This is a genomic window from Bradyrhizobium sp. Leaf396 (assembly GCF_001424605.1).
GTDB classification, from domain to species: domain Bacteria; phylum Pseudomonadota; class Alphaproteobacteria; order Rhizobiales; family Xanthobacteraceae; genus Bradyrhizobium; species Bradyrhizobium japonicum_C.
Genome location: NZ_LMQJ01000009.1, coordinates 56,204 through 109,703, shown reverse-complemented (window position 1 = coordinate 109,703; position 53,500 = coordinate 56,204). Strand labels below are relative to the sequence as shown.

Annotated in this window: 62 protein-coding genes, 1 pseudogene and 1 riboswitch (2 of these 64 cut by a window edge); of the genes and pseudogenes, 35 read left to right on the top strand and 28 right to left on the bottom strand. The window is 64.9% G+C overall.

The annotated features are described in order from the left end of the window. The 6 genes from ASG57_RS11190 to ASG57_RS11165 all read right to left on the bottom strand — a co-directional run. A protein-coding gene (locus ASG57_RS11190) for a shikimate dehydrogenase (protein WP_057196236.1) crosses the window boundary here: on the bottom strand, positions 1-102 show its 5' end (the start). Its footprint begins 738 nt before the window's first position; only the first 102 of its 840 coding nucleotides appear in the window; its start codon is at positions 100-102; its stop codon lies beyond the left edge, outside the window. 66 nt (positions 103-168) lie between these two features. After that, complete coding sequence (locus tag ASG57_RS11185; protein ID WP_024340412.1) at positions 169-1,911, bottom strand: SulP family inorganic anion transporter; 1,743 nt, start codon at positions 1,909-1,911, stop codon at positions 169-171. Between the two features lie 90 nt (positions 1,912-2,001). Beyond that, positions 2,002-2,274: a helix-turn-helix domain-containing protein gene (locus ASG57_RS11180; protein ID WP_024340413.1), complete on the bottom strand. Its 273-nt coding sequence runs from the start codon at positions 2,272-2,274 to the stop codon at positions 2,002-2,004. 223 nt (positions 2,275-2,497) lie between these two features. Beyond that, positions 2,498-4,561 (bottom strand): elongation factor G, encoded by a 2,064-nt coding sequence (locus ASG57_RS11175; RefSeq protein WP_024340414.1) that lies wholly within the window; start codon positions 4,559-4,561, stop codon positions 2,498-2,500. Positions 4,562-4,791: 230 nt separating this feature from the next. Further along, a complete protein-coding gene (locus tag ASG57_RS11170; RefSeq protein WP_024340415.1) occupies positions 4,792-5,271 on the bottom strand; it encodes a DUF992 domain-containing protein in 480 nt (159 codons plus the stop codon). A 173-nt stretch (positions 5,272-5,444) separates the two neighbouring features. Continuing rightward, positions 5,445-6,647: a pyridoxal phosphate-dependent aminotransferase gene (locus ASG57_RS11165; protein ID WP_024340416.1), complete on the bottom strand. Its 1,203-nt coding sequence runs from the start codon at positions 6,645-6,647 to the stop codon at positions 5,445-5,447. A gap of 567 nt (positions 6,648-7,214) precedes the next feature. On the opposite strand from ASG57_RS11165, the gene ASG57_RS11160 reads away from it, so the two are divergent. From ASG57_RS11160 to ASG57_RS11145, 6 genes are all read left to right on the top strand, one after another. Beyond that, positions 7,215-7,865, top strand: coding sequence for a glutathione S-transferase family protein (locus tag ASG57_RS11160; RefSeq protein ID WP_024340417.1), 651 nt, complete (start codon positions 7,215-7,217; stop codon positions 7,863-7,865). A gap of 154 nt (positions 7,866-8,019) precedes the next feature. After that, positions 8,020-8,196 (top strand): hypothetical protein, encoded by a 177-nt coding sequence (locus ASG57_RS38630; RefSeq protein ID WP_196232387.1) that lies wholly within the window; start codon positions 8,020-8,022, stop codon positions 8,194-8,196. Positions 8,197-8,269: 73 nt separating this feature from the next. After that, positions 8,270-8,428: a hypothetical protein gene (locus ASG57_RS38625; RefSeq protein WP_035698338.1), complete on the top strand. Its 159-nt coding sequence runs from the start codon at positions 8,270-8,272 to the stop codon at positions 8,426-8,428. A 128-nt stretch (positions 8,429-8,556) separates the two neighbouring features. Continuing rightward, positions 8,557-8,895, top strand: a complete 339-nt coding sequence (locus tag ASG57_RS11155; protein ID WP_024340418.1) for a hypothetical protein — start codon at positions 8,557-8,559, stop codon at positions 8,893-8,895. A 41-nt stretch (positions 8,896-8,936) separates the two neighbouring features. Then, entirely contained in the window at positions 8,937-9,392 is a 456-nt protein-coding gene (locus tag ASG57_RS11150) for a GNAT family N-acetyltransferase (RefSeq protein ID WP_024340419.1), read from the top strand. Positions 9,393-9,648: 256 nt separating this feature from the next. After that, on the top strand, positions 9,649-10,590 hold the full coding sequence (locus tag ASG57_RS11145; RefSeq protein WP_024340420.1) for an aldo/keto reductase: 942 nt from the start codon (positions 9,649-9,651) through the stop codon (positions 10,588-10,590). A 17-nt stretch (positions 10,591-10,607) separates the two neighbouring features. Here the strand turns inward: ASG57_RS11145 and hmuQ are convergent, their stop codons facing one another. Then, complete coding sequence (gene hmuQ / locus ASG57_RS11140; RefSeq protein WP_024340421.1) at positions 10,608-10,931, bottom strand: heme-degrading protein HmuQ; 324 nt, start codon at positions 10,929-10,931, stop codon at positions 10,608-10,610. 312 nt (positions 10,932-11,243) lie between these two features. On the opposite strand from hmuQ, the gene ASG57_RS11135 reads away from it, so the two are divergent. Continuing rightward, entirely contained in the window at positions 11,244-11,630 is a 387-nt protein-coding gene (locus ASG57_RS11135) for a hypothetical protein (RefSeq protein WP_024340422.1), read from the top strand. Between the two features lie 84 nt (positions 11,631-11,714). Here ASG57_RS11135 and uvrB read toward each other — a convergent pair whose 3' ends face one another. The 4 genes from uvrB to ASG57_RS11115 all read right to left on the bottom strand — a co-directional run bounded on the left by uvrB (position 11,715) and on the right by ASG57_RS11115 (position 16,318). Further along, positions 11,715-14,684 carry an excinuclease ABC subunit UvrB gene (uvrB, locus tag ASG57_RS11130; RefSeq protein WP_080654894.1) on the bottom strand — a complete coding sequence of 990 codons (2,970 nt, stop codon included), beginning with the start codon at positions 14,682-14,684 and terminating at the stop codon, positions 11,715-11,717. A 92-nt stretch (positions 14,685-14,776) separates the two neighbouring features. Further along, on the bottom strand, positions 14,777-15,004 hold the full coding sequence (locus ASG57_RS11125; protein WP_024340424.1) for a hypothetical protein: 228 nt from the start codon (positions 15,002-15,004) through the stop codon (positions 14,777-14,779). A 67-nt stretch (positions 15,005-15,071) separates the two neighbouring features. Further along, on the bottom strand, positions 15,072-15,296 hold the full coding sequence (locus ASG57_RS11120) for a hypothetical protein (protein ID WP_024340425.1): 225 nt from the start codon (positions 15,294-15,296) through the stop codon (positions 15,072-15,074). A 71-nt stretch (positions 15,297-15,367) separates the two neighbouring features. After that, complete coding sequence (locus ASG57_RS11115; protein ID WP_024340426.1) at positions 15,368-16,318, bottom strand: LysR substrate-binding domain-containing protein; 951 nt, start codon at positions 16,316-16,318, stop codon at positions 15,368-15,370. Positions 16,319-16,469: 151 nt separating this feature from the next. Between ASG57_RS11115 and ASG57_RS11110 the strand changes: the two genes are divergently transcribed. The 3 genes from ASG57_RS11110 (at position 16,470) to ASG57_RS11100 (ending at position 18,289) form a co-directional block, all read left to right on the top strand. Then, positions 16,470-17,234, top strand: a complete 765-nt coding sequence (locus ASG57_RS11110; protein WP_028145954.1) for a sulfite exporter TauE/SafE family protein — start codon at positions 16,470-16,472, stop codon at positions 17,232-17,234. A gap of 11 nt (positions 17,235-17,245) precedes the next feature. After that, the gene (locus tag ASG57_RS11105) at positions 17,246-17,476 is read left to right on the top strand and encodes a hypothetical protein (RefSeq protein ID WP_024340427.1); all 231 of its coding nucleotides are present in this window, start codon (positions 17,246-17,248) and stop codon (positions 17,474-17,476) included. A 114-nt stretch (positions 17,477-17,590) separates the two neighbouring features. Beyond that, positions 17,591-18,289, top strand: coding sequence for a glutathione S-transferase family protein (locus ASG57_RS11100; protein WP_024340428.1), 699 nt, complete (start codon positions 17,591-17,593; stop codon positions 18,287-18,289). Between the two features lie 61 nt (positions 18,290-18,350). Here the strand turns inward: ASG57_RS11100 and ASG57_RS39085 are convergent, their stop codons facing one another. Then, entirely contained in the window at positions 18,351-18,569 is a 219-nt protein-coding gene (locus ASG57_RS39085; RefSeq protein WP_035698336.1) for a hypothetical protein, read from the bottom strand. A 471-nt stretch (positions 18,570-19,040) separates the two neighbouring features. Between ASG57_RS39085 and ASG57_RS11095 the strand changes: the two genes are divergently transcribed. From ASG57_RS11095 to ASG57_RS38620, 5 genes are all read left to right on the top strand, one after another. Continuing rightward, on the top strand, positions 19,041-19,487 hold the full coding sequence (locus tag ASG57_RS11095) for a nuclear transport factor 2 family protein (protein WP_024340429.1): 447 nt from the start codon (positions 19,041-19,043) through the stop codon (positions 19,485-19,487). Between the two features lie 225 nt (positions 19,488-19,712). Next, complete coding sequence (locus ASG57_RS11090) at positions 19,713-20,153, top strand: nuclear transport factor 2 family protein (protein ID WP_024340430.1); 441 nt, start codon at positions 19,713-19,715, stop codon at positions 20,151-20,153. 259 nt (positions 20,154-20,412) lie between these two features. Continuing rightward, entirely contained in the window at positions 20,413-21,321 is a 909-nt protein-coding gene (locus ASG57_RS11085) for a hypothetical protein (RefSeq protein ID WP_024340431.1), read from the top strand. 209 nt (positions 21,322-21,530) lie between these two features. Beyond that, the gene (locus ASG57_RS11080) at positions 21,531-21,953 is read left to right on the top strand and encodes a hypothetical protein (RefSeq protein ID WP_024340432.1); all 423 of its coding nucleotides are present in this window, start codon (positions 21,531-21,533) and stop codon (positions 21,951-21,953) included. Between the two features lie 310 nt (positions 21,954-22,263). Further along, positions 22,264-22,401, top strand: coding sequence for a hypothetical protein (locus tag ASG57_RS38620; protein WP_196232386.1), 138 nt, complete (start codon positions 22,264-22,266; stop codon positions 22,399-22,401). 41 nt (positions 22,402-22,442) lie between these two features. Here the strand turns inward: ASG57_RS38620 and ASG57_RS38615 are convergent, their stop codons facing one another. The 3 genes from ASG57_RS38615 to ASG57_RS11070 form a co-directional block, all read right to left on the bottom strand. Next, positions 22,443-22,589: a hypothetical protein gene (locus ASG57_RS38615; protein ID WP_024340433.1), complete on the bottom strand. Its 147-nt coding sequence runs from the start codon at positions 22,587-22,589 to the stop codon at positions 22,443-22,445. A 197-nt stretch (positions 22,590-22,786) separates the two neighbouring features. Further along, on the bottom strand, positions 22,787-23,269 hold the full coding sequence (locus ASG57_RS11075; protein ID WP_024340434.1) for a MaoC family dehydratase: 483 nt from the start codon (positions 23,267-23,269) through the stop codon (positions 22,787-22,789). Continuing rightward, complete coding sequence (locus tag ASG57_RS11070; RefSeq protein ID WP_024340435.1) at positions 23,269-23,721, bottom strand: MaoC family dehydratase; 453 nt, start codon at positions 23,719-23,721, stop codon at positions 23,269-23,271. Before ASG57_RS11070 ends, ASG57_RS11075 begins: the two co-directional genes overlap by 1 nt. A 163-nt stretch (positions 23,722-23,884) precedes the next feature. Between ASG57_RS11070 and ASG57_RS11065 the strand changes: the two genes are divergently transcribed. Further along, complete coding sequence (locus tag ASG57_RS11065; protein ID WP_018648333.1) at positions 23,885-24,181, top strand: DUF4282 domain-containing protein; 297 nt, start codon at positions 23,885-23,887, stop codon at positions 24,179-24,181. Between the two features lie 95 nt (positions 24,182-24,276). On the opposite strand, the gene ychF is transcribed toward ASG57_RS11065, so the two are convergent. The 4 genes from ychF to ASG57_RS11045 all read right to left on the bottom strand — a co-directional run bounded on the left by ychF (position 24,277) and on the right by ASG57_RS11045 (position 27,426). Further along, a complete protein-coding gene (gene ychF, locus ASG57_RS11060) occupies positions 24,277-25,374 on the bottom strand; it encodes a redox-regulated ATPase YchF (protein ID WP_057196235.1) in 1,098 nt (365 codons plus the stop codon). Between the two features lie 146 nt (positions 25,375-25,520). Beyond that, a complete protein-coding gene (pth, locus tag ASG57_RS11055; RefSeq protein WP_024340437.1) occupies positions 25,521-26,126 on the bottom strand; it encodes an aminoacyl-tRNA hydrolase in 606 nt (201 codons plus the stop codon). Between the two features lie 58 nt (positions 26,127-26,184). Continuing rightward, positions 26,185-26,898 (bottom strand): 50S ribosomal protein L25/general stress protein Ctc, encoded by a 714-nt coding sequence (locus tag ASG57_RS11050; RefSeq protein ID WP_057196234.1) that lies wholly within the window; start codon positions 26,896-26,898, stop codon positions 26,185-26,187. A 264-nt stretch (positions 26,899-27,162) separates the two neighbouring features. After that, on the bottom strand, positions 27,163-27,426 hold the full coding sequence (locus ASG57_RS11045) for an accessory factor UbiK family protein (RefSeq protein ID WP_024340439.1): 264 nt from the start codon (positions 27,424-27,426) through the stop codon (positions 27,163-27,165). A 197-nt stretch (positions 27,427-27,623) separates the two neighbouring features. Here ASG57_RS11045 and lgt point away from each other — a divergent pair, with 197 nt between their 5' ends. The 7 genes from lgt (at position 27,624) to ASG57_RS11010 (ending at position 34,537) form a co-directional block, all read left to right on the top strand. Next, positions 27,624-28,469 (top strand): prolipoprotein diacylglyceryl transferase, encoded by an 846-nt coding sequence (gene lgt, locus ASG57_RS11040; RefSeq protein WP_024340440.1) that lies wholly within the window; start codon positions 27,624-27,626, stop codon positions 28,467-28,469. 21 nt (positions 28,470-28,490) lie between these two features. Next, positions 28,491-29,609 carry a class I SAM-dependent methyltransferase gene (locus tag ASG57_RS11035; protein WP_024340441.1) on the top strand — a complete coding sequence of 373 codons (1,119 nt, stop codon included), beginning with the start codon at positions 28,491-28,493 and terminating at the stop codon, positions 29,607-29,609. Further along, positions 29,606-30,373: a peptidoglycan editing factor PgeF gene (pgeF, locus tag ASG57_RS11030; RefSeq protein ID WP_024340442.1), complete on the top strand. Its 768-nt coding sequence runs from the start codon at positions 29,606-29,608 to the stop codon at positions 30,371-30,373. Before ASG57_RS11035 ends, pgeF begins: the two co-directional genes overlap by 4 nt. Before the next feature lie 113 nt (positions 30,374-30,486). Further along, positions 30,487-31,104, top strand: coding sequence for a hypothetical protein (locus ASG57_RS11025; RefSeq protein ID WP_024340443.1), 618 nt, complete (start codon positions 30,487-30,489; stop codon positions 31,102-31,104). 194 nt (positions 31,105-31,298) lie between these two features. Next, a complete protein-coding gene (locus tag ASG57_RS11020; RefSeq protein WP_024340444.1) occupies positions 31,299-32,252 on the top strand; it encodes a ribose-phosphate pyrophosphokinase in 954 nt (317 codons plus the stop codon). Positions 32,253-32,477: 225 nt separating this feature from the next. Further along, the gene (locus tag ASG57_RS11015) at positions 32,478-33,506 is read left to right on the top strand and encodes a putative zinc-binding metallopeptidase (RefSeq protein ID WP_024340445.1); all 1,029 of its coding nucleotides are present in this window, start codon (positions 32,478-32,480) and stop codon (positions 33,504-33,506) included. After that, on the top strand, positions 33,503-34,537 hold the full coding sequence (locus ASG57_RS11010; protein ID WP_024340446.1) for a D-alanine--D-alanine ligase family protein: 1,035 nt from the start codon (positions 33,503-33,505) through the stop codon (positions 34,535-34,537). The genes ASG57_RS11015 and ASG57_RS11010 overlap by 4 nt, the downstream gene beginning before the upstream one ends. Before the next feature lie 138 nt (positions 34,538-34,675). Here the strand turns inward: ASG57_RS11010 and ASG57_RS11005 are convergent, their stop codons facing one another. Further along, positions 34,676-35,242, bottom strand: a complete 567-nt coding sequence (locus tag ASG57_RS11005) for a 6,7-dimethyl-8-ribityllumazine synthase (RefSeq protein WP_024340447.1) — start codon at positions 35,240-35,242, stop codon at positions 34,676-34,678. A gap of 77 nt (positions 35,243-35,319) precedes the next feature. Beyond that, positions 35,320-35,479: riboswitch (FMN riboswitch) on the bottom strand. 406 nt (positions 35,480-35,885) lie between these two features. Between ASG57_RS11005 and ASG57_RS11000 the strand changes: the two genes are divergently transcribed. The 3 genes from ASG57_RS11000 to ASG57_RS10990 all read left to right on the top strand — a co-directional run bounded on the left by ASG57_RS11000 (position 35,886) and on the right by ASG57_RS10990 (position 38,842). Further along, positions 35,886-36,386, top strand: a complete 501-nt coding sequence (locus ASG57_RS11000; RefSeq protein ID WP_024340448.1) for a type III secretion system chaperone family protein — start codon at positions 35,886-35,888, stop codon at positions 36,384-36,386. A gap of 190 nt (positions 36,387-36,576) precedes the next feature. Continuing rightward, positions 36,577-37,413, top strand: a complete 837-nt coding sequence (proC, locus tag ASG57_RS10995) for a pyrroline-5-carboxylate reductase (RefSeq protein WP_028145953.1) — start codon at positions 36,577-36,579, stop codon at positions 37,411-37,413. 67 nt (positions 37,414-37,480) lie between these two features. Then, a complete protein-coding gene (locus ASG57_RS10990) occupies positions 37,481-38,842 on the top strand; it encodes an NAD(P)H-dependent oxidoreductase (RefSeq protein WP_024340450.1) in 1,362 nt (453 codons plus the stop codon). An 18-nt stretch (positions 38,843-38,860) separates the two neighbouring features. Here ASG57_RS10990 and ASG57_RS10985 read toward each other — a convergent pair whose 3' ends face one another. From ASG57_RS10985 to ASG57_RS10965, 5 genes and pseudogenes are all read right to left on the bottom strand, one after another. Further along, positions 38,861-39,253, bottom strand: coding sequence for a thioesterase family protein (locus tag ASG57_RS10985; RefSeq protein WP_024340451.1), 393 nt, complete (start codon positions 39,251-39,253; stop codon positions 38,861-38,863). Positions 39,254-39,363: 110 nt separating this feature from the next. Beyond that, a pseudogene (locus ASG57_RS10980) lies at positions 39,364-39,570 on the bottom strand (tautomerase family protein); the annotation flags it as partial. A 153-nt stretch (positions 39,571-39,723) separates the two neighbouring features. Next, on the bottom strand, positions 39,724-41,238 hold the full coding sequence (gene hisS, locus ASG57_RS10975; protein ID WP_024340453.1) for a histidine--tRNA ligase: 1,515 nt from the start codon (positions 41,236-41,238) through the stop codon (positions 39,724-39,726). A 164-nt stretch (positions 41,239-41,402) separates the two neighbouring features. After that, positions 41,403-41,927, bottom strand: coding sequence for a YegJ family protein (locus ASG57_RS10970; RefSeq protein WP_024340454.1), 525 nt, complete (start codon positions 41,925-41,927; stop codon positions 41,403-41,405). A gap of 136 nt (positions 41,928-42,063) precedes the next feature. Next, positions 42,064-43,146, bottom strand: coding sequence for a branched-chain amino acid aminotransferase (locus ASG57_RS10965; RefSeq protein ID WP_024340455.1), 1,083 nt, complete (start codon positions 43,144-43,146; stop codon positions 42,064-42,066). A 338-nt stretch (positions 43,147-43,484) separates the two neighbouring features. Here ASG57_RS10965 and ASG57_RS10960 point away from each other — a divergent pair, with 338 nt between their 5' ends. From ASG57_RS10960 to ASG57_RS10950, 3 genes are read left to right on the top strand one after another with little or no spacing between them, the layout of a single operon-like run. Continuing rightward, positions 43,485-44,027, top strand: coding sequence for a MarR family winged helix-turn-helix transcriptional regulator (locus ASG57_RS10960; protein ID WP_024340456.1), 543 nt, complete (start codon positions 43,485-43,487; stop codon positions 44,025-44,027). Continuing rightward, positions 44,024-44,755 (top strand): response regulator, encoded by a 732-nt coding sequence (locus ASG57_RS10955; protein WP_024340457.1) that lies wholly within the window; start codon positions 44,024-44,026, stop codon positions 44,753-44,755. Before ASG57_RS10960 ends, ASG57_RS10955 begins: the two co-directional genes overlap by 4 nt. An 18-nt stretch (positions 44,756-44,773) precedes the next feature. After that, complete coding sequence (locus tag ASG57_RS10950) at positions 44,774-46,162, top strand: ATP-binding protein (RefSeq protein ID WP_024340458.1); 1,389 nt, start codon at positions 44,774-44,776, stop codon at positions 46,160-46,162. Between the two features lie 11 nt (positions 46,163-46,173). On the opposite strand, the gene ASG57_RS10945 is transcribed toward ASG57_RS10950, so the two are convergent. Both ASG57_RS10945 and ASG57_RS10940 read right to left on the bottom strand, forming a co-directional pair. Further along, positions 46,174-46,704 carry a DUF3617 domain-containing protein gene (locus ASG57_RS10945; RefSeq protein ID WP_024340459.1) on the bottom strand — a complete coding sequence of 177 codons (531 nt, stop codon included), beginning with the start codon at positions 46,702-46,704 and terminating at the stop codon, positions 46,174-46,176. 42 nt (positions 46,705-46,746) lie between these two features. Continuing rightward, positions 46,747-47,046 (bottom strand): hypothetical protein, encoded by a 300-nt coding sequence (locus ASG57_RS10940; protein WP_024340460.1) that lies wholly within the window; start codon positions 47,044-47,046, stop codon positions 46,747-46,749. A 185-nt stretch (positions 47,047-47,231) separates the two neighbouring features. Here ASG57_RS10940 and ASG57_RS10935 point away from each other — a divergent pair, with 185 nt between their 5' ends. The 4 genes from ASG57_RS10935 (at position 47,232) to ASG57_RS10920 (ending at position 49,947) form a co-directional block, all read left to right on the top strand. Beyond that, entirely contained in the window at positions 47,232-47,693 is a 462-nt protein-coding gene (locus ASG57_RS10935; protein ID WP_024340461.1) for a hypothetical protein, read from the top strand. Positions 47,694-47,798: 105 nt separating this feature from the next. Next, positions 47,799-48,503 carry a ribonuclease T2 family protein gene (locus tag ASG57_RS10930; protein WP_024340462.1) on the top strand — a complete coding sequence of 235 codons (705 nt, stop codon included), beginning with the start codon at positions 47,799-47,801 and terminating at the stop codon, positions 48,501-48,503. Positions 48,504-48,618: 115 nt separating this feature from the next. Continuing rightward, the gene (locus ASG57_RS10925) at positions 48,619-49,479 is read left to right on the top strand and encodes a 23S rRNA (adenine(2030)-N(6))-methyltransferase RlmJ (RefSeq protein WP_024340463.1); all 861 of its coding nucleotides are present in this window, start codon (positions 48,619-48,621) and stop codon (positions 49,477-49,479) included. Positions 49,480-49,731: 252 nt separating this feature from the next. Further along, positions 49,732-49,947: a cold-shock protein gene (locus ASG57_RS10920; protein ID WP_008544396.1), complete on the top strand. Its 216-nt coding sequence runs from the start codon at positions 49,732-49,734 to the stop codon at positions 49,945-49,947. Between the two features lie 69 nt (positions 49,948-50,016). Here the strand turns inward: ASG57_RS10920 and ASG57_RS10915 are convergent, their stop codons facing one another. Beyond that, on the bottom strand, positions 50,017-50,640 hold the full coding sequence (locus ASG57_RS10915; protein WP_024340464.1) for an outer membrane protein: 624 nt from the start codon (positions 50,638-50,640) through the stop codon (positions 50,017-50,019). A 250-nt stretch (positions 50,641-50,890) separates the two neighbouring features. Between ASG57_RS10915 and uvrC the strand changes: the two genes are divergently transcribed. Beyond that, the gene (gene uvrC / locus ASG57_RS10910; RefSeq protein WP_024340465.1) at positions 50,891-52,948 is read left to right on the top strand and encodes an excinuclease ABC subunit UvrC; all 2,058 of its coding nucleotides are present in this window, start codon (positions 50,891-50,893) and stop codon (positions 52,946-52,948) included. 97 nt (positions 52,949-53,045) lie between these two features. Beyond that, positions 53,046-53,500: the 5' portion of a CDP-diacylglycerol--glycerol-3-phosphate 3-phosphatidyltransferase gene (gene pgsA, locus ASG57_RS10905; RefSeq protein ID WP_024340466.1), read on the top strand. The gene runs 163 nt beyond the window's last position; 455 of the gene's 618 nt are visible here — the first part of the coding sequence; it begins with the start codon at positions 53,046-53,048; its stop codon lies beyond the right edge, outside the window.

Here is a 53,500-nt window from a genome sequence, read left to right as displayed (position 1 = left end):
GATTCCGAGCGTGCGCAGCCAGTAATGATGGATCAGCGGCGAGCGCGAATGCGCGGCCGGCCATCCGATCAGACAGGCTGCGGGAGCTTTGGGCGCGGTCATGTTTCCCTCGGGTCGTTTCCGAGGCGATCCATTTCGCGTCGCGCCCGCCCTGTCAAGCGCGCGCCGTCAGTTCGCCCCGGCCTCGTCGGCGGTCCGGCCCTTGATGTCGGCGATGGCGCGCTCGAGGCTCGTGCGATAGCGCGCGCGCGGCGGCGTCACACCGTGGGTGAGCAGCGCGCGTCGGACCGTGGGCGATGCCCCCGTGATGAACAGCCTGATGCCCTGGCGGTGCGCCTTGGCGGCGACCCGGCCGAGCACGTTGGCCGCGGTCGAATCCAGGAACGGCACCGCGGCGAAGTCAACCACGAAGGCCTTGCGCTGGTCGGCGATGCCGTCGAGCACGCTGCCGATCGCCGAGGCAGCGCCGAAGAAGAACGCGCCGGTGATGCGATACACCAGCACGTCGCGATCGACCGCAAGCGCGGGATCGTAAGGCACGCGTTCGCCATTGCCGTCGTCGGGGCGATCGTCGGCCACCAGCGGCGTCCGCTCCTCGATGCCCGTCATCTCAGCCATGCGATGGATGAACAGCACCGCGCCGAGGGCGAAGCCGACCAGGATGCCTTCGGTCAGATCGCGGAAGACCGTGAGCAGGAAGGTTGCGAGCAGCACGACGGCATCGCCCCATGACGAGCGCAGGAGCGTCGCGAACTCGTGCTTCTCCGCCATGGTCCAGGCCACCACGACCAGCACGGAGGCCAGCGCGGCGAGCGGGATGTAGCTCGCCAGCGGCGCGGCGATCAGCATGAACAACAGCAGGAAGACCGAATGCAGCATGCCCGCAATCGGTCCGCGCGCGCCGGCGCGGATGTTGGTTGCGGTGCGGGCGATCAGGCCGGTGACGCAGATGCCGCCGAACAGCGCCGAACCGACATTGGCGGCGCCTTGCGCCACCAGCTCGCAATTGGAGCGATGACGACGGCCGGTCATGCCGTCGGCGACCACGGCCGACAGCAGCGACTCGATGGCGGCCAGCAGCGCGAAGGCGATCGCATCCGGCAGCACCGCCCTTGCCTTCTCCAGCGAGAACGCAGGCAATGCGGGCGAGGGCAGCTCGCGCGGAATACCGCCGAACCGGGAGCCGATCGTTTCCACGGGCAGCGACAATACGGCAGTTGCGACCGCCGCAAACACGACAGCGATCAGGATGCCGGGCCAGGACGGCCGCCAGCGGCGCAAGGCAGCGATGATGGCGATGCTGACGAAGGCCACCGCGACGGCGGACGGATTGACGGTGCTGATCCCGCCGGCGAGCGCAACGAGCTTCGGCACGAACTCGCTGGGCTCTTTTCCCGCAAGCGTGATGCCGGAGAGATCGCGGAGCTGGCTGGCGAAGATGATCACCGCGATGCCGGCGGTGAAGCCGACCGTGACCGGATAGGGGATGAACTTGATGTAGGTGCCGACCCTGAGCAGGCCCGCGGCGACCAGGAAGAGGCCCGCCATCATGGTGGCGAGGATCACGCCATCGACGCCGTGACGCTCCGCAGTCGCTGCGACCAGGACGATGAACGCACCGGCAGGTCCGCCGATCTGGAACCGGCTGCCGCCGAGCAGGGAAGCGATGAAGCCGCCGACGACGGCGGTATAGAGGCCGCGGTCCGGCGTCACGCCCGAGGCGATCGCGATCGCCATCGACAGCGGCAGTGCCACGATCGCAACCGTGAGGCCGGCGAAGACGTCGGCGCGGAAATCCGCGACGCCGTAACCTTCACGCCAGACGGTGACGAGTTTCGGCAGGTACAGTTCCGCGAAAGTCGGACGACGCAGCTGATGCAGCTTGGCCGCTTGATCCGTTGTGATGCTCATGCACGACGCTCCGAAGCATCGTGCGTCCCGTGTTGCCGAGGTGCGACGATGCGCTTACCCATCCTGACCCCGAGCACGATCAACCTCCGATCATGCCCCGATGCGGCGCGGCGGCCCCGGCTCCTTCAGGCGAACGCCACGCCCGCCACTGTCGCTGCGCGCCTGTTCGCCGATCAGCTCGATGCCGGCCCGGTCAAACGCCTCGACCACCTTGATCAGGGTCTCGACCACGCCGCGAACGTTGCCGGTCGAGGCCTCCATCCGCTGGATGGTCGGCAGTGACACGCCGGCAAGCTCGGCCAGGGTTTTCTGGTCAATGCCAAGCAGCGCCCGGGCTGCGCGCATCTGAAACGACGTGATCACCTCAGCCTCACTTATGGGCACCTATAGATGATATCTAGAACATATACAATGATGTAAAATACATCATTCATGCGCATGCGCAAGGGGGCCTGATCTCGCCCCTCGTGGTGAATGCGCGGCAGAAATGAAGGGCCGTACAGGAGGTGACAGCCTCTCACCCCCCTCCCCGTGAAGATGTTCAGACGGGGAAAGGGGGAGAGAGGCCGTTACCTCCCCGCTGGAATCACGCCGCGTGCTGATGCGCGGCGATGATCTGGTCGGCGGCGCGGCCGGTGACCTCAGCCATGTGATCGAACTGGCGGGTAAAGCTGCCGGCGCCGGCGGTGGCCGAACGCAGTTCGACGATCAACTCGCCGATCTCGGCCTCCGGCATCATGGCGCGGACGCAATCCCACCCGCTCCAGCCCTCGCGAGTGTCGAAGCCGAGGATCTGCCCGCGCCGCGCCGACAGGATCGCGTTGATCTTGGCCGTAGCGTCGGTCGGGCAGACGATCTCGACCATGTGGATCGGCTCCAGCAGCACCGGCTGGCATTGCGGCAGGCCTTCGTTCAATCCAATGCGCGCCGCCGTGCGGAAGGCGAGATCGGAGGAGTCGACGCTGTGATACGAGCCGTCCGTCAACGTCACCTGCACGTCGGTGACAGGAAAGCCGAGCGGGCCGCGCGCGAGGCCGTCGACGACGCCCTCTTCCACCGCCGGGATGTAGTTGCGCGGCACCGCGCCGCCGACCACCTTCTCGGCGAACTTGAAGCCTTCGCCGCGCGGCAGCGGCTTGATGTCGAGCACGACATCGCCGAACTGGCCGTGGCCGCCGGACTGCTTCTTGTGACGACCGCGCTGGGTGATCGGCTTGCGGATGGTTTCCTGATAGCCGATAGCCGGCGGATGCGAGGTGACCTTGACGCCGAAACGATCGCGCAAGCGCTCACCGGCGACACGCAGGTGCATCTCGCCCTGTCCCCACAAGACGGTGTCGTGGGTCTGAGCGTTCTGCACGACGACCAGCGAGGGATCCTCCTCATGCAGCCGCGTGAGCGCCTGGCCGAGCTTGACGTCATCCTTGCGGTCGGTGGCGGCGACCGAGATCGCAAGTACCGGCGGCGTCGGCTCGATCGTGATCAATGCAGCGGGCGGGCTCTTGCCGTTCGAGATCGTGTCGCCGGTCTTCACCGTATCAAGCTTGGCGAGCGCCACCGTGTCGCCGGCTTCGGCCGAAGCACGCTTGGTGTCGTAGGCGCCGTTGACGGCGAGGATGCCGGAGATGCGCCCCGCACCGCCCGAGGAGGATTGCAGCGTCGCCCCATCGTCGAGACGGCCGGCGAGCAGCCGCGTCAGCGACAGCTTCCCGCCGTGCTGCGAATGCAGCGTCTTGAAGACATAGCCGAGTGCGTCCTTGCTCTCGGGTACGCCGAGGCGTTTTGCCGTCTCCGCGACCCCGGGCGCCTCGTGACGCAACGCTTTCATCAGGCGCAACACGCCGTTCTCGCGCACGGCTGCACCCAGCAGCACCGGGCAAATCAGCCCCTCCCGCAATTCGCGGGCGAGATCGTCGAATACGGCATCCCGCGGCGGCTGGATGTCCTCGAGCAATTGCTCCATCAGCGCGTCGTCGTGATCGGCGAGCTTCTCCAGCATCGAGAAGCGCGCTTCCTTCTCGCGATCGAGATCGCCGCCTTCGAGCGCGACCACCTCCGAGGCCTTGTGCTCGCGATAGACGAAGGCGCGCTCCAGCGCGAGATCGACGAAGCCTTCGATCAGCTCGCCCTTCCAGATCGGGATCTGGCGCAGCACCAGCGGCACGCGGGAGGCGGGCTGCAGCATCGCGAGGGTCTCGCGGATGCGCTGGCTGGCGCGATCGATCTTGTTCAGGAACAGGAACCGCGGGATCTTCAGCTCCTCGAGCTCGCGCAGGATGATCTGAAGCTGCGGCAGCTTCTTCTCGTCGGCCTCGCAGACCACGATCGCAGCATCGACCGCGGGAAGCGCGGCGCGCATGTCGTGGGCAAACTCGACGGAACCGGGACAATCGAGAAAGGTGTAGCTGTCGCCCATGAAGCTCGTCGTGGCGGCAGTCAACCCGACGGTCATCTTGTGATGACGGGCCTCTGGCGTGGCGTCGCCGACGGAAGTGCCGGCGTCGACACTGCCGGCGCGCGGGATTGCGCCCGTCCGCGCCATGATTGCTTCCAAGAGTGTGGTCTTACCGCTTTGGAAAGGGCCCACCAGTGCGATGCACCGTGGACCCGACGTTTTATTGACTGGGGGACTTCTGACGTCTTGTCCCATTCGCCGCCTCCTTCTTGTGGAGCTCGGCCCATCATTGGGTCGGCAAACGCTGATGCTCTGCCCGTCCCCGAGATTTGGCAAGCGTCAAACGTCGCTGCGGTGCGTCGTCAGTTGGATCGAGTTTTATAGTGCCTGATGAGATCCAGCGTGATGAGATCAAATCGGCCAATCGCCGGTGTTCCACCTCTCGCAATCAGGAGAGGTGAACGAAGCACCACCGGCGGTGCGCCTTAGCGGCCGGGTCGGAGTTCCAAACTTTCGAGGCCGGCCGCGATATTGAGGCCGACCTGACCCTGGACGCTCAGCGGCTGCAGCGCGATCGAATTGTTGGAGCCGCCGACCAGGACGTTGCCGCCGAGACCGACGCCGATCGAGGCGCTGCCCTGCGCGCCCACGTAATTCCCGGAGAGGTCGCCGGGGCCGAGGCGGTCGACCGGTGCAAACACGCCCCAGGCGAGCGCGGTCTCCTGGGTGATGCCGATGTCGAGGCCCACCTTGCGGATCGTCGCGACATAGCGATCATCGGGCAAGCCGTCGGCCCGCAGCACGCAGCCGAGATGAGTCACCGATCCCACGATGAAGCCCACACTGGCGCCGCCGCGGCATTCGAGCACGCCGATCCGCGCCATCCGCTGCTGCGCGCCACTGCTCGTGACGGAGGCAACGAGGCTGGCGGCGGTGAGCCCGGCGAGGAGGAGCGAACGGCGCATGAAAGATATCTCCGCGATGATGTGATCCGAGCAGAGAGCGCCCCACCCGTGTTGCGCGATGATCTATGCCACAACAGCCGCAATGGTGCCAGATCGCGCGCAAGGAAAGCGTGCAACCAACCAAAAAGGCCCGCCGGAGGCGGGCCTTTTCGATGTCTCGTCGCGACTGAGTCTCAGCGCAGGTTGCCGCAGAAGCGCTGGATGCGCTTGCAGGCGTCTTCGAGGTCCGAGGTCTTGGTCGCATAGGAGATGCGGAACGCAGGTCCAAGACCGAAGGCCGAACCCTGCACCACGGCGACGCCTTCGGTTTCCAGCAGCTCCGTGACGAATTGCTCGTCGTTCGCGATCACGTTGCCCGACGGCGCCTTCTTGCCGATAGTGCCGGCGCAGGACGGATAGACGTAGAACGCGCCCTCGGGACGCGGGCACTCGATGCCATTGGCCTGGTTGAGCATGGAGACCACGAGGTCGCGGCGCTCCTTGAACACCTTGTTGTTGGCCGGGATGAACTCCTGCGGCCCGTTCAGAGCCTCGACCGAGGCCCACTGCGCGATCGAGCACGGGTTCGAGGTCGATTGCGACTGGATCGTCGCCATCGCCTTGATCAGATGCGCCGGACCGCCGGCATAGCCGATACGCCAGCCGGTCATGCAATAGGCCTTGGAGACGCCGTTCACGGTGAGCGTGCGGTCGTAAAGACCCGGCTCGACCTGCGCGACGGTGGTGAACTGGAAGTCGTCATAGACGAGATGCTCGTACATGTCGTCGGTCATCACCCAGACATGGGGATGCTTCACCAGCACGTCGGTGAGCGCCTTGAGTTCCGAACGCGTGTAGGCAGCGCCCGTCGGGTTCGAGGGCGAGCACAGGATGACCCATTTGGTCTTCGGCGTGATCGCGCGCTCGAGCGCTTCCGCCTGGAGCTTGAAGCCGGTCGCTGCGGTGCAGACCACGGGCACCGGCTCCCCGCCGGCGAGCGCGACCATCTCGGGATAGCTGACCCAATAGGGCGCGGGAATGATCACCTCGTCGCCCGGATTGATGGTCGCCATCAGCGCGTTGTAGAGCACCTGCTTGCCGCCGGTGCCGACGATGATCTGGTTCGGCTTGTAGACGACGCCGTTCTCGCGCTGAAACTTGGCGATGATCGCTTCCTTCAGCTCAGGGATGCCGTCGACCGCAGTGTACTTGGTCTTGCCGGCCTCGATGGCATGGATCGCCGCCAGCTTGATGTTGGCGGGCGTGTCGAAGTCGGGCTCGCCGGCGCCCAGGCCAATGACGTTACGCCCCGCCGCTTTCAGCGCGCGTGCTTTGTCCGTGACCGCGATGGTCGCGGACGGCTTCACACGGTCGAGCGCAGCGGCAAGGAAGGACATCATCATCTCCTGGCGAGCGTCGTGAAGCCTTTCGCCTCACGACTCTGATTGTGGGAATGCGCCACCCTAAAACGTGCGCCGCTGCGCCGCAAGAAACTTCGGCCTGATCGCGGAAAAACTTACGGATATCGAGCGGTTCAAGCCGTGATTTCCCGCAATTTTCCGCAACTTTGCCTCCCGAATGGCTCATATCCGACAAGGCTTGTCCTCGGAGCAATTTTGCGTGGTGCATCTCTCCAAAGCCGCTCGTCGACACGCCCGGGCTTGCCCCGGCATCCACGTTCTTCGCCCCATGGCCAAGACGTGGATGACGGGATCGTGCCTGGCGACGACGATGGCGGAAGTTTGCGCTTCATCATGTACGTCTCGCCGCCTCCGCGTTGACGCAAGCGTGATCTGATCTTCATCATCGCGCGGAAATGATCTTCAGCACCGTTGCAGTGCGGTAGGGTTTTCGAGTTTTTCTATCGGCTGGCTCTTGCGGCGGATTCGCATCGGCATCATTGTTTAGCCGCCTCGCGGGGCAACGAGCGCCGCGCCTTCCCGTCTTCGGATTCGAACGCCAGAATGTACAAGCTCTATTCGATGCAACGCTCCGGCAACAGCTACAAGGTCCGCCTTGCGCTGGCGCTGCTCAACCTGCCCTACGAAGCCGTTGAGGTCGACATTCTGCGCGGCGAGAGCCGCACGCCGGATTTTCTGAGCAAGAACCCTTCGGGCCAGGTGCCGCTGCTCGAGGTCGGCGAGGATCGCTATCTCGCCGAGTCGAACGCCATCCTCTGGTACGTCGCCGTCGGCACGCCGCTCGCGCCGGAGAACCGCATCGACCGCGCCGAGGCGCTGCAATGGATGTTCTTCGAGCAGCACGCGCTGGAGCCGAACATCGGCGCCGCCTACTTCTGGCTCTCGCTGGTCAAGGGCGGCCGCGACCTCCAGACCCATTCGCTGGAGGACTGGATGGAGCGCGGCTATGGCGCTCTCCAGGTGATGGAAAACCATCTCAAGACCAACGCCTATTTCGCCGCGCGCCAGCTCACGGTGGCGGACATCGCGCTGTACGGCTACACCCATCTGGCCGACCGCTGCGACTTCGACCTTTCAACCTTTCCCGCCATCCGGGACTGGCTCAAGCGCGTCGAAGCCGCACCCGGTTTCGTGACGATGGACTGGCGCCCGGCCGACATTGCCGACCCCGCCAGCATCGCCGCCGGCGTCTGACTGCGCCCCGCTCCGTCGAATAGCGGGCATAAGGGACGCCGTCGCCGCAATTTCGCCGCTTTTGGCGCAACCGCCGCCGCAATATTGCCGGTTGCAGCGGTGAAGTTTGCGGGAGGTCGCGGGTGATTCGCTCGCGCGTTGAAGGATTTAGACCATGATGCGGGCGTCCGGCACGGCAGGCTTTCAGGGCCCATCCGCTACCGTCGCGTCTTCCCGGCTCACCCATGCGGTCGCGGCCTCGCTTGCCGTCGCCGCACTCTCGCTATGCTTGATCGTCACCCTGACGGTGCTGTCGACCAAGGCGACCATGGCGATGGGCCTGCCGGTCTGATCCCCGTTCCATCCTGGACCGGCCTTCAGGGCGCCGTGCGGCCCGCGCCGACCGGCATCGCGACAGGACGTCGATGAAATCACCTGTGGTAGTCGTTGCAATTACGCTGACTGCGGCCATCCTGGTCGCGGCGTCGCTGTTGATCATCGTCGGCACGCGCAAGGGCGTGGGGACGTCGACGCTGAACGCGCCCACGCTGCAACAACCCGTCAAGCACGCGCACATGGTCTAAAATCATCCGAAAGCCTCACGCTTGCACGCAAGCGCGCCTTAGGCACACCGCACGAGATCGCGGCGCACTGGCGCAACAATCAGTCAGTGTTGCCGCCTTGCCTCGTTCGGGAGGAGCGAGACTGGCCCATGCGGCTCGGATGGCGTGCGATTTACGGTCCGGTCCTGACGGCAGCAACCCTGCTGCTGGCTGTGCTTCTCGATCGCGTTGTCCCCACCCTCCCCGCTCCATCGGCGGCACCGCTGCTGGTCTGTCTTGTGGCCCTTGCCGGCGCCTCGTCGGGCCTCGCCTCGGCCATGACCAGTGCGGTCGTCGCGGTGATCGGTGCCACGCTGATCTTCCTTCATCACCAGAGCGCTTCCGGTCATGGCAACGCGGATCTGGCACGGCTCGGCGTCCTCGCAATCGCGGCCGTCGCCACCGCCGGCACCACCGCGATTGATCGGCAATGCCGTCATCACGTATGAAGGCATCTTCATCGTGCATCTCGGACATCGCGGTAACCCACATGTCGCTCATCATTCGCGCCGTCACCAGGCAGGACTACGATCAATGGCTGCCGCTGTGGGACGGCTATAACGCCTTTTACGGCCGCTCGGGTCCGACCGCGCTCGCTCCCGAGATCACGCGCATGACCTGGCAGCGCTTCTTCGACGCCTATGAGCCGATGCATGCGCTCGTCGCCGAGGACGACGGGCGCCTGCTCGGATTGACGCACTATCTGTTTCATCGCAGCACCACTGCGATCGAACCATCCTGCTATTTGCAGGACCTGTTCACGCTGGAGGCCGCGCGCGGCAAGGGCGTCGGCTCGGCGCTGATCCATGGCGTCTATGAGCGGGCAAGGCTCGCGGGATCGCCCCGCGTGTACTGGCAGACGCACGAGACCAATCTCACGGCGCAGCGCCTGTACGACAAGGTCGCGGAGCGTTCCGGCTTCATCGTCTACCGCAAGGTCTTCTGAGTCCTGCGCCCGGAGCCCTGTGGATAACTCCGCCTGTCACCCGCGCGTAACACAGCAAGTCTAGGCTGGCCTTGCGTCTGGTCAGGCCCCCCGTCACCGATCAAGCGCCCCAAAGCGGTCCCCGTCAGTCGCCGCGTCTGACAGGGGCCGCATTTTTTTGCCTGGGATCGCCTGCATGGCAGCAGCGCAGGCAGCGGCTTGCTGCTGCGGCGCCCGGTGGTCACAATGTCCACTGCTCATCTGAACGGGATCCCCCATGGAAATTCGCAATCTCGGCGCCTCCGGCCTTCGCGTGTCGGCGGTCGGACTCGGCTGCAACAATTTCGGTCAGCGCACGGATCTGGAGACCTCGCGCAAGGTGATCCACCGCGCGCTCGATCTCGGCATCACGCTGTTCGACACCGCCGACATCTATGCCGGGATGGGCGGCTCGGAGACCGTGCTCGGCACCGTGCTCGGCGACCGCCGCAAGGACATCGTGCTCGCGACCAAATACGCCAAGCCGATGGCGACCGACGGCACCAAGCAGGGTGCCTCGCGCCGCTACATCATGAGCGCGGTCGAAGCCAGCTTGATGCGGCTCAAGACCGACTACATCGACCTCTATCAGCAGCACGATTACGACCCGCTGACGCCGATGGAAGAGAGCTTGCGCGCGCTCGACGACCTCGTCCGGCAGGGCAAGGTGCGCTACATCGGCAATTCCAACTTCCCGGCCTGGCGCATCGCGGAAGCCGAGTTCACCGCGCGCGCGATGAACGTCAGCCGCTTCGTGTCCTGCCAGGACGAGTACAGCCTCCTGGTCCGGGACATCGAGAAGGACCTGCTGCCGGCGGCGCAGGAGTACAAGCTCGGCCTGCTGCCGTTCTTCCCGCTCGCGAGCGGCCTGCTCACCGGCAAGTACCAGCGCGGCGCGGCCGCCCCGGCTGACACGCGCTTCGCCAAGGCGCCGGCCCTGCGCGACCGTTACGTCACGCCCCGCAACGAGGACATGGTCGAGAAGCTCCAGGCCTTCGCGAAGGCGCGCGGGCACAGCATGCTCGAGCTCGCCTTCTCCTGGCTCGCCGGCCGTCCGCAGGTGTCGAGCGTCATCGCCGGCGCCACGCGCGTCGAGCAGATCGAGGAGAACGTCAAGGCGATCGCCTGGAAGCTCAGTGCGGAGGAGATGGCGGAGATCGACCGGATCACGCTGGGCTGATGCGTGAGGCGCGGCGCCTACTTCGCGCCGCGTCCGACCGTCTGCACCACCTCGAAGCCCTCGAACTGGGGATGGCCGAGATAAAGCGGCTTGTTGTCGCCGGCCTTGTGATGCGCGGCGCGAAACGCCTCCGACTTGGTCCAGGCCTCGAATGCCGCGTGGTTCGCCCAGACGGTGTGCGAGGCGTACAGGGTGTGATCCTCGAGCTCGGGGCCCCTGAGCAGATGGAATTCGACGAAGCCCGGCACCTTGTCGAGATGGGTGTCGCGCGAGAGCCAGACCTGCTCGAAAGCGGCTTCGGAGCCCTTGGCGACGCGGAAGCGGTTCATGGCGATGTACATGGGTGAAATCTCCTGAGAGTGGGGACGCAGCGCCTTTCCCGGTTCTTATGGGAAGAGGCGAAGTGAGGGGCAGCCTCCGCGAGCTCGGTTCGAGTTATAGTCGAAACGCCATCGAAATGGCCAAGGACATCGTTGTTCCCGCGAGGGAGCGCCTTGTACCTGTCTCTCGGGCGTACGTCTCGGACTGGATTTGCGGCGGCTGATCGTGTCGCCCGGGACGAGGTGAAGGGCTCGCCCAGCGCGTGACCCATCTCACATCAGCGCATCGGCATCGCAGCTAGCGTCATACGCATGTCATCAGGGAGACGTGCCATGGCCGGCATCGCCACCGCCAGAAAGTCCCGCCTGCACAACGCACTCGAAGGCCTCGCGCTGACAGCGACCCTCCAGAGCTTCCCCACCTTCGCCGCCGCGGCGTTCCTGCTCAAGCTCTGCGGCGAGCGCGACCTCTCCGGCGACCCTGGCGTCGCCATCTTCGTTGCCGTCGCCTCGTTCGTCCATGCGATGCTCGCGGTCACGTTCGGGCCGAGTTTCCCGCATTTGTTCAGGACCGTCTACGACCCGAAGTTCTTCGAGGCCCATCTGTCGCTGTCAGACAAGATCACCGCCTGGCGCACCCAGCCGGTCGCCTCGCTCCAGCTCGTGACAATCGTGCTGATGCTGTCGGTGATGGCCGTGGTGGAGGCGAGCGTGGGATGAGAATCGCAATCCTCCCCGTCATTCCGGGGCGTCGCAAAGCGGCGAGCCCGGAATCCACGGCACGAAGGGCAGTGCGCGGAGGCCCTACCTCTTCTTCCACCCACCGCGCCGTCCCGGCTGCCCGCCCGTCGATTTCGGCGCCGGGCCGAACTCCGGGCCCGACTGCCGTGAGTCCGTCGGCTGGATGATCCGGCTGTTTCCGCCGAACGGCTTCGCCGGCAGTGCGCGGGTCTCGCGGTAGGGCAGGGATTCCGGGCCGTGCATCTCGTCGAGATGCGGCTTGTGCACCCTGGAGCCGCTGCCGCCGCCGCTCGCCTTCAGCGCCGAGCTGACCGTCTTCTTCTTCATCGCGCTGACCGGCAGGTTGGCGGCGTCGCCGTACTTCTTCGTCCCCGCATAGGCGCCGGCCTTGCCCTGCACGGTGCGCTGCTTGGCGGTGGGGTCGTCGACCACGGCGAGCTCGGTGGCGCGCAGGCGCTTGACCTCGTCGCGCAGGCGCGCGGCTTCCTCGAAGTTCAGGTCGGCTGCGGCCTCGCGCATCCTGGTTTCGAGATCGGCGAGCACGGCTTCGAAATTGTGGCCGATCGAGATGACGTCGTCGGTCATGTCGTGGCCGCCGACCTCGACCAGCACGTGGTCGCGCTCGTAGACCGAGTTGAGGATGTCGCCGATCTGCTTCTTCACGCTCTCCGGCGTGATGCCGTGGGCCGTGTTGTACTCGACCTGCTTCTCGCGGCGGCGGTTGGTCTCGGCGATGGCGCGCTCCATCGAGCCGGTCATCTGGTCGGCATAGAGGATCACCTTGCCGTCGACGTTGCGCGCGGCACGGCCGATGGTCTGGATCAGCGAGGTCTCGCTGCGCAGGAAGCCTTCCTTGTCGGCGTCGAGGATCGCGACCAGCGCGCATTCGGGAATGTCGAGGCCCTCACGCAGCAGGTTGATGCCGACCAGCGCGTCGAACGCGCCCAGGCGCAGATCGCGGATGATCTCGATGCGCTCGATGGTGTCGATGTCGGAATGCATGTAACGGACGCGGATGCCCTGCTCGTGCAGGTATTCGGTGAGATCCTCCGCCATGCGCTTGGTCAGCACCGTGATCAGCGAGCGGTAGCCGGCCTGCGCGGTGGCGCGCACCTCGCCGACGAGATCGTCCACCTGCGTGCGGGCCGGGCGGATGTCCACGGGAGGATCGATCAGCCCCGTCGGGCGAATGACCTGCTCGACGAACACGCCGCCGCTCTCGTTCAGCTCCCAGCTACCCGGCGTCGCCGACACCGCGATGGTCTGCGGCCGCATCATGTCCCACTCCTCGAAGCGCAAGGGGCGGTTGTCCATGCAGGAGGGAAGGCGGAAGCCGTATTCGGCCAGCGTCGCCTTGCGGCGGAAGTCGCCGCGGAACATGGCGCCGATCTGCGGGATGGTGACGTGGCTCTCGTCGGCGAAGATCAGCGCGTTGTCAGGGACGTATTCGAACAGCGTCGGCGGCGGCTCGCCGGGGCGGCGCCCCGTGAGATAGCGCGAATAGTTCTCGATGCCGGCGCAGCTTCCCGTCGCCTCCATCATCTCGAGGTCGAAGGTGGTGCGCTGCTCCAGCCGCTGCGCTTCGAGCAGCCGGCCCTGATCGTGCAGCTGGTCGAGCCGCTGCTTCAGCTCCGACTTGATCGACTTGATCGCCTGCACCAGCGTCGGGCGCGGCGTCACGTAGTGCGAATTGGCGTACATCTTGATGAATTCGAGCTCGTCCTGCTTGTGGCCGGTGAGCGGGTCGAACTCCTCGATGGTCTCGATGGTGTCGCCGAACAGGTTCACGCGCCAGGCGCGGTCCTCGTAGTGCGCCGGGAAGATGTCGATGACGTCGCCGCGCACGCGAAAGGTGCCGCGGGTGAAATCGGCCTGGGTGCGCTTGTACTGCAGTGCGACGAGGTCGGCGATGAGCTGGCGCTGGTCGATGCGCTCGCCCTTTTTCAGCGCGAAGGTCATCGCGGTATAGGTCTCGACCGAGCCGATACCATAGATGCAGGACACCGAGGCGACGATGATGACGTCGTCACGTTCGAGCAGCGCGCGCGTCGCCGAGTGGCGCATGCGGTCGATCTGCTCGTTGATGGAGGAATCCTTCTCGATATAGGTGTCGGTGCGCGGGACGTAGGCTTCGGGCTGGTAGTAATCGTAGTAGCTGACGAAATATTCGACGGCGTTGTCGGGAAAGAAGTTCCTGAACTCGCCATAGAGCTGGGCGGCGAGCGTCTTGTTCGGCGCCAGGATCAAGGCCGGGCGCTGCGTCGCCTCGATCACCTTGGCCATGGTGTAGGTCTTGCCCGAGCCGGTGACCCCTAACAGCACCTGCGAACGGTCGTTGCGGTTGATGCCTTCGACCAGCTCGGCGATTGCGGTCGGCTGGTCGCCCTTGGGTTCATAGGACGACTTGATCTCGAAGCGGACGCCGCCCTCGGACTTTTCCGGGCGCGGCGGCCGGTGCGGCGTCCACACCTTCGTGGAGCCGTCGCCCTTGCGGAACTCCGGCCGCCCCTCGCGGATCAGTGCTTCAAGCGCATCCGCGGTGGCCTTGACGCCGAGCGCCTCCATCTTGCTGCGCGGTGGGCGCGCCAGCGCCTCGGCATCGTCCTCTTCGGTCGGCAGTCCGAGCTGCCGCGCCAGTTCCGGATCGAGCGTAGGAATGGTGGCGGCAGTGCCGTAATTGGCCTGCGGCGCCTCCGCGAAACCCTCGGTCGATGCACGTGCTCCCGGCGGCTGTGGATCGGGCCGGAGCGGCATCGGCCGTGCGGTGTCCTGCGGAAACTCCTTCGGCGTTGAAGCGCGCGCGCGGTGCGCGGCGGCCTCGCCCCCGGCGCGGCGGTCGCGCGAATTGTCCGGCGGCGGCTGCAGGCCTGTGCCAGATCCCAATCCGGCATCGCCGCGATTGATCGCGGGATTGAGCAACTCGGCCAGCGCCGGCCCGATCGGCTGCACGTCGGGCCGATGTGCTTTCGAGTTCGGGGCCTTGGTCCTGGGGGATTTGCCGGATTTTTCGGAGGATGCGGGTTTCTTCGCCATGGGGCGAATATGGGACGAGTCCGCCCCGCGCGAAAGGGCGAATGCCCGCCGCCATGCAGGCTGCTGACAGCAGGCTGGCAGCAGCGCGCCGCTCACGCCGCCGGCAGCGGTCCCCCATTATCCCCGGCCGGAAGATTCGGCTCGAGGATGTCGAGATGGATGCCGCCGCAATCGGTGCAGCGCATGGCCCAGTACTCGCAGCCGGCGCGGCCGCTCATCACGCGCAGCACCTCAAGATCGCCGTCGCATTCCGGGCAGTTTGACAGCACGGCGCGGGCATAAATTCGCGGCCGCGCCGCGTCGAATTCGATGATGGACATGATCGGTCCCCCCTTTGCGCCGCACTGTTTGTGCCGTCATGCCGCTGATGCGGCTGCGGCCGCTCGTCTATTCGTCGTCGCCCTCGGCCCGCCGGCGGAAACGGTCGATGTGGTGCTTGGCATCGGCGATCGCGGCATCGCGATCGGGCCAGGCGAAGCCGACTTCCATGGCCGGAAACAGCACGCCGTCGATGGCCACCGGGCTGAAATCGGCCCGCCGGATGCGCGCGTGCCACAGCCCCTTGCCAGCTTCGAAGGATTCGATGTCAAAGCCGTCGTAAAGGGTCGTCATAAGTGTAGGTCCCACGTTTCTTTTCGGAGAGTCAGGGGACCACGTTTGCGGATTTTGAAATGTGAACCCGTTCACAAGCGGCCGGGTTTTTGTCGCGGAGCCCTTGGCCTCGGTTCCGCCCCGCGGAGCGGCCGATCCGCCTGACGGGGCGCGGGTTCCGACGCCGCCCGCATGATCCAGCGGCGGAACGCGGCGAAGTCGCGCTGCTCGGTCTGGAAGCTGCGATAGACGAGGTACCAGCGCATGCCCTTGGGCACCGAGAGGTCGAATGGTGCCACCAGCCGGCCGGCCGCCAGATCGTCGTCGATGTAGGGGCGGATGCCCATGGCGATCCCGAGCCCGTCGGCGGCAGCCTGGAGCGCCTGGCCATAAAACTGGAATTCGGGTCCGCGCGCGTTGAGGCGGGCGAGGTTCGCGGCTTTCAGCCAGATCGGCCAGTCCTCGGGCGAATGCGCGACGCGGATCAGGCTCGGGCCTTTCAGGTCAGCCGGGCGCTTCAGCCCGCTCGCAAGACGCGGCACGCAGACCGGGGTCAGATCGCCGGCAAACAGCGGCTCGGCGACGAGGCCGGGCCAGTCGCCGGTGCCGAGCTTGATGCCGCAGCTCCAGTCCTCGCCGAACGGCACCGCCGCGCCGCCGGTGGTGAAGCGCACCTCGATGTCGGGCTCCTCGCTGCGGAACTCCGACAGGCGCGGGATCAGCCAGCGCATCGCAAAGGTGTGGCCGACGCCGATGGTGAGCACGCGCACGCTCGCGGGCGCCGTCACCTGCGCGGTGAGGCTGGCCAGCGCGTCGAAGATCGGCGTCAGACCGCCTTGATAGGCGCGGCCCGCCTGCGTCAGCACCAGGCGATTGGCCTTGCGCTCGAACAGCGCAACCCCGAGGCGCTCTTCGAGCAGATGCACCATGCGGCTGACGGCCGCCGCCGACACGCTCAGCTCCAGCCCGGCCGCAGCGAAGCTGCCGGTCCGCGCCGCCGCCTCGAATGCCTTGATGCCGTTGAGAAACAGCAGCCGCCGCAAACTTTCTACCCTCAGGAAAACTGATGCCAGGGCAAGATAACTCAGTTTGCGAGGGAGGGGCAAGCAAGGCACGCTCCTTCAGACCTGTTCCATGACGCGAGGGCTGAATTGCCGGCCCGCGTCCCCGACACGCACCAGCGGAGCTCCCTGCGTGACGCCCATCATGATTGCGGCCCTTGGATTGCTGATGGTGGCTACGGCGTTCCTGTCGGGGCTGTTCGGCATGGCGGGCGGGCTGATCCTGATCGGCGTGCTCCTGGCGTTGATGCCGCTGCCGACCGCGATGGTGCTGCACGCGATCACGCAGATGGCCTCGAACGGCTGGCGCGCGTTTCTCTGGCGGGCACATATTCGCTGGCGGGCGGTCGCGAACTATCTGGCCGGCTGCGCTGTCGCGCTCGCGGCATGGTCGCTGACCCGCTATGTGCCGGACAAGCCCATGGCGCTGCTGCTGCTCGGTATCACCCCGTTCATGGCGCGGCTCTTGCCCGCGAACATCAAGCCGAACCCTGATCGGCTCTGGCAGGGCACGGTCTATGGCACGATGTGCATGGGCCTGATGCTGATGACCGGCGTCTCCGGCCCGCTGCTCGACACCTTCTTCCTCGGCGGCGATTTCGGCCGGCGCGAGAAGGTCGCGACGAAGGCGATGTGCCAGCTCGTCAGCCATTTCACCAAGTTGATCTATTTCGGCGGGATCATCGATCAGGCGGCGAGCCTCGATCCCGTGCTCGCGGGCGTCGCCATTGCGGCCTCGATGCTCGGAACCACGCTGGCGCGGCGCATCCTCGAAGCCATGACCGACCAGCAATTCATGGCCTGGTCCAACAGGCTGATCACCACCATCGCCTGCTACTACATCGCCTATGGCGGCTGGCTCCTGGTTCGCACCCCGGTGCTGGCCGCTTTCGACTAGGGAGGCCTGCAATGAGCCGTGGCGCCGATCCGCTGGTGCTGGATTTCGTCGAATGGGTCGCGCGCGAGCCGCGCGCCTATGTCGAGGTGATCGCGACCTGGAAGACCTCGTGCCCGCGCCTCACCATCTGGGAAGATGCGGCCGAGCGCGGCTATGTTACGCGCGAGACGATTGCCGGCGTGGGGCTCGTTATCGCCGTCACCGAATGCGGCGAGAAGCTGTTGCGCGCGCATGGGCGGTGACGCGCGCACCTGCCTCCACAACATCATTGCGAGCAAAAGCAAAGCAATCCAGAATGTCACCGCAGCGGCAGTCTGGATTGCTTCGCTGCGCTCGCAATGACGGAGCACCCGCCAATGTCACTCAAACTCTTCGAACTCGTCGGCACCGACGCCTCGCGGCCGTTCAGCCCCTATTGCTGGCGCACGCGGATGGCGCTGGCACATAAGGGGCTCGCAGCGGAAACACTGCCCTGGCGCTTCACCGAGAAGAGCGCGCTTGCGCCGCATGGCTCGGAGAAGGTCCCCGTGCTGTTGCACGACGACAAGCCCGTCGTCGATTCCTGGACGATCGCGACCTATCTCGAAGACAATTTTCCCAACCGTTCGTCGCTGTTCGGCGGCGATGGCGGCCGCGCCATGGCGCGCATGATCAACGCCTGGGGCGACATCGCCATCGTCGGCGGCATCTTTCCGCTGATCGTGGCCGACATTCCGAACAATCTGGCCGAGATCGATGCTGCCTATTTCCGGAAGTCGCGCGAGGCACGCTTCGGCGGCAAGACCCTGGAAGAGGTCATGGCGAGCCGCGACACCGGCGTGGTCGCATTCCGCAAGTCGCTGGAGGTGATGCGGCAGACGTTGAAGAAGCAGCCTTATCTCGGTGGAGAGGCGCCGAACTACGCGGACTATATCGTGTTCGGCGGTTTTCAGTGGGCGCGGTTGGTCAGCCCTTTCAAGCTGCTGGAGACGGACGATCCGATCCATGGCTGGCGCGAGAAGCTGCTTGACGCGTTCGACGGCATGGCGCGGAAGTCGCCGGGATTTGCGGTGTGATCGTCCTAGCCCGGATGGAGCGCAACGAAATCCGGGTCGGCGCCAGCGGAACGAATCCGGATTACGCTTGCGCTCCATCCGGGCTACGGGATGCCGCCGCCTTGCGCAAACACGCCCGGCACAGACAATCCTCACCCTCGATCGGCATCGGCAGTTTTGCCGCCTCCTCCGCGCACCAGCAATTGCCCGAGAGGTCGCAGCTGAATTCGGAGCCGCAGCGGGAGCAGGCGAGACGGCGCGCAAGTGCCGGCGCTGACGGCATTTCCTTCGGATTTGTCATGATCCACGTCGAGGCTTCGCCGTCATTGTCATGTCGGGTTCGTCTGTCGCTGCGGTATAGTACGCGCCGCGCACGTATCAGGAAAGCGGCCCCCAACGCGCGAAGGACAGACCCGATGGCCCGCGATTCGCATGCCTCGCTGCGCTCAACCGTGTCAGCTTGGGCGCCCGCATGCTGGCGGGAACGGTGTTTTTGGACAGTGCCGCAGCGCGGCCGATGAGGGACTGGTGACTTAACTCCTCCCGCTGCTTGCCTGTTGCGCATTGCTCCATACGCGTTGCGCGCCACGCAAGCGCGTATGACGGAGATCCGCGCAGCCATACCGAATTCGATCCGCAATTGCGCCCCATGAACCGGGCATTGCGCTCGCGCGTCAAACCGTCTGCAACATCCCTGTGATTTTGCGGATTGTCGGTGCGCGAGGCCGCGCGCTACCGTTGCGGCGCCACGGGGCCAATGAGGACAGGCGGGATGACAGTTGAGAAACTGAATCGCCAGCGTGTGGTGCACCTGCTCGACGCCTTCGCCCGCGGAGATATCGAGACGGCGCTGTCCTGCTGCACCGACGATGTCGACTTCCTCACCCATGCGCCGATCGACGTGCTGCCACACATGGTGCCGCGCCATGGCAAGGACGAGCTACGCGAGCTCTGGCAGACGATCTGGGCACGCTATTCGGAGATCCGCTACAGGGCACCGCACATCCTCGCCGAGGGCGACGCGGTGGCAACTTACGTGCAAGCCCATTTCAGGAAACGCAGCAACGGCCGCATCGTGCAGTTCGACATGGCGGTATTCTACCGCTTCCGCGGCGGGCTGGTTGCGGAGATCCGCGAGATCATCGATTCCTACGATCTGGTGCAGCAGGTGCTGGAGCGGGAGATCGGGCCGTTGATCACGGGCGCGCGGGCGGATTGATCCTGTTCACCCCGCCGGGAACCGGTCTGACCCGCCCCCGGAACATTACGGGGTCCTATTGTAAATCTCACAAAATCGGCTCAATGGTGCATTGCAAAAACGTGAATTGCGTTTTGGCCGAAATGCCTTATTTTATTCGTATACAAACGAATTGAGCCCCGGCACCCGACGGTGCATGGGGTTGTTTTCCGTTTCTTTCGCAAGCCAGCTTCAGGACTTCCCAAAATGACAGAGCACAGTCTCTGGCGTTTCTCGCGTGCGTTGCACCGCGCCATCAACGACCGGCATTTCGACGACGTCGAAGCCTTGATCGATGAGGACGTCGACTGGGCGCTCTACGGCCCGATCGACATGTTTCCGTTCCTCGGCGCGCGTCAAGGCAAGGAGGCCGTGCTCGAGGTCATCCGCCAGTTCGCCGACAACTTCCAGGTCCGCCGCTTCGACCGCGAGAGCATCATGCTGGGGGTCGATTCCGCCGCCTCGATGCTGCGTTATTCGCTGACGGCTCTGGATTCCAACAAGCCGATCAGCCTGCGGGTCGCGCAGTTCGCCCAGTTCAAGGCGGGCAGGCTCGTCAGCATGCGCGTGCTGATCGACACCTTCGATCTGGTCGAGCAGGCACTCGGCCGCGCCATTCATCTGCCGAAGATGACCAGCGTCGGCTGAGGGGGACGCCAACGGGCCCCGTTCGTCGGGACCGGTGACGAGGCGATCGCGACGTCCTGGCCTCCAGCCCCGCCGGATGCCGTCGCATCTCGAAGCTCGTCGCCGGGCGCGCGCCTATCGCGCGGCCCGTTGGTTCTTTTTCGCCGCGGGCCGTCACATTTTCGCGACGATGGATCAGCATGTTCGGCGCGGAATGGCACATGGCCTGAACTCGATATATAACATCGAACGGCATGTGCCGGGGGTTGCGGGCAGGACGATGGAATTCTCGACAGGGTTTGGCTGGACCAGGCTGCCATTGCTGGCGGCTGCATTCATCCTGAGCTCGACGCTGACTCTTTCGGCGCAGATCATTCCGCCCACGGCGGCCGCGCCTGACGACGAAGCGGAGATGGAAGCGGCCGAGGCTCCCAGCGCGAACGACGCCGACGTGCTCAAGGACATCGATGTCGACAAGCTCGACTGGAGCCAGCTCGCAGTCGACGCCGGCACCGGCATCGATCCCATGGCCGCCAAGAAGCGCGCCCAGGCCGCCCAAGAAGGCCTGGACTGGTCGTCGAACTCCAATGCCAACGGCTCCTCGGCGGTGACCGTGAAGCAGTCGGTGTTCTCGTTCTGGGATACGAGAATCGGCGCCGACCTGACGGTGACCAACGAGCCCAGGACGATGTCCGAGCTGCTGGCGCAGAAGGCCGCCAATGGCGGCAGCCTGCCGCAATCCTCCGGCAGCGCGTGGGCCATGGCGACCGCGCCCGGCGCGGGCACCATCTGGGACAAGACTGCGGTGGAAGCCCGGGTCGATCCCGGCGCCGAGCACAGCAAGATCGGGGCATCGCTGACCAAGTCCGTGCCGCTGTCGGGCGACACCTCGCTGACGCTCCAGAACGGCTACAGCGTCAACCAGCAGGGCACCACCGCGCTCCCCGGCATCGGCGGCCACATCACCCGCAATTACCAGACCGATCAGATCGCCAAGGTCACCCTGAACGACTCCGGCACCAGCATCACCGCCGGCCAGACGCTATCAACCACCGATGACAAATGGCTGCGCAGGTTCGGCGCCGAGCAGAAACTGTTCGACAATGTCACCGTCTCCGGTTCGGTCGGCGAGACCTCGCAAGGCACGTTCAACAAGAGCGTAGCTGCAGGGTTCAAGAAGAGCTGGTGAGCCCAGCGCTCCCCTGTTTCCTGGGGAGCCGCGTCGCCGGGTCCAGCGTTTAGACTCCCCTAACCATACGCCACGGCAAAGCCCCCGAATCGTCCGCCCTTGCCGTATCTCGGCCAAGTTGCGGTCAAAATCCGACGTCCTAGTCGGATGATCGAACTCGTCGTGCGGGGGACACTCGCGCTGCGCTCAACGCGAACAGGGGAACAACGATGAACGCCATGCGTCCCGAGAAGATCGAAGCCACCGAGACCGAGCCGGTCGACACCAACCTTGCCGCCGTGACCGAAGTCGAGGCCGGCATCCGCGATTTCGTCCGCAACGACATCGCCTATCTGCGCCGCCCGGCATCGACCACCACCGACGCGCCGCCGCTCGACCCGAGCGCGGAAGCCACCGTCAACAACGTCAACTCGCTGATCCAGCGCGTCGCCGGCACCTCGCTCGCCGAAATCGAGAATCTGATCTCGGAGCTGGAGAGCCTGCGCGACCTGCTGCATGCCGAGGGCCAGCGCGTCCAGCGCGAGATCTCCGGCTACGCCCAGCTCAGCCAGGCCGCGATGAAGTCGACCCGCATGATCGCCGACAACGTCGCGCAGTGGAAGCGCGCCGCCGACGGCCTGCGCAACAGCTAAGCATCAATACAAGACATCACCGGCCGCCGCGTTCCGCTGGGAGCGCGGCGGTTCTGATTCGTGAGGGTAGGTGTTTGAACGCGACTTCCCGAACACAGCTGTCATCACCCACGAAAGCGTGTGACCCAGTATTCCAGAGGCGAAAGATTGACCTGATGGGTCGCGGCGTACTGGATGCCCCGTTCAAGCATTCAGTCCGTAGCATGACAATTGTGGGTGCGCCGGCGCGAGGCGTTGAACCCTCCGCCTCTCCCCGGCGACCAACGCCAAGCGCCCGTGCAGCCATGGCCGGGTCTTGGGGATACGTCAGATGGAAAGCATTCGGCCCGACAACACGGACCCTGTCGCGCTGCGGCCCGCGCCGAATCAGCTCGGCACGATCGTGCTGCGCTTTATCGGATTGCTCGCGGTTGCGATTGCCGTGCTCGCGTTCGTCTACAGCCGCTAACGCAGGAGCGGATTCCGCGGCCCTGGATAATTAAGGAATTCTTACCGGCGCGCGTCGACGGTCGAAGCTTCGAGGGTGTAGGCGCCATCGGCATAGCCCTTCACCACCATGCCGGCGACCAGCATCACGGCCAGCGTCGCAGTCGCAAAAATGAATCCAACGAATTTGAGTGCGCCGCGGTCTGCCATGGTCCTCGTCCCCTGTCTCTGCCAATTCGTTTCAAATAGACAGCGACAGGTTCATAATTAGTTAGCAACTCACTGGTTCCGCCGAACTGCTTCGCGGCGACCAGCTCGCGCAGGCTTATGGCAGCCGCCCGGAATCGCGTCCATAGCGCGCGGGCAACACTTGCGCGCTCAATTGCCCCGTTCATCTTGGAACAAGTCTAAACGCTCTTTCCACGCATCGGCACGAAGGCCGATGCGGTGATGGAATAGACCTCTTCGCCGCGCTGGTTGGTGCCGGTGGTGCGGGCGGTCAAGATGCCCCAGCCGGGGCGCGAGGCCGAGGTGCGCTTGTCGATGACGACATTGACGTAAGCGACCGTGTCGCCGGCGAGCACCGGCCTGATCCAGCGCAGGTCGCGAAAGCCCGGCGATGGGCCCCACACGGCAACCTCCTCGCCGCGTGAAGCGGCTTCTCGCGCCAGGCGCTGGCCGTCGGCGACAAGCAGGCCCATGCAGGCCGAGCCGACATGCCAGCCCGAGGCCGCGAGCCCACCGAACAGCGAGTTCTTGCCTTCCTCCTCGTCGAGATGAAAACGCTGCGGATCGAACTTTGCGGCGAATGTCTTGATGGCCTCGGCCGTGAACGTATAGGTGCCGATCTCGCGACGCTGTCCGATCGCGATGTCTTCGAAGAACCGCATCAGACCGCTCCCTCGCGCCGCTTGATCAGGATGGGCGAGGTCATCTCGGCAAGCGCCTGCCCCGCCGCGTTGCGCACGGTGCATTTGAACTTGACGATGCCGAGTTCGGGCCGGCTCTTCGAAGCGCGCGCCTCCACGACGTCGACGTCGAGCATGAGATCGTCGCCGGGCCGCAAGGGCGACAACCAGCGCACCTCATCCACGCCAGGAGATCCCAGCGACGCGGAGCGGGTGATAAATCCGTCGGCCATCATCCGCATCATCAGCGAGCAGAGATGCCAGCCCGAGCCAGACAGGCCCCGCAGCATGCTCTTGGCTGCGGCCTCCTCGTCGAGATGCATCGGCTGCGGATCGAACTCGGCGGCGAAGGCCAGAATTTCGTCGCGGGTGACGTGGCGCGGGCCGAACGTGCCGAACCGGCCGGGCGGGAAGTCTTCGAAGGTCAGGGTCATCTTGGAAAGCTTTGCAGGAATGACAGATTGTGGCCGCACTTTGCAGCAATCTCAACCCGCCGGCCCGCATGGCTCGTGCTACATACAGGCTGGCGGCGTGGCCTTGAGTCGGACCATCTGCCACGGCCCGGTGTGGGGGCCCGATCTTGCCCTGGGGAGAGTAATGTTTTCATTCAGCGATCTGTTTCAGTGGGACCGCTTCATCACGCCGACGATCATCAAGACCTTCTACTGGCTGGTGATCGCGCTGATCTGTCTGTTCGGCCTCTCCGGCATCTTCTCAGGGCTCGCCGCAATGGCGATCAGCCCGTTCGGCGGCTTCCTGGTGCTGCTGTCCTCGATCGCCAGCGTCGTGGTCGGCATCGTGTTCTCGCGCATCGTCGCGGAATTGATCCTGATCGTCTTCCGCATCAACGAGCATCTCGGCGCGATCCGCGACCAGGGCGGCGGGATGCGGTAGCCGTCATTGCGAGGAGCGAAGCGACGAAGCAACCCAGACTGCCACCGCGGCAACAGTCCGGCTTGCTCGATCGCTCGCAATGACGAGGAGAGATACTACGTGTTGAACCTGAAATGCATCACGTCGCCGTCGGCGACGACGTATTCCTTGCCTTCTAGCCGCAGCTTGCCGGCATCCCGTGCGCCGGCTTCTCCGCCGAACGTGATGTAGTCCTCATACGCAATGGTCTCGGCGCGGATGAAACCCTTCTCGAAGTCGGTGTGAATCACGCCGGCCGCCGCCGGTGCCTTGGTGCCGCGATGGATGGTCCAGGCGCGCGCTTCCTTCGGGCCCACGGTGAAATAGGTGATGAGATCGAGAAGCCGGTAGCCGGCGCGGATCAGGCGATCGAGGCCGGCTTCCTCCAGTCCCAATGTCTCCAGGAAGTCCGCGCGTTCCTCACGCGAGATCGTCGCGATCTCGGACTCGATCTTGGCGGAGATAACGACGGCGACCGCGCCCTCCTTGGCGGCCTGCTCCTCGACTGCCCTTGAGAAAGCGTTGCCGGTAGCCGCGGAGCCCTCTTCGACGTTGCAGACGTAAAGCACAGGCTTAGACGACAGCAGGCCGAGCATGGAGAAGGCGCGCTCCTCCTCGGCCTTGCGCTCGACGAGGCGCGCGGGCTTGCCCTCGCGCAGCAGCACGAGGGTACGGTTGACGAGGTCGAGCTGCTCCTTGGCGTCCTTGTCGTTGCCCTTGGCCTTCTTGGTGAGGTTGTCGACACGCTTTTCGAGGCTGTCGAGGTCCGCGAGCATCAGCTCGGTCTCGATGGTCTCGATGTCTGCGAGCGGGGCGATCTTGCCCTCGACATGGGTGATGTCGGAGTCCTCGAAGCAGCGCACCACGTGCGCGATGGCATCGACCTCGCGGATGTTTGCCAGGAACTGGTTGCCGAGGCCTTCGCCCTTGGAGGCGCCGCGCACGAGGCCCGCGATGTCGACGAAGGTCAGCCGGGTCGGAATGATCTGGCCGGACTTGGCGATGGCGGCGAGCTTCTCCAGCCGCGGATCGGGCACGGCAACCTCGCCGACATTCGGCTCGATGGTGCAGAACGGATAGTTCGCGGCTTGCGCAGCCGCCGTCTCGGTCAGTGCATTGAACAAGGTCGACTTGCCGACATTGGGCAACCCGACGATCCCGCATTTGAATCCCATGATGTCCTCTATCCGTATTCGTCATGGCCGGCTTGAGCGGCCATCCACGCCCTAACGCGCGGAAGGAAGAACGTGGATGCCCGGAACATCTAGCGCGAAGACGCGCTTCGCGCTTCTGCCCGGGCACGACGGAGAGAACGGCGACCTTATTCCTTGCCGTTCTCGTCCTTGGTCAAAAACCCCTTCGCCTGCATGGCCAGATGCACCCTGTTGGCGAAGGTCGCATCCGTGCCCTTGGCGATCAGTGGCGCGTGCTCGGCGACCGCATCGCAGAGCGTCGCCACCCATTCGCTGTCGGCCTTGGCGAAGTCCGACAGCACGTGGCCATGCACCAGCTCCTTGACGCCGGGATGACCGATGCCGAGCCGGACCCGGCGGTAGTCGTTGCCGATATGCGCCGAGATCGAGCGCAGGCCGTTGTGGCCGGCGATGCCGCCGCCGATCTTCACCCGCACCTTGCCCGGCGGCAGCTCGAGCTCGTCATGGAAAACGCTGACGTCGCCGGCGGCGATCTTGAAGAAGCTTGCGGCTTCCTGAACGCTGCGGCCGGACTCGTTCATGTAGGTCGCGGGCTTGAGCAGGATCACGCGCTCGGTGCCGAGCGTGCCCTCTGACGTCTCGCCCTGAAAGCGGCGGCGCCATGGCGTGAAGCCATGACGCCGCGCGATCTCGTCGACAGCCATGAAGCCGATATTGTGCCGGTTGCGTGCGTATTTCGCGCCGGGATTGCCGAGCCCAACAAAGAGTTGCATGACGCGGCGCGCCCCTCGCTCGGCGCGCGATCAAGGACCGCGCGCCAGCCTTGAGAGATTACTTCTTCTTGTCGCCGCCGGCAGGAGCCTTGGCAGCCGCCGCGGGAGCAGCAGCCGGAGCGGCCGCGCCAGCCGCCGGGGCAGCCGCAGCGCCTGGAGCGCCGCCAGCAGCAGCCGCAGCCGCGGCCTTCTGCTCTTCGGCGTAACCGGAAGGCGGCACGATGGTGACGAGCGTCGCATCCTCGCGCGCCAGCGTCTTCACGCCGGTGGGCAGCTTGACGTCGGACAGATGCAGGGAGTGACCGATCTCGAGCGAGCCGACGTCAACCTCGATGAACTGCGGGATGTTCTCGGCACCGCATTCGAGCTCGATCGCGTGGGCAACGATGTTGACGGTGCCGCCGCGCTTGACGCCCGGAGAGGTTTCGGCCTTCACCACGTGCAACGGCACGCTGATGCGGATGGTGGCGCCTTCGCCGAGCCGCATGAAGTCGACGTGGATCGGGAAATCCTTGACCGGATCGAGGTGGTAGTCGCGCGGAATGACGCGGTGCTTCTTGCCGTCGAGGTCGATGTCGACCAGCGTGGTCAGGAACCGGCCGGCGAGGATGCGCTGGCGCAGCTCACGATCCTCGATCGAGATCGTGACCGGGGGCTGGTTGTTACCATAGATCACTCCGGGCACTCTCCCGGCGCGACGCTCAGCCCGGGCGGCCCCCTTGCCGCTCTTCGGACGTGCGGTCGCCTTCAATTCCTTGACGGTCGTCGCCATGTCGTTAAGTCCTTGTTTTTGCAAAAGTTAATGGGCCGCAGCGCGGCCCATGGCATCATCCGCAGCAAGCCTCCAGGGGTGCGGGGGCTGCGAACGTGGCGGGCTTTTACCCGGAAGATGCGGAAATGACAAGGAGAATGGGCCGCTGTCATGCCCGGACTTGACCCGGGCACCCATCACGCAAAGCGACGGCTGTTGAGGAAGATGGATGACCGGGTCAGGCCCGGCCATGACGATTTGGCGATGCCCGGGCCTGTTATTGCCTCAGAGCGTCGGCGTCCCGCCAAGCTTTGCCTCGAGCGCTGCGATCCGCGCCTTCAGTGCCTCGTTCTCTTCACGGGCGAGGCGCGCCATGTCCTTGACCGCCTCGAACTCCTCGCGCTTGACCAGATCCATGTCGCGCAGGAATTTTTCCGCCTGGGTGCGCATCACCGTATCGAACTCGCGCTTGACGCCCTGGGCGGCACCGGCGGCATCGTTCATCAGGCGGCCGATCTCGTCGAAAAACCGGTTGTTGGTCTGGGTCATTTCGGTCTCCGATAAACTTTGCGCGAACTCTCGAAAGACAATGGCAATCCGCAGGGAATGGTTCAAGGGCCGCCGCGCGGCATCCTTGTCATGAACCGGTTTCCTTGCAATCGTATTCAACCTCCCTGCATAAGAAGAATCACACGGCGCCTGCCGGTGCTCCTTCGCTGCGATCTCGTCCAGACCTGGAAGGCGCGATGCCCTATCTGCTCATCGACTTTCCCGCCTTCAAGCCGATCGCGATCGAGATCGGTCCGTTCGCGATCCGCTGGTACGCGCTGGCCTATATCTGCGGCATCGTGTTCGGCTGGCTCTATGCGCGCTCGCTGCTGAAAAACGAGCGCCTGTGGGGCGGACCGGCCCCGATCTCGCTGGTGCAGATCGACGATTTCATCCTCTGGGTCACGCTCGGCATCATCCTCGGCGGCCGCACCGGTTACGTGCTGTTCTACAATCTGCCCTTCTTCATCGATCATCCCGCCGCGATCTTCAGATTGTGGGAGGGCGGCATGTCTTTCCACGGCGGCTTCCTCGGCTGCGTCGTGGCGGTGATGGGGTTTGCCTATCGCAACGGCATCCCGATCCTGTCCCTCGGCGACATCACCACTGCGGTCGCCCCGGTCGGGCTGCTGCTCGGGCGCATTGCCAATTTCATCAACGGCGAATTGTGGGGCCGCGCCGCCGATGCGAGCCTGCCCTGGGCGATGATCTTCCCCAATGATCCGACGCAGCTGGCGCGCCATCCGAGCCAGCTCTATCAGGCCGGCCTGGAAGGCATCCTGCTGTTCACGGTGCTGGCCGTCATGATCCGCCTCGGCGCGCTGAAGCGACCCGGCATGATCCTCGGCGCGTTCATCCTGATCTATGGTCTGGCCCGGATCATCGGCGAGCATTTCCGCGAGCCGGACGCCCAGCTCGGCTATCTCTGGGGCGGATTAACCATGGGCATGCTGTTGTCGATCCCGATGCTTATCGTAGGCCTTATACTTATTGTATCGGCAATCAGGCGCGGTGCGCCGAAGCCGATCGAGACAGTTAGCTAGTTCATCTCCAGAAAGCAGGCCGTGACCGACTCGCCGCTCCTCAACGAGATCAAGGCCCTGATCAAATCTTCAGGCCCGATGCCGGTCTGGCGGTACATGGAATTGTGCCTGATGCATCCGCGCTACGGCTATTACGTCTCGCGCGATCCGCTCGGGCGCGAGGGCGACTTCACCACAGCCCCCGAAGTCAGCCAGATGTTCGGCGAGCTCCTGGGACTGTGGACCGCCTCGGTGTGGAAGCAGATGGGCTCACCGCAGTTCCTGCGGCTGATCGAGCTTGGTCCCGGGCGCGGCACCATGATGGCGGACGCGCTGCGCGCATTGCGCGTGCTGCCGCCGCTGTACCAGGCGCTCCACATCCACATGGTCGAGGTCAATCCGGTCCTGCGTGAACGGCAGAGCGCGACGCTCGCCAACGTGCGCAACATCGCCTGGCACGACAGCATCGACGAGGTGCCGGAAGGACCAAGCATCATCCTCGCCAACGAATATTTCGACGTGCTGCCGATCCACCAGATGATCCGCCACGAGAACGGCTGGCACGAGCGCGTCATCGAGATCGATGCGAACGGCAAGCTTCAGTTTGGCGCAGCGCCGGAGCCGACCCCGCGCTTCGACGTACTGCTGCCACCCTTGGTGCGCGCCGCTCCCGTCGGCGCCGTGTTCGAGTGGCGGCCCGACGGCGAGATCATGAAGCTCGCCACGCGCGTGCGCGACCAGGACGGCGCGGCGCTGATCATCGACTACGGCCATTTGCGCAGCGATGCCGGCGACACCTTCCAGGCGATCGCGCGCCATACCTTCGCCGATCCCCTGAAGGCGCCGGGCCAGGCCGACGTCACCGCCCATGTCGACTTCCAGGCGCTGGCGCGCGCCGCCGAGGATGTCGGCGCGCGCGTGCACGGCCCGGTGACGCAGGGCGACTTCCTCAAGCGGATCGGCATCGACACCCGCGCGGCCGCGCTGATGCAAAAGGCGACGCCCGAAGTCGCCACAGACATTTCGGTGGCGCTCAAGCGCCTGACCGATACCGGGCGTGGCGGCATGGGCTCGATGTTCAAGGTGCTTGGCATCTCCGAGCCGCGGTTGACGGGCCTTGCCGGCCTCAGCGACCTCGATCAGGCAGGAGAAGCCTCATGACACTTGCTTCGTCGCTGCTGTCCGCCGTGCCCGGCCTGCGCCATGCCTTCTTCACTCGCGAGGGGGGCGTCTCCAGCGGCATCTATGCCGCGCTCAACGGCGGGCTCGGCTCCAATGACGATCAGACCCTGGTCGCCGAGAACCGCCGCCGCATGGCCGAGCATGTCGGCGTTGCGCCCGAACGCTTCCTCAGCCTGCACCAGGTTCATTCGCCCGACGTGCTCGTGGCTGATGCGCCCTGGCCGAACGGACCGCGGCCCAAGGGCGATGCGCTGGTGACGAAGACGCCGGGCATCGCGCTCGGCGTCTCCACGGCCGATTGCGGACCGGTGCTGTTCGTCGATCCCAATGCGCGCGTGATTGGCGGCGCCCATGCCGGCTGGAAGGGCGCGCTGACCGGCGTGCTGGAAGCAACGATCTCGGCGATGGAGAAGCTTGGTGCCACGCGCGGCGGCATCATCGCCGCGATCGGCCCCATGATCCGCCAGGAGAGCTACGAGGTCGGCAACGAGTTCGTGACGCGCTTCATCGAGGCGGATGCGGACAACGCCATGTTCTTCATCCCGTCTGTGCGCGAGGGCCACGCGATGTTCGATCTCGCCGGCTTCGTTCGCAAGCGGCTGGAATCCGCCGGCATCCTGATGATCGACGATCTCGGGCTCGACACCTATGCCGACGAACGCTTCTTCAGCTATCGCCGCTCGGTGCACCGCAAGGAGCCGGATTACGGCCGCCACATTCACGCGATCGCGCTCGAGACGTGAACACATAGGCAACCCCGTGTCATTCCGGGGGTGATCCCGGACACGATGACGGTGCGCTGTGGCGCGGCTGCCCTAGACCTTAATCGATTTTAACGATATCGCTGCCCTCCATAATGAGGGACGCGTCATTCACTTTGCGCCGCGCGGGTTCGCGCGCGCTGGCGGTCATGCTGCTGGCGGCTGCGACCGCACTTGGCGGCTGCGCCGGAGGTGGCGGCGGTGCCGCGAACTCCTATGCGATGGCGCCGAGCGGCGGCAGCAGCGCGACGGTGGCGTTCGAATCGATCGACGGACCGCCGCCGCAGGTGTTCGACCGCATGGTCGGGGTGCTCGACAGCGAATCCAAGCTGCGCAGCCTGTCGGTGGTCTCCCGCGAGGGCACTGCCGCCTATCGCGTGCGAAGCTACCTCTCCGCCCAGGTCGTGCGCGGCAAGACCGTGATTGCCTGGGTCTGGGACGTCTACGACGCCAACCAGCAGCGGGCGCTGCGCCTCTCCGGCGAGGAACCGACCTCGGCCAAGGGCGGCCGCGACGCGTGGGCGGCTGCCGACGACCTCGTGTTGCGGAAGATCGCCCAGGCCGGATTCAGCGGACTTTCCAACATGATCAACGGAACGCCGGATGCCCCGGGCGCGGCTCCGGCCTTGCGGGGACCAGCGGTGGCGAGCGTCATCAAGGACGCTCCGCTGTCGGACATGCCGACTTCGGCGCTAGGCTATGCCGACCAATAACCCCTGCTAAACCAAGGCCTCAACTTGCGGCCAAGCCGTTGGCCCGACTCAGGATTTTCGAAGGGAAAACGTAGCATCCCGGGTTGCCATTGCAGCCTCCCGCCTGATATTTCCTCGCGCGTCGTAACCGTGCTGCCAGTGGGTATTCTCTGATGTTGAACGTCGTATCCAGCAAAGCGCGGGAGGAAGCGTCCATGTCGGCCAAGAACGGCTCCATCAAGCTCGTCGCCGGCAACTCCAATCCGGCCCTCGCCCAGGCCATTGCGCAGGGCCTGGATCTGCCGCTGACCAAGGCGGTGGTACGGCGCTTCGCCGACATGGAGATCTTCGTCGAAATCCAGGAGAACGTCCGCGGCTCGGATGCTTTCATCATCCAGTCGACCTCGTTCCCGGCCAACGACCACCTGATGGAGCTCCTGATCATCACCGACGCGCTGCGTCGTTCCTCGGCACGCCGCATCACGGCGGTGCTGCCCTATTTCGGCTACGCGAGGCAGGATCGCAAGTCCGGCTCGCGCACGCCAATCTCGGCCAAGCTCGTCGCCAATCTGATCACGCAGGCGGGTGTCGACCGCGTCATGACCCTCGACCTGCATGCCGGCCAGATCCAGGGGTTCTTCGACATTCCGACCGACAATCTCTACGCGGCGCCGCTGATGGTGCGCGACATCAAGGAGAGGTTCGACCTCTCCAAGGTGATGGTGATCTCGCCCGACGTCGGCGGCGTGGCCCGCGCGCGCGGCCTTGCCAAGCGCATCAACACCCCGCTCGCCATTGTCGACAAGCGCCGCGAGCGTCCCGGCGAGTCCGAGGTCATGAATGTGATCGGCGAGGTCGCCGGCTACACCTGCATCCTCGTTGACGACATCGTGGACTCCGGCGGCACGCTGGTGAACGCGGCCGACGCGCTGATCGCCAAGGGCGCCAAGGACGTCTACGCCTACATCACCCACGGCGTGCTCTCCGGCGGTGCGGCGGCACGCATCTCCGGCTCGAAGCTGAAAGAGCTCGTGATCACCGACTCGATCCTGCCGACCGATGCGGTGACCAAGGCGCCGAATATCCGCACGCTGCCGATCGCCAGCCTGATCTCCGACGCGATCGCGCGCACGGCGGCGGAGGAGTCGGTGTCGAGCCTGTTCGACTGACTTTTTCACCCCCGTCATTCCGGGGCCTTCGGCGAGGCCAATCCGGAGTCCGTCTCCCAACGAACCGTTGCACATCAAGGGACTTGGGGCTCGTGCAACGCACGCCCCCGAAATGACAGTCTGACCTCGGCCATCGCCCCACCGCAGCCTGGCCGCGCCGGTTGTTGCCAGCGGCGGCCCGTGACATCATCGAGATACCGAGTCATCTCTGCCTCTGGATGCCTGATGCCACGCCGGAAATTTGCTTGGGAGAAGCTGTCGGATGACGCGTTGCTCAAGCAACGCCTCCGCAGCCTGAAGGTTACAGTCGAAGGCACCTGGCTCGAAGACTGCGTTGGCACCCTCTACGAGGAACTGGAAGAGCGGGGCATCCGGCTGCGGCCGCACACATGGATCTCGAGCGAATGGTTCAGCCCCGGCGACGTGCCCGGCATCGCCATCCCTTTTTATCTCGCCCATCCGCGCCTGATGAAGCTCGAGAAGAAGATGATGTTCGACGTCGAGGGCGGAACCTGGCGCGAGTGCATGGCTATCCTCCGCCATGAGGCCGGGCATGCCTTGCAGCATGGTTACCAGTTGCAGCGGCGGCGGCGCTGGCAACAGCTGTTCGGCCCGTCGTCGAAGCGCTACCCGCGCTACTACCGGCCCAATCCGGCCAGCAGACGTTACGTCCAGCACCTTCGGCTCTGGTATGCACAGAGCCATCCCGACGAGGATTTCGCCGAGACCTTTGCGGTGTGGCTGCGGCCGCGCTCGAACTGGCGGACCCGATATGCCGGTTGGCCGGCGCTGAAGAAGCTCGAATATGTCGACGAGTTGATGGGCGAGATCGCGGGAAAGCGGCCGCAGATCACGACGCGGGAGCGCGTCGACCCGCTGAGCCGGCTCAGCCAGACCCTCGAAGAGCACTACAAGAAGAAGCAGGCGTTCTACGCCTTCACGCCACCGAAAACCTACGACCGCGACCTGTCCCGGCTGTTTTCAGCCGATCCACGTCACCATCGATCAACGCCGGCCTCGACCCTGATCAGGCGGCACCGCGCCCAGATCAGGCAATTGGTCGCGCGATGGACGGGCGAGAACCAGCTCACGCTCGATGCCGTGCTTGACGACATGATTTCCCGCTGCCGGGATCTCGATTTGCGGGCCGTCGGCCCCGAACAGAAGCTCGTCCTCGATTTCATCGTCCTCGTGACCGCCAAGACGATGCACGCGCTGTTTGGCCCGTCCCGGCGCAAATGGATCGCGCTATGAGACGTCTCCGCATTCTCGTGCTGATGCATCCGGACTTCCTGCCTCCGGACTCCTCTGACGGATACACCGCACAGGAAATCAACGCGTGGAAAACGGAATATGACGTGGTAAGCACCTTGCGCGAGGCAGGCCATGAGGTTCGCCCGCTCGGGGCGCAGGAGGAGATCAAGCCAGTCCGCGAAGCGATCGAGGAGTTCAAGCCACACGTGGTTTTCACGCTGCTGGAAGAATTCCATTCCAACGTCGCTTACGACCAGCACATCGCCAGCTATCTCGAGCTGATGAGGGTCCCTTATACCGGGTGCAATCCGCGCGGCCTGATCCTTGCGCGCGGCAAGGATCTGTCCAAAACGCTGGTGCATCACCGCCGCATCGCGGTGCCGGCCTTCGCCGTTTTCCCAATGCGCCGCAAGGTCAAGCGCCCCCCGCGTCTTGCGCTGCCACTGATCGTCAAGAGCCTGAACATGGATGGCTCCTTCGGCATCTCGCAAGCCTCCATCGTCGACACCGACGAGAAGCTCGCGGAACGCGTCGCCTTCATCCACGAGCGGAGCGAAACCGCCGCCATCGCCGAGCAGTTCATCGAGGGACGCGAACTCTATGTCGGCGTTCTCGGCAACAACCGTCTGCGTGTTCTGCCTGTTTGGGAACTGAAATTCGGCAACATGGGCGGGCGCAGGTCACGGCACATCGCCACCGAGAAAGCCAAGCACGACACCGATTATCAGGAGCGGGTCGGCATCGTCGACGGGCCTGCAAAAGACCTCACGCCGGAAGTCACCGCGCGCATCCAGCGTGCCGCAAAACGCATCTATCAGGTCCTGGGCCTCGACGGCTATGCGCGCATCGACTTTCGCCTCTCCGCCGACGGCACGCCCTATTTCATCGAAGCAAACCCGAATCCGGAAATCGCCAGGAACCAGGAGTTCGCCACCGCGGCTCAACATGACGGGCTCCAATATCCGGATCTCCTGCACCGCATCCTGACCCTCGGAATCAGCCGGGCAAAGGCAGGTGTATCGTTAGGCTGACGAAAGGCGGATTGGCGCCGATACCTGCGCGAAGCGCGGGCGGCGCGGCGGCGCCGGGCCCGGAATCCATCTTGCCGCAATCGATGTCGATGCACCGATTCCGGGCACGCGCGTCGCGCGGCCCGGAATGGCCATCGCCTATCCAACGATTCCCGCAGCGACCTGGCCGCGCAGGCGCTCCAGACCAAGCAACGTCTCCGCACAGGCTGCCGCGACCTCCACGCCCTTGATGGCGAAATGCTTGCGGAAGAAGTCGTAGTGGACCTCGGTCTCATGGAATTGCTGCGGCGTCAGCACGGCCGAGAACACCGGCACCTCGGTGCGCAGCTGCACGTCCATCAGCGCCTTGATCACGGTGTCAGCGACGAACTCGTGGCGGTAGATGCCGCCGTCGACGACGAGGCCGGCCGCGACGATCGCGGTGTAGCGCCGCGTCTTGGCGAGGACCTGCGCGTGCAGCGGGATCTCGAACGAGCCCGGCACCTCGAACACGTCGACGTGGGTGAGATGGCGCGCTTCCGCCTCCTTCAGGAAGGCGATGCGGGCTTCCTCGACCACGTCGCGGTGCCAGCAGGCCTGCACGAAGGCCACCCGCTGCGGCTTGGCGAAACGCGGATGGTCGGGCGCCGGCGGCAGGTCTGCGGGAACCTGCGTGGGCTCTGTTTGGGAGGTTTCGGCTTGGGGATCTTGCAACATCTGATTCATGGCTTTCCTCGGTTTAAGGACCAGAATCAGGGCACACGGAACGACAAACAGCCGCACCTTGCGATGCGTCTGCCACCGACCGTTCTCTTTCATCCGGACTTTAACCGTCGGCTTCGGAATTGCACCGAATCTGCTGACCCTTCCCTGCGGGATACCCCTCACGGAAAGCGCTCGCGGGCTTAGGCCTTTTCGGCCCTTACCGCCGGTGGGGACTTTCACCCCGCCCTGAGAACATCGGCCGCCCGGAATGAACGGCCTATCGGGAAATATGCAGCCGGCGAGCCGGCGCGGCAAGCATGTTCCGCATGGGCCAAGCGCATGGTCCCATGCCGTCACGGCGACTCGGCTCGCCTGGCGGAACTGCGCTCGGCGTCTTTTGCCGAATCCGATTCCGATTTGTTCTCATCCGTTAAGGATTGTGGCGGAGATGAGCTGTGGACGAACGAGTCCTGGCTTGTGGACGGACTCGCGACCCCGTTGCGCAGATTCCGCAAATCACATCACTTGATCCGCGACAGGCCCGCGCTGATCCGAGGGGATCGCGAGAGCGACTCCGGAGATCGCGGTTAGCGTCTAGGTAGCGCGCGCCGGGCCCAACCGCGTGCGTATCAAGGACAACAAGAAGGCAAGAGGTCGAGACGGCATGTCCCTGCTCGAAGGCGCTATCGATTCCAGAAGCCATCCGCTTGCGGTGGTCGAGGACATCGCTGCCAGCAACAACTGGCCGTTCGAACGCTCCGGCGAAGACGAACTCACGATTGTCTCGAAGGGACAATGGACCGACTATCAGCTCTCCTTCACCTGGATGGGCGAGATCGAGGCGCTGCATCTGGCCTGCGCCTTCGACATGAAGATCCCGCCCGCCCGGCGCGGCGAGGTGCAGCGGCTCGTCGCCGCCGTGAACGAGCAGCTGTGGGTCGGCCATTTCGACTTGTGGACCAACACCGGCATGGTCATGCATCGCCAGGCCCTTGTGCTGCCGGGCGGCCTCACCGCCTCGACGGCGCAGTGCGAAGCCATGCTGGCCGGCGCCATCCACGCCTGCGAGCGCTACTTCCCCGCGTTCCAGTTCGTGGTCTGGGCCGGCAAGACCACCACACAGGCCATGGACGCCGCGATGTTCGACACGGTCGGAGAGGCGTAGGGCTCTCGGATGTCGTGAGAGAGGCGCGACAGCTCCCTGGTCGTCGTCGTCCCGGACGAGCGGCGCGATGATCCGGAACCCACACCGCCCGATGCCTCGTGGCACGACGCTTGTTGCCCTGCGCTCCATCCCCTAGAACCAGTCGTGGTTATGGGTTCCTGCGTTCGCAGGGACGGCACCGTTTGCTAAGGTGATCGCAGTGGCAGATAGCAGCACCCTCCAAAACATCACCGGTACCATCCTCCTCGCCGGCGCCGGCAAGATGGGCGGCGCGATGCTGACGGGATGGCTGGCAGGCGGACTCGATCCACGGCGGGTCGCGGTGGTCGATCCGCACATCGCGCCCGAGATCGCCGCACTGGCCGCCAAGGGCGTCGTGCTCAATCCCGATGTGAAGACCGCCGGCCCGGTCGAGACGCTGGTCGTCGCGGTGAAGCCGCAGATGTTCCGCGAGGCCCGCGCCAAGCTGAAACCGTTCATCTCGGACAAGACCTCGGTGGTCTCGATCATGGCGGGCACCACGATCGCCTCGCTCGATGAGGTCTGCGGCGGCGCCGTGGTCCGCGCGATGCCGAACACGCCGGCCGCGATCGGCCGCGGCATCACCGTCGCGGTTGCGGCGAAGAACGTCAATGCCGGGCAGCGCGCGGTGGCCGACGCGCTGCTGCGCGCCACCGGCTCGGTCGAATGGGTCGAAGACGAAGCCCTGATGGACGCGGTCACCGCCGTCTCCGGCTCGGGCCCCGCCTATGTGTTCCTGCTTGCCGAGGAGCTCGCCCGCGCCGGGGTCGAGGCGGGCCTGCCCGAAGCGCTGGCGACGAAGCTCGCGCGCGAGACGGTCGCGGGCTCCGGCGAGCTGCTGCACCGATCGGAGCTTGCTGCGAGCACACTGCGCCAGAATGTCACCTCGCCCGGCGGCACCACCGCGGCGGCGCTCAGCGTGCTCATGGGCGAGCCCGGCCTGCGCGAGCTGATGATCCGCGCGATCGCCGCGGCGACAAAGCGGTCGAAGGAACTGGCGAAGTAGACGGATCAGGGCACCTCGGCGGCCGAATGCGCGGCGATCCCGGCTGTCGCCGATAGGGAGAGCGATCGTGAACCTCTACGCAAAACTTCTGGAACGACAGGCCGAGCGGCGCCCCATCAAGATCGGACTGATCGGGGCGGGCAAATTCGGCGCAATGTATCTTCATCAGGTCCTGCGTACGCCGGGCGTCCATCTCGTCGGAATTGCCGACCTGTCTCCATCGCGTGCCCGCGAAAACCTGAACCGGGTGGGCTGGCGCACGGAGCAATTCGCCGCGGCCTCGCTCGGCGATGCTCTCAAGAACGGCACGACCTTCCTGACCGACGACTGGGAAGCGCTTGTGAAGTGCGAAGGCATCGAGGTGATTGCCGAGTGCACCGGCAATCCTGTCGCGGCGGTCGAGCACTGCCTCGGCGCCTTCTCTGCAGGCAAGGCCGTCATCAACGTGACCGTCGAGGCCGACGCCTTCTGCGGACCGATCCTCGCGCAGAGAGCCAGGCAGGCCGGCGTGATCTACAGCCTCGCCTATGGCGATCAGCCGGCCCTCGCTTGCGACCTCGTAGATTGGGCGAGGGCCTGCGGATTTCCCGTCGTGGCAGCGGGCCGCGGCCACAAATGGCTGCCGCATTACCGGGAATCGACGCCCGAAACGGTCTGGGATCACTGGGGATTGTCTGCCGAGCAAGCTGCGCGCGGCGGCATGAATCCAAAGATGTTCAACGCGTTCCTCGACGGCTCCAAGCCTGCGATCGAATCCGCCGCAATCGCGAACGCAACAGGCCTGAAGGCGCCCTCGCATGGCCTCGCATTCCCACCGGGATCGGTCGACGACATCCCGACGCTGATGCGCCCCCGTTCGGAGGGCGGCATCCTGGAATCCAAGGGCCAAGTCGAGGTCGTGTCCTGCCTGACGGCCGAAGGCAGACCCATCCCCAACGACATCCGCAAGGGCGTGTGGGTCTGTTTCGAAGGCGACAGCGATTACATCCGCAACTGTTTCCAGGAATACAGCGTCGTCACCGATCCAAGCGGTCGTTACATGAGCTCCTACAAGAAGTGGCATCTCATAGGGCTGGAGCTTGGAATTTCAGTTGCCTCGATCGCTCTGCGCAACGAGGCGACAGGCGTTGCCACGACGTTCAACGCCGATGTTGCCGCCACAGCCAAGAAGGACTTGCGCGAGGGAGACACGCTCGACGGAGAAGGCGGCTACACCGTCTTCGGCAAGCTGACGCCCGCCAGCACCTCGCTTGAAAAGGGCTATCTGCCGCTCGGGCTTGCGCACAATGTGCGATTGACCAAGGCGGTCGCCAAAGACGCCTGTATCACCTGGGCGGATGTGACGATTGACGAGAGGCTGCCTGCCGTGCGTCTCCGCAAGGAGCAGGAAACGTCGTATTCGTCTCCACAAGCCCGAAAGGTGGGTTAGGCGAAGTCCACGGCCGCGCTAGGCTCCGAGCCGTTTGTTGAACATCTCGACATTGACCAGTCCGCGCGCATGGTGGCCTTCACCGAGCTTGCGCGTGCCTTCGAACGCCTCGACCTCGAAGCGGATGACGCGGCGCTCGACCGCGACCACCTTCGCGGTGGTCCGCACGGTTGCGCCGACGAGGGCGGCAGCGAGATGGCGGATGTCGACCTCGGTGCCCACGGTCACCCAGCCTGGCTGGAGCGCGGCGCGGATCGCATCGCCCGAGGTCATTTCCATCTCCAGGATCATCATCGGTGTCGCGTAAACCATGGGCATGCCGGGCACGAAGTGCCCGACGGTGCGCTCGGTCGGCACCACCAGCGTGCGCTCGGCGCTCATGCCGGGCTTGATGAAGTCGCGTGCGTCCATGGGTACCGCTCGTCGTTCCGGCACGCGCGAAGCGCAAACCCGGAATCCAGGGATTGTCGATCGAGATTCCGGGTTCAGCCCTGGCGGGTGCCCGGAATGACGCTAACGCGTCACTTCTTCGCCGCCGCCGCGCGCTCCACGAAAGTCTTGCCGCCCTTCATCTTGTGGCGGAGCGGGGCCTCGTTGATCTGGATGACGACGGCTTCGGCATCGACGCCGAGATTCTTCACCAGTGCCTGGGTGATGTCGCGCATCATGCCGGCCTTCTGCTCGTCGGTGCGGCCTTCGGCCATGCTGATGGTGATCTCAGGCATCGTTGTCTCCCTGCTGCTTCGGTATTGCCTGCTTCGTCATTGCCCGGCGTAGTCGTCTGCTCTTGCAGACTACGTACACTCGTCTGCATCCGGCAGTCCATCATTTTGAAGATGGATGCGCGGGTCAAGCCCGCGCATGACGATCGCGGCGAATGGCTAGCCCCAACTCACGTCATGGCGCGCCAGCACCTCGCGCACCTTGGCGACGAGGTCGGCCTCGCTGCACGAGAATTGCGCCGGGCGAGTCTCACGCCATTCCTGGTTGGAGGCGATCGCTGCCGCCGCCTTGGCGCCTTCGATCAAGTCCTTGATCTGCACCTCGCCACGCGCCTTTTCATCCGAGCCCTGGATGATCACGCATGGCGAGTTACGGCGGTCGGCGTATTTGAGCTGATTGCCCATGTTCTTGGGATTGCCGAGATAGAGTTCGGCGCGGATACCGGCTGCGCGCAAGGATGCGACCATCTTCTGATAGTCGGCGACGCGGTCGCGGTCGAACACGGTGACGACGACGGGCCCGAATTCCGGCCGCGTGTCGAGCTTGCCGAGCAGCGTCAATGCGGCCTGCAGCCGCGACACCCCGATCGAGAAACCGGTCGCCGGCACCGGCTCGCCCCGGAAGCGCGAGACGAGGCCGTCGTAGCGGCCACCACCACCGACCGAGCCGAACCGTACGGGGCGGCCCTTCTCGTCCTTGGTGTCGAGCAGGAGTTCGACCTCGTAGACGGGGCCGGTGTAATATTCGAGGCCGCGCACGACGGAGGGATCGATCTTGATGCGATCCGCGTCATAACCGGACGCCGTGACCAGCCGGGCGATCTCTTCCAGCTCGTTCACGCCGGCCTGACCGACTTCGCTCTTGGCGAGGTAGGTTTCCGCCGCCGCAATGGCCTCTTTCCAATCGTCGCGCGGCTTGGTGATGGCGAGAACAACGTCAGCTTCCGCCGCACTCAGATTGGCGCCTTTCGTGAAGTCGCCCTTGCCTTCCTCGCCGCCGTCCCATCGTCCGGGACCGAGCAGCTTGCGCACTTCGTCGGCAGAAAACTTGTCGAGCTTGTCGATCGCGCGCAGGACGGTCAGTCTGCGGCCTGCGTTTTCGTCACCCGCGAGCCCGATGGCTTCCAGAACGCCATCCAGCACCTTGCGATTGTTGACCTTCACGACATACTGGCCGCGTGCAATGCCGAGCGCTTCCATCGTGTCCGCCGCCATCATGCAAATCTCGGCGTCCGCCGCCGGCGTGGCCGAGCCGACGGTGTCGGCATCGAACTGCATGAACTGGCGGAAACGGCCCGGGCCGGGCTTTTCGTTGCGGAACACGTAGCCGGCGCGATAGCTGCGGTAGGGCTTTGGCAGCGTGTCGAAGTTTTCTGCGACGTAGCGGGCGAGCGGCGCGGTGAGATCGTAGCGCAGGCTGATCCACTGCTCGTCGTCGTCCTGGAACGAGAACACGCCCTCGTTCGGGCGGTCCTGGTCGGGCAGGAATTTGCCGAGCGCGTCGGTGTATTCCATCGCCGGCGTCTCCACGGGCTCGAAGCCGTAGAGCTCGTAGACGGCGCGGATCCTCTCGACCATCTCGCGCGTCGCCCGGATCGCTGAGGGATCGCGATCCTCCAGCCCGCGCGGCAGGCGCGCCTTCAATTTCTGCGGTTTCTTGGGTTTCTCGGCCATGCGCGGCGTTTACCAGCCGGGACGCAGGGCGGCAACGGGGGGCTTGGGGAACGCCGTCATTCCCGGGCGATGCGCAAGCACCGAACCCGGAAATCTCGCAATCCTCAGGTGCGCAATTGCGCACCAGGGTTCGCGCTTCCGGCGCCCCGGAATGACGCTCCGTCCTACGGCGTCTCCAGCCGGGCCCTCAGGGCATCGGCATCGGCCTTCGGCAGGAATTTCAGCGTCGGCTTGATGGTTTCGCCGCCGACGATCTTGCCGTTTCGCATGAACATCCAGTCCGAGATGTCAGCTTCCCCGAACGCGACTTTATCGCCGGCCCGCTTGCCCGGCATGTCGCGCGGCTCGTTGGCGAAGAGGCCGGTCAAGGTCCCGTCGGGCTGCTTCTTCACCTCACCGATCCAGATGTGCTCCCCGCCCTTCCGGGTCGAGAAGCGGACCTTGAGGGAATGCCCGGCCTCGGACGGCTTGGGCGACTCATAGGAGGCCCAGAAGGTCGGGAGCGTGGCACGGGCGCGTACGATCGCGGCGTTCATCTCGGGATCGGAGGTGCGCACGTCGACGATCGGCGAGCGGTCTTGCGCGACGACCTCGTGCGTGGGGCCGACGGTCAGGATGCCGAAGACGGAGACGCCGGTGATTGCGGCGAGAACGACCCACTTGATGGGCTGCGAGAGCTTGGTTGCCATGATCGCGATATCCAGGATGCCTTGATGTATCCTGGCTTTGTCGCCGAGTTATGGCGGTGCGTTCAGTGCATGATAAGCCACAAGCATTGCACGTTTCCCCTCTCCTGATCAGAAAGGGGAAACGTTTCGACGTCCCTCAGAACACCTTGCGGATCCAGTTGTGCGGATCGTTGGTGCGGCCGTACTGGATGTCGACCAGCTGCTTGCGCAGGCCCATGGCCACGGGGCCGGCGGCGCCGCCGCCGATCTCGAAATCGCCGCTCACCGAACGAACCTTGCCGATCGGCGAGATCACGGCTGCCGTGCCGCAGGCAAAGGCTTCCTTGAGCCTGCCGCTCGCCGCATCCTTGCGCCACTGCTCGAGCGAATACGGCTCCTCCCGCACGGTCTTGCCGGCGTCGCGCGCCAGCGTGATGATGGAGTCGCGGGTGATGCCGGGCAGAATGGTGCCGAGGGGCGGCGTCGACAGCGAGCCGTCGTCGAACACGAAGAACACGTTCATGCCCCCGAGCTCTTCGACGTATCGGCGCTCGATCGCATCGAGGAAGACGACCTGATCGCAGCCGTGCTGCATGGCCTCGGCCTGGGCGCGCAGGCTGGCGGCATAGTTGCCGCCGCACTTGACGGCGCCGGTGCCGCCGACCGCAGCGCGCGTGTAGTTCTCCGACACCCAGATCGAGACCGGCGCAGGGCCGCCCTTGAAGTAGGAGCCGACCGGCGAAGCGATGACCGCAAAGATGTATTCGGACGACGGCTTGACGCCGAGAAAGGTCTCGCTCGCGATCATGAAAGGACGCAAGTAAAGGCTGCCCTCGCCGCCCGGCATCCAGGCGCGATCGATGCGCACGACCTGCTCGACGGCCTCGATGAAGACGTCTTCCGGAAGCTGGGCCATTGCCATGCGGTCGGCCGAGTCCCTGAACCGTCGCGCATTGGCGTCCGGCCGGAACAGGTTCACCCCGCCGTCGTCGCGCTTGTAGGCTTTCAGGCCTTCGAAGATTTCCTGGGCGTAGTGCAGGACGGCACCGGCCGGATCGAGCTGGAAGTTGGCGCGCGCCTCGATCTTGGCTTCATACCAGCCGCCCTTGGCCTGATTGTAGCGGACAATCGCCATGTGATCGGTGAAGACCCGTCCGAAGCCGGGGTCCACCAGCTTGGCGACGCGGTCCTTTTCAGGGGTTGGATTGGATGCGGGCTGGATATCGAATTTCATGGTCATGTCCTTGCCTCCCGCTGCCGGTGGCGGCGCTGTTCTGGCGCCCGCCCTGCCCGCTCCGGGCCCGGCTGGCTTTGATTGGTTTCTGCCGGATCGCCGCCAGCCTTGTTACGGCCGGTTTCCGTGGCCAGCATGCCGCCGAGGACATGCTTTTGCGGAAGGCGGAAGTCCAGTATGTTTTGCCGAAATGCCGCTCGACAATCGCACGGTAGATCTGTTTCGGCCGTCGTCGCCTGTCCGGCACTCTCAGGCCGCGTGGCTCCGATGCCACCCGACGCGAAACGATCTAAAATTTCGTGCGGGCTTATGGTTTTGTAACATTGAACCCAAGATACGTCAATATGCCTGACATAAATTTCGCCACTTCGTCTCCCGACGCTGCCGTGCCCCGGCCGGCGGCCGATGACGGAGGCAATTTGCGCTGGGATATCATCGAGCTGCTCTTCTTCGCCTATCGCGATTTCGTCGGCGACCCCGACCAGGAGCTCGAGGCTTTCGGCTTCGGCCGCGCCCATCACCGGGTGATGCACTTCGTCTATCGCTATCCCGGGCTCAAGGTTGCCGATCTCCTCGACGTTCTGCGCATCACGAAACAGTCGCTCGGCCGCGTGCTCAAGCAGCTCCTGGATGAAGGCTATATCGTGCAGAAGACCGGCGACAATGATCGCCGCCAGCGTCTGCTCTATGCGACGCCGAAGGGCGAGGCGCTGGTGCAGAAGCTCGCCGGACTTCAGACCACGCGCATCACCAGGGCGCTTGCCGAGATGACGCCGCAGGACGCCGAGACCGTGAAGCGCTTCCTTCGCGCGATGATCGACCGCGACGATCCGGACAAGGTGCTCGAGACGATCTTCGCTTCCGTCAACCACGACGCCAAGGAGTGACCGTGCCGCTCGCTGCCACGCTCGCCCGCCCGCCGGTGCAACCCGCCGACGACGCCCCACATTTGCTTCTGGTCGATGACGACCGCCGCATCCGCGATCTGCTCTCGCGCTTTCTTGCCAGCGAAGGATACCGGGTCACCACCGCGGCGAGCGCTGGCGATGCGCGCTCGAAACTGCTGGGCCTGCATTTCGACCTCCTGATCCTCGACGTGATGATGCCGGGCGAGACCGGCTTCGACCTCGCCCGCTTCATCCGCACCTCCTCCTCGGTTCCGATCGTGATGCTGACGGCGCGGCACGAGGCGGAAGCCCGTATCGAAGGCCTGCAGATCGGCGCCGATGATTACGTGGCAAAGCCGTTCGAGCCGCGCGAGCTTGCGCTGCGCATCAACAACATCCTCAAGCGCGCCGCCCCGCCGCCGCAGGCCGCGACCGTGGAGAAGATCGCCTTCGGTCCCTACGTCTACCATCTGGAGCGCGGCGAACTGCGCCAGGGCGAGGAGGTCATCCACCTCACCGACCGCGAGCGCGAGATGCTGCGCATTCTCTCGGAGACACCGGGCGAGACCGTGCCACGTAGCGCACTGACCGGGAACGGCAGCGTCAACGAGCGCGCCGTCGACGTGCAGATCAACCGCCTCAGGCGCAAGATCGAGACCGATCCCGCCAATCCGCTATTCCTCCAGGCGGTGCGCGGCATCGGCTACCGGCTGGTGGCCTCGCCCTAACGCAGTGAAGCGCGCCAGATGAGCACGATCGATACCGGCCTGACGCTGCTCAAGAGCGCTGCCGGCCGCGTCTCCGCCGCCAATGGCTGGATGGGCAACGCGTTCAAGGGCTGGATGCCGACCGGCCTCTACGCTCGCGCGCTCCTGATCATGATCGTGCCTATGGTGATCCTGCAATCGGTCGTCGCGTTCGTGTTCATGGAGCGGCACTGGAACACGGTGACGCGCCGCCTGTCGGCCGCTGTGGTGCAGGACATCGCCGCACTCATCGACGTCTACAAGGGCTATCCGCAGGACCGGGATCGCGACCAGATCCGCCGCATCGCCCAGCAGCGGCTCGGCCTCGTCGTCGACTTCCTGCCTGCCGGCGATATGCCGCCGCCAGGGCCGAAGCCGTTCTTCTCGCTGCTCGACCAGACGCTGTCGGTGCAGCTCGGCCGCCAGATCGGCCGCTCGTTCTGGATCGACACGGTCGGCCGCTCCAATCTGGTCGAGATCCGCATCCAGCTGGACGATGCCGTGATGCGCGTGTTCGCGCAGCGCAGCGCCGCCTACGCTTCCAACTCGGAGATCTTCCTGTTCTGGATGGTCGGCACGTCGTCGATCCTGTTGATCGTCGCGGTGCTGTTCCTGCGCAACCAGATCAAGCCGATCCTGCGCCTCGCCGATGCCGCCGAAAGCTTCGGCAAGGGCCGCGAGGCGCCAAATTTCCGTCCGAGGGGCGCACGCGAGGTGCGGCGCGCCGCAGTCGCCTTCCTCGAAATGAAATCGCGCATCGAGCGCACGATGGAGCAGCGCACCGCGATGCTCGCCGGCGTCAGCCACGACCTGCGCACCATCCTGACCCGCTTCAAGCTCGAGCTCGCGCTGATCGGCGACAGCCCCGAGCTCGAGGGCATGCGCAAGGACGTCGACGAGATGTCCATGATGCTGGAGGACTATCTCGCCTTCGCCCGCGGCGATACCGGCGAGCAGTCGCAGCCGACCGACATGGCGCAGGCGCTCGAGGAGCTGCGCAGCGATGCCGAACGCCACGGCCACAGCGCAACCGTCGCCTTCCACGGCCTGCCTGTGGTGACGGTGAAGCCGGCCTCGTTCAAGCGCTGCCTCGCCAACCTCGTCACCAATGCGGCACGCTACGGCAAGAACATCGCCATCACCGGCCAGCGCGATCACCGCTATTTGACCGTCACCGTCGACGACGACGGCCCGGGCATTCCCGCTCACTTGCGCGAAGAGGTGTTCAAGCCGTTCCTGCGGCTGGACAACGCCCGCAACCAGGACGAAGGCGGCACCGGCCTTGGTCTCGCGATCGCCCGCGACATCGCCCGCACCCACGGCGGCGATATCACGCTCGGCGACAGCCCGATGGGTGGATTGAGGGCGAGCGTCCGGATTCCGGTGTAGCCGCCATGGCCCTACTTCGGAAGCAGCGCCTTCAGCTTGTCCATGTCGCGCACGTTCATCTTGAAGCCGCCGGGCATCACGATGTCGCCCGGCTTCTGGTCGGGCTTGCAAGCTCCTAACCATTTGGCTTGCAGCGTCATGGTGGTATCGCGCCCCGCCGCGCCGGCGACGCCGCCTTGCGCATGGGAGGTGGTCTTCATTGTATAGGCCGAATTGAAGTCGCCAGTGATCTCGGCATGCGACGTCGTGCTGACGCCCGCGACGCTGCACTCGGAATCGCTGACATAGCCGGTCGCGGTCTTCTTGATCTCCTGCTTGGCGCAAATCTGCTTGGCCATCGGGGAGACGTTGTTGCTCATCTCCTTGTCGACGGTCTCGTCGGTACAGTGCTGCATGGTCATCTCAGGCACGGGCGAGCCTGATGTGACCAGTTTCATTTCCCAAAGACCGGCCTTGCGCACCGGCAGGTCGTCGGTGCTGGCTCTGCCTGCGGAGAACACGAGGCAAAGCAGCGAGCCGAGCAAAGCGAGTTTGCGCGTCATGTGGAGGCTCCCGGCCGAGAATTGCGGCGTGACGACAGCGTCTCAGTAGAGCGTGCGGATCGGCTGCTCGGCGGCGCCATAGGGCACCCAGCGGCAGGAGAACGAGATGTAGCCGCCCTCATAGGGCTGCACGGCCAGGAATTTCACCACCTTGCCGTAGCGCGCGCAGTGATCGACCGCGACCTGACGCGCATCGACCTGGGTCGCCATCGAGTAAGCGATGATGCCGCCGGTGTCGTTGCCCTTGAACGGCGGCACGTAGTCGGCACGCGCCGACTGGCTCGCCATCATGCCCGGGACAACCAGGCTGGCAAGAAGGCCCGCGGCCGCAATGATTCGCATTCCCGTCACTCCAATTGGCTGGAGGGCAGTCTACGGTGCCGTGATCGCCATGAAAAGAACTGAAGCCCTGTGGGCGGCAGCGTTGCAGTCAACTCCTGGCCAAGTGTTGCCGCGCTGCACTTGACCTGCCCCGGCCTTCGCGTCACCGTCCGACCTTCGCAAGACTTGAGCTGTCTGGATTGACCATGCGCGCCCCCTCCCTGAAATCGCTTCGCTTCGCCGCCGTGCTCGGCCTCATGTTCGGAGCGCTGACGCTCGGCGAGGCCAAGGCTGCCAATCCGCTCGAGATGAATTTCTGGCTGAGCGGGCCGCGCTATGACGGCACTGTTGCCGATTGCGACAGGGCGCTGCCGACGATCGCCACCCAGTTCTGGGAGAAAGAAAGCTCGTTCTGGAATTCCCCTTTGAAGATCACCGGCTTCTCCGCCGTTCGCGAAGTCGCATTCCGCCCCTGGCAGTCCGACAACATTCCGCGCCGGTATTGCGCCGCCGACGCTATCCTCAATGACGGCAAGGTGCGCAAGGTGCATTTCTCGCTCATCGAAGACGGTGGCTTTGCCGGTTACGGCAATGGCGTCGAATGGTGCGTGGTTGGGCTCGACCGCAACTGGGCCTACAATCCGGCATGCCGCGCCGCCAAGCCCTGATTCGGACTGCGCTGGCTGCTCGACCGTGGCCGCATCAATTTTGTTCTTGAAATGTTCTCATCGCCTGCTAGGCTTGCTTGCACAGTCTAGTTGAGGGGCGTCGCCATGTTTCATTCCAGATTGCATTCATTCTCCCGCCTCGTGATCTCGCTGACCCTTTCCATGATGCTTGCTGCAGGCCTGGCCTCATTCGCAAGCGACGCAAGGGCTCAGGACAAGCGGCAGAACGCGCCCGGTGAATTCGATTTCTATGTGCTGGCGCTGTCATGGTCGCCCTCCTTCTGCGAGGAAGCCGCCGAGCGCGGCGGCCGTTCGCAGATGCAATGCGGCGGACGGCCCTATGCCTTTGTCGTGCATGGGCTATGGCCGCAATACGAGAGCGGTTTTCCGGAATATTGCAAGCGGCCGGCCCCGCGGCTGAATCGCAACATCGTCTCCTCCATGCTCGACTTGATGCCGGCGCCGGGCTTGATCTTCAACGAATGGGACAAGCACGGCACCTGCTCCGGGCTCGAGGGCCGCAGCTATTTCGAGACGATCCGGAAGGCACGGGCCGCGATCAAGATCCCGGCCGATTATCTCGATCTGTCGCAAGCCAAGACCGTCTCGCCGGCGGAGGTCGAGGAGGCCTTCGTCCAGGCCAATCCGGGTCTCAGCAATGCCGCCATCTCGGTCACCTGCAACCGGACACGGCTCTCCGAGGTCCGCATCTGCCTCAGCAAGGATCTGCAATTCCGCGCGTGCGACGAGATCGAACGCCGCGCCTGTCGCCGCGACCAGGTGACGATGCCACCGATCAGAGGTGGGTGAAGGCCGCCGTGGCGAGTTAGTACCGGACGGGAATCTCGTAGATTTCGGGTTCACACTTCGCGTGCCCCGGATTGACGGCAGTTACTTTCATCGCGCGATGTCGTAACTCTCCGCCATGAACTACCGACACGCCTTTCACGCCGGCAACTTCGCAGATGTCATCAAGCACATCGTGCTGGCGCGCATCCTCACTTATCTGCAGGACAAGCCGGCCGCATTCCGCGTCATCGATACCCACGCCGGCGCCGGCCTCTACGACCTCGATAGCGACGAGGCGCGCCGGAGCGGCGAGTGGCTGACCGGCATTGCGCGGCTGATGCAGGCGCGCCTGTCGAACGAGACCGCAGCGCTGACCAAGCCCTATCTCGACATCGTCCGTGCCTTCAATCCGAAGGGCGAGCTCAGGGCTTATCCGGGCTCGCCCCTGATTGCCCGGGGCCTACTCAGGCCGCAGGACCGGCTCGTCGCCTGCGAGCTCGAGCCGAAGGCACGCAAGGCTCTGATCGACGCGCTGCGCCGCGACGAGCAGGCCCGCGTGGTCGATCTCGACGGCTGGGTGGCACTGCCTGCCTTCGTGCCGCCGAAGGAGCGGCGCGGCCTCGTGCTGATCGATCCGCCCTTCGAGGCCAAGGACGAGTTCGAACGGCTTGGCGAAACCTTCTCGGTCGCCTTCGCGAAATGGCCGACCGGTATCTATGTAATTTGGTACCCCGCCAAGAGCCGGCGCGCCACCGACACGCTGGCCCAGACGGTGGCGCGGCTCGCAGCTGCAGCAAAACCGCCGGGAAAATGCCTGCGCCTCGAATTCAGTGTCGCGCCGCAGGCCGATAGCAAGGCTCTCACCTCCGCCGGGCTTCTGATCGTCAATCCGCCCTACACGCTACAGGGCGAACTCAAGACCATCCTGCCCGAGCTGGAAATGCCGCTGGGCCAGGGCGGAGCTGCCAGATTCCGACTTGAGGTGCCGAGGCCGTAACGCTTCGGCGTTCTTGGGAAAAATATGCAGGACCGGTAGTCAATCTGCAACGAACCGTATTATGCTGTTTCCGTGACTGGCTTTACGTTCCGCTTCCGCGAATGGTTGCGGCGGAGTGAAGGCCCTAAGAAAGATCCCGTCGGACCGATGAGGTCCGTCCAAGGATGGCCAGCTCCCGGGCTCCGTAACGCCCGGTCATGTCGCGACGTGAGTCTGCGTCGCGGCGGAGGAGCAATGAGGGGGAGTTTCCCGATGGCCATGACGGGAACGGTCAAGTTCTTCAACGGCGAGCGCGGCTACGGCTTCATCAAGCCTGACGACGGCGGTCGCGATGTCTTCGTTCACATCACCGCCGTCGAGCGGGCGGGACTGAAGGATCTTGCCGAAGGACAGCGTATTACTTTCGAAGTCGAACCGGACAAGAAGGGGAAGGGACCGAAGGCGGTCAATCTGGTGATCCTCTCCTAGCGGGTCCTGAGCAAAAAAATCCCGGCCGCAAGCGGCCGGGAGGCTGGTCCGGTATTTTCTTCTTCACTATCAGAAGTGATAGTTCACGCCTGCGCGCACAACGCTGGCGCTATAGCCGTTTGACACCCCCGTAATTGCGAACTGGCTCGTCGACAGATCGATGTAGAGATATTCGAGCTTGACGCTCCAGTTCGACGCAAGGCCCACTTCCGCGCCGGCACCGATGGTCCAACCCGCAGTCGTATGCGACTCCGCCCAGCCGAAGGTCTGGCCGCGCAACTCGCCGAAGGCGAGACCGGCGGTGCCATAGAAGAGAACGTTGCTGAAGGCATAGCCGGCGCGGCCGCGCAGGGTGCCGAACCACGGGTTGGAGAACTTCCACGGCGCAAAGGTGTCGTCGGCACCGGCCGCCTGGATGTCGCCCTCGACGCCGAACACCCACGGACCGTTCTGGAAATTGTAACCGGCCTGCACACCGCCCACGAAGCCCGACGGCTTCGTGGGGTTGTTGTCGACCGAGCCCCATTCATAGCCGATGTTGCCGCCGAGATAGGGACCTGCCCAGCTATAGGCATTGAGCGGCTGATTGACGGTGTAGGGCGCACGCTGCCCGTAATTGAGATCGGCGGCCGGTGCCGAAGCCGTCCAGCCGGCGGCGACCAATGCGGCTGCGCCCACAACGAGCCTCTTCATCACTCACTCCAACGCAACTGTCGCAACCCCTGGCGATGCCCGCGCCGCCGCGCCGGCCCGTCGCGTGGTTACGGAACCAAAAACTTTTCGCGTAGGATTTATCGAGAGTTTTAAGTTAAAGGGCTGTTAAGTCGGGTTACCGCCCGCTTAACAGAATTAAGGAAGCGTTACCGGGAACTGGCCGCCCTCCTCTGTGCGCGCCGCAGGGCCGGAACTTCAAATCGGCACCCCCAGCGCCTAAATTCGCACCATGGTTCACAATTCCTCCGACAACCGGGACGACCGCGCGCGCAAGTCGCCGCAGGCTGCCGCGAACGACGCGCCGCCCGAAGGGCTGGCAGCGCCGGACCTCGATCCCGCGACGGCAGGCGACGACGAGGACGATTCGCTGCTGCCGGATATCCTGGAAGAGAGCGGTACGGTCGGCGAAGGCCCACTGGCGAGCGGTCACGAGGCGATCGAACGCGCGGTTCGACTCGCCCCCACCTCGCCCGGCGTCTACCGCATGCTCAATGCCAACGCCGACGTGCTCTATGTCGGCAAGGCCAAGAACGTCAAAAAGCGCCTGTCCAGCTATGCGCGCCAGAGTGCGCCCCTTCCGGCCCGCATCCTGCGCATGATCGCGGCGACTGTGAGCGTTGAGATCGTCTCGACCACGACGGAGACCGAAGCGCTGCTGCTCGAGGCCAATCTCATCAAGCAGCTGCGGCCGCGCTTCAACGTCCAGCTGCGTGACGACAAGTCGTTTCCCTACATCCTGATCACCGGCGATCATTGGGCACCGCAGATTCTCAAGCATCGCGGCGCCCAGACCCGGCCCGGCCGCTATTTTGGCCCGTTCGCCTCCGCCGGCGCGGTCAACCGCACCATCACTGCGCTGCAGCGCGCGTTCCTGATCCGCTCCTGCACCGATTCCTTCTTCGAGAGCCGCACTCGGCCCTGCCTGCTCCACCAGATCCGCCGCTGCGCCGGTCCCTGTACCCGGGAGATCGACTTCGGCGGCTATTCAACTCTGGTGCGCGAGGCGAGCGACTTCCTGTCGGGAAAGAGCCATGCCGTAAAGCAGGAGCTCGCCGGCGAGATGGAGAAGGCGGCCGGCGAACTCGAATTCGAGCGCGCCGCGCTCTACCGCGACCGCCTCGCCGCGCTTTCGGCGATACAGTCCCAGCAGGGCATCAATCCGCGCACGGTGGAGGAAGCCGACGTATTTGCCATCCACCAGGAGGGCGGCTTCTCCTGTGTCGAAGTGTTCTTCTTCCGCACCGGCCAGAACTGGGGGAACCGGGCCTATTTCCCGCGCGCGGAGAAGACCTTTACGCCGGAAGAAGTGCTCGGCTCCTTTCTCGCCCAGTTCTACGACGACAAGCCGCCGCCGAGGAACATCCTGCTCTCGCACAAGATCGAGGAGAGCGAGCTGCTCGCCAATGCCCTCTCGATCAAGGCCGGTCACAAGGTCGAGGTCACCGCGCCCAAGCGCGGCGAGAAGAAGGAACTGGTCATCCACGCGCTGACCAATGCGCGCGAGGCGCTCGGCCGCAAGCTCGCGGACACCGCGACGCAAAGCCGTTTGCTCGAGGCCATGGCCGCGACGCTGAGCCTGCCGCACCCGCCCAAGCGCATCGAAGTCTACGACAACAGCCACATCCAGGGCACCAATGCAGTCGGCGCCATGGTCGTCGCGGGTCCTGATGGTTTCGTGAAAAATCAGTACCGCAAGTTCAACATCAAGTCGGAAGGACTGACGCCGGGCGACGATTACGCCATGATGCGCGAGGTGCTGGAGCGCCGTTTCAAGCGCCTGATCAATCCGCCCGAAGAGGGTGTAGCCAAGGGAAAGGACGACGACTTCCCGCAATGGCCCGACCTCGTGATCATCGACGGCGGCCGCGGCCAGCTCAACGCCGTCCGTGAGATCTTTGCAAATCTCGGCCTGACTCAGGTGTCGCTGATGTCGGTCGCCAAGGGGCCTGACCGGGATGCCGGCCGCGAGACCCTTTTCATGCCTGAACGCGAGGCCATCAAGCTCGAGCCGCGCGATCCCGTGCTCTATTTCATCCAGCGCCTGCGCGACGAGGCCCATCGCTTCGTCATCGGCTCGCACCGCAAGCTGCGCAAGAAGGACATCCGCGAGGCCGGTTTGCAGGAAATTCCGGGCATCGGCCCGTCACGCAAACGTGCCTTGCTGCACCATTTCGGGACCCTGAAGGAGATCGAACGGGCGTCGATCGCCGATCTCGGCAAGGTTCCGGGGGTGAGCGCCGAGAGCGCGCGCAGGATTTTCGAGTATTTCCATCCCCAGCCGGGGTGAACTAAAGGGGGACCGCGGTCATATGGTCGTCGTATCCCGCCCCCATCTGGGAAGCGGAACGGTTGACCTTCAGCCTTGAGCGGTATTGGTAGGACGGATGAACATCGCCACGACACGAGGGACGACCAGCCGCGCGATGTCCCTCCCCAACATCCTGACCTATGGCCGGATCGCCGCGATCCCGGTCGTGGTCGGATGCATCTATGCGCAGTCGATCCTGGATCAGCCGCTCTGGCTGCGCTGGCTCGCGGTCGCCCTTTTCATCGCGGCCGGGGTGACGGATTACCTCGACGGCTATTATGCGCGGATCTGGAATCAGCAATCGGCTTTCGGCCGCATGCTCGATCCGATCGCCGACAAACTGCTGGTCGCCTCCTGCCTGTTGATGCTCGCCGCCGACGGCATCATCCATGGCTGGTCGCTTTGGGCCGCCATCGTGATCCTGTGCCGCGAGATCCTGGTCTCCGGCCTGCGCGAATATCTGGCTGCGCTCCGCGTCAGCGTGCCCGTGACCAAGCTCGCGAAGTGGAAGACCACGGTCCAGCTGGTTGC

Excerpts from the sequence above, each read along its gene's own strand:
- ASG57_RS11185 (WP_024340412.1), bottom strand. The coding sequence starts at position 1,911 with ATGAGCATCACAACGGATCAAGCGGCCAAGCTGCATCAGCTGCGTCGT.
- ASG57_RS11175 (WP_024340414.1), bottom strand. The coding sequence starts at position 4,561 with ATGGGACAAGACGTCAGAAGTCCCCCAGTCAATAAAACGTCGGGTCCA.
- ASG57_RS11170 (WP_024340415.1), bottom strand. The coding sequence starts at position 5,271 with ATGCGCCGTTCGCTCCTCCTCGCCGGGCTCACCGCCGCCAGCCTCGTT.
- ASG57_RS11165 (WP_024340416.1), bottom strand. The coding sequence starts at position 6,647 with ATGTCCTTCCTTGCCGCTGCGCTCGACCGTGTGAAGCCGTCCGCGACC.
- ASG57_RS11160 (WP_024340417.1), top strand. The coding sequence starts at position 7,215 with ATGTACAAGCTCTATTCGATGCAACGCTCCGGCAACAGCTACAAGGTC.
- ASG57_RS38630 (WP_196232387.1), top strand. The coding sequence starts at position 8,020 with ATGATGCGGGCGTCCGGCACGGCAGGCTTTCAGGGCCCATCCGCTACC.
- ASG57_RS38625 (WP_035698338.1), top strand. The coding sequence starts at position 8,270 with ATGAAATCACCTGTGGTAGTCGTTGCAATTACGCTGACTGCGGCCATC.
- ASG57_RS11155 (WP_024340418.1), top strand. The coding sequence starts at position 8,557 with ATGCGGCTCGGATGGCGTGCGATTTACGGTCCGGTCCTGACGGCAGCA.
- ASG57_RS11150 (WP_024340419.1), top strand. The coding sequence starts at position 8,937 with ATGTCGCTCATCATTCGCGCCGTCACCAGGCAGGACTACGATCAATGG.
- ASG57_RS11145 (WP_024340420.1), top strand. The coding sequence starts at position 9,649 with ATGGAAATTCGCAATCTCGGCGCCTCCGGCCTTCGCGTGTCGGCGGTC.
- hmuQ (WP_024340421.1), bottom strand. The coding sequence starts at position 10,931 with ATGTACATCGCCATGAACCGCTTCCGCGTCGCCAAGGGCTCCGAAGCC.
- ASG57_RS11135 (WP_024340422.1), top strand. The coding sequence starts at position 11,244 with ATGGCCGGCATCGCCACCGCCAGAAAGTCCCGCCTGCACAACGCACTC.
- uvrB (WP_080654894.1), bottom strand. The coding sequence starts at position 14,684 with ATGGCGAAGAAACCCGCATCCTCCGAAAAATCCGGCAAATCCCCCAGG.
- ASG57_RS11125 (WP_024340424.1), bottom strand. The coding sequence starts at position 15,004 with ATGTCCATCATCGAATTCGACGCGGCGCGGCCGCGAATTTATGCCCGC.
- ASG57_RS11120 (WP_024340425.1), bottom strand. The coding sequence starts at position 15,296 with ATGACGACCCTTTACGACGGCTTTGACATCGAATCCTTCGAAGCTGGC.
- ASG57_RS11105 (WP_024340427.1), top strand. The coding sequence starts at position 17,246 with ATGAGCCGTGGCGCCGATCCGCTGGTGCTGGATTTCGTCGAATGGGTC.
- ASG57_RS11100 (WP_024340428.1), top strand. The coding sequence starts at position 17,591 with ATGTCACTCAAACTCTTCGAACTCGTCGGCACCGACGCCTCGCGGCCG.
- ASG57_RS39085 (WP_035698336.1), bottom strand. The coding sequence starts at position 18,569 with ATGACAAATCCGAAGGAAATGCCGTCAGCGCCGGCACTTGCGCGCCGT.
- ASG57_RS11095 (WP_024340429.1), top strand. The coding sequence starts at position 19,041 with ATGACAGTTGAGAAACTGAATCGCCAGCGTGTGGTGCACCTGCTCGAC.
- ASG57_RS11090 (WP_024340430.1), top strand. The coding sequence starts at position 19,713 with ATGACAGAGCACAGTCTCTGGCGTTTCTCGCGTGCGTTGCACCGCGCC.
- ASG57_RS11085 (WP_024340431.1), top strand. The coding sequence starts at position 20,413 with ATGGAATTCTCGACAGGGTTTGGCTGGACCAGGCTGCCATTGCTGGCG.
- ASG57_RS11080 (WP_024340432.1), top strand. The coding sequence starts at position 21,531 with ATGAACGCCATGCGTCCCGAGAAGATCGAAGCCACCGAGACCGAGCCG.
- ASG57_RS38620 (WP_196232386.1), top strand. The coding sequence starts at position 22,264 with ATGGAAAGCATTCGGCCCGACAACACGGACCCTGTCGCGCTGCGGCCC.
- ASG57_RS38615 (WP_024340433.1), bottom strand. The coding sequence starts at position 22,589 with ATGGCAGACCGCGGCGCACTCAAATTCGTTGGATTCATTTTTGCGACT.
- ASG57_RS11075 (WP_024340434.1), bottom strand. The coding sequence starts at position 23,269 with ATGCGGTTCTTCGAAGACATCGCGATCGGACAGCGTCGCGAGATCGGC.
- ASG57_RS11070 (WP_024340435.1), bottom strand. The coding sequence starts at position 23,721 with ATGACCCTGACCTTCGAAGACTTCCCGCCCGGCCGGTTCGGCACGTTC.
- ASG57_RS11065 (WP_018648333.1), top strand. The coding sequence starts at position 23,885 with ATGTTTTCATTCAGCGATCTGTTTCAGTGGGACCGCTTCATCACGCCG.
- ychF (WP_057196235.1), bottom strand. The coding sequence starts at position 25,374 with ATGGGATTCAAATGCGGGATCGTCGGGTTGCCCAATGTCGGCAAGTCG.
- pth (WP_024340437.1), bottom strand. The coding sequence starts at position 26,126 with ATGCAACTCTTTGTTGGGCTCGGCAATCCCGGCGCGAAATACGCACGC.
- ASG57_RS11050 (WP_057196234.1), bottom strand. The coding sequence starts at position 26,898 with ATGGCGACGACCGTCAAGGAATTGAAGGCGACCGCACGTCCGAAGAGC.
- ASG57_RS11045 (WP_024340439.1), bottom strand. The coding sequence starts at position 27,426 with ATGACCCAGACCAACAACCGGTTTTTCGACGAGATCGGCCGCCTGATG.
- lgt (WP_024340440.1), top strand. The coding sequence starts at position 27,624 with ATGCCCTATCTGCTCATCGACTTTCCCGCCTTCAAGCCGATCGCGATC.
- pgeF (WP_024340442.1), top strand. The coding sequence starts at position 29,606 with ATGACACTTGCTTCGTCGCTGCTGTCCGCCGTGCCCGGCCTGCGCCAT.
- ASG57_RS11025 (WP_024340443.1), top strand. The coding sequence starts at position 30,487 with ATGAGGGACGCGTCATTCACTTTGCGCCGCGCGGGTTCGCGCGCGCTG.
- ASG57_RS11020 (WP_024340444.1), top strand. The coding sequence starts at position 31,299 with ATGTCGGCCAAGAACGGCTCCATCAAGCTCGTCGCCGGCAACTCCAAT.
- ASG57_RS11015 (WP_024340445.1), top strand. The coding sequence starts at position 32,478 with ATGCCACGCCGGAAATTTGCTTGGGAGAAGCTGTCGGATGACGCGTTG.
- ASG57_RS11010 (WP_024340446.1), top strand. The coding sequence starts at position 33,503 with ATGAGACGTCTCCGCATTCTCGTGCTGATGCATCCGGACTTCCTGCCT.
- ASG57_RS11005 (WP_024340447.1), bottom strand. The coding sequence starts at position 35,242 with ATGAATCAGATGTTGCAAGATCCCCAAGCCGAAACCTCCCAAACAGAG.
- ASG57_RS11000 (WP_024340448.1), top strand. The coding sequence starts at position 35,886 with ATGTCCCTGCTCGAAGGCGCTATCGATTCCAGAAGCCATCCGCTTGCG.
- ASG57_RS10985 (WP_024340451.1), bottom strand. The coding sequence starts at position 39,253 with ATGGACGCACGCGACTTCATCAAGCCCGGCATGAGCGCCGAGCGCACG.
- hisS (WP_024340453.1), bottom strand. The coding sequence starts at position 41,238 with ATGGCCGAGAAACCCAAGAAACCGCAGAAATTGAAGGCGCGCCTGCCG.
- ASG57_RS10970 (WP_024340454.1), bottom strand. The coding sequence starts at position 41,927 with ATGGCAACCAAGCTCTCGCAGCCCATCAAGTGGGTCGTTCTCGCCGCA.
- ASG57_RS10965 (WP_024340455.1), bottom strand. The coding sequence starts at position 43,146 with ATGACCATGAAATTCGATATCCAGCCCGCATCCAATCCAACCCCTGAA.
- ASG57_RS10960 (WP_024340456.1), top strand. The coding sequence starts at position 43,485 with ATGCCTGACATAAATTTCGCCACTTCGTCTCCCGACGCTGCCGTGCCC.
- ASG57_RS10950 (WP_024340458.1), top strand. The coding sequence starts at position 44,774 with ATGAGCACGATCGATACCGGCCTGACGCTGCTCAAGAGCGCTGCCGGC.
- ASG57_RS10945 (WP_024340459.1), bottom strand. The coding sequence starts at position 46,704 with ATGACGCGCAAACTCGCTTTGCTCGGCTCGCTGCTTTGCCTCGTGTTC.
- ASG57_RS10940 (WP_024340460.1), bottom strand. The coding sequence starts at position 47,046 with ATGCGAATCATTGCGGCCGCGGGCCTTCTTGCCAGCCTGGTTGTCCCG.
- ASG57_RS10935 (WP_024340461.1), top strand. The coding sequence starts at position 47,232 with ATGCGCGCCCCCTCCCTGAAATCGCTTCGCTTCGCCGCCGTGCTCGGC.
- ASG57_RS10930 (WP_024340462.1), top strand. The coding sequence starts at position 47,799 with ATGTTTCATTCCAGATTGCATTCATTCTCCCGCCTCGTGATCTCGCTG.
- ASG57_RS10925 (WP_024340463.1), top strand. The coding sequence starts at position 48,619 with ATGAACTACCGACACGCCTTTCACGCCGGCAACTTCGCAGATGTCATC.
- ASG57_RS10920 (WP_008544396.1), top strand. The coding sequence starts at position 49,732 with ATGGCCATGACGGGAACGGTCAAGTTCTTCAACGGCGAGCGCGGCTAC.
- ASG57_RS10915 (WP_024340464.1), bottom strand. The coding sequence starts at position 50,640 with ATGAAGAGGCTCGTTGTGGGCGCAGCCGCATTGGTCGCCGCCGGCTGG.
- uvrC (WP_024340465.1), top strand. The coding sequence starts at position 50,891 with ATGGTTCACAATTCCTCCGACAACCGGGACGACCGCGCGCGCAAGTCG.